The following is a 53,923-nucleotide window of genomic DNA, read 5'->3' on the forward strand; positions in this document are numbered from 1 at the left end:
TGGCGGCGGGGCGGTCGGGGTCCGCGCGGGCACAGGACCGGACGCCGGGCGCGGAACCGATTCTTCAAGGCGCGGCGCGGCCTGCCGGTGCCGACCGACACCGCTGGGAGTGGTGTACAGCGTGGTCATGCCGGGACCAACGCGTCCCGGCGGCCGTGGTCACCCCCGCACGGATTAGTGCGGCAGTTCGTCAGGTACCCGGTGCGCGGGTTTGTCCGGAGACGCCCGGGTTCGTCCGGGCGTGATCGCGTGGGTGAGCGGCGGCGTGCGCCGGGGCCGGCTCGGCCCCGGACCGCCGGACGGCTCCTGGGCCTGTCCGGAGACTTCCGCCGCGCTCTGCTCCGACAGGCGTCAGGCCGCGCGCCGCATCTGCGGCACCCGGATCGGACGCGAGCCCGGACCGCCGACGTGCGAGAAGGGCTGCGTGCGCCAGTCGAGACCCTGGGGGAGCGTCAGGAGCAGCGCGGTGTCCTGCTCCTGGACCTCCAGGCTGTCGTCGGCCGGACGGGCCTCGGTCGCCGACAGGCCCGTGCCCGGGCAGACCGTCAGGACGAACGGGTTCCACGGCGTGGGGCACAGCGCGTGCTCCGGCAGCGCGTCCTCGTCCGCGAGCAGCGCGATGGGCTGCACGCACTCCGGGCAGACGACCCGGAACATCTCAAAGGTGTCGTACGCGTCGAGCTCGTCGGACGTGTCGACCGAATCAACAGGCTCCTGCATGGAGAATCTCCCCCTCGGGTGGGTCGGCCGGATCTGTGCGGCCTCGACCACAGCAAGCACTTCCCATGCGGCCGTCCGCATAATCGTGTGGCGGTACCCGAGGGCGGACGCAAACATGTGGTGTTCGTCACATGCCCGTCGCAGGTGCCCCGTGATCGCCCATACCGCCCTATAGAGGTGGTCCCCGGCGGTGCCCCTTCACTCCACGCGCAATAAGGTCACCGCATGGAGGAGCTGGATCGTCAGATCGTCGAATTGCTCGTCAAGGACGGGCGCATGAGCTACACCGACCTGGGCAAGGCCACGGGCCTGTCCACGTCGGCGGTGCATCAGCGCGTCCGCCGTCTGGAGCAGCGCGGAGTCATCCGCGGCTACGCGGCCGTCGTCGACCCGGAGGCCGTGGGCCTTCCGCTGACCGCCTTCATCTCGGTCAAACCCTTCGACCCCAGCTCTCCCGACGACACCCCCGACCGGCTCGCCGACATCCCGGAGATCGAGGCCTGCCACAGCGTCGCCGGTGACGAGAACTACATCCTCAAGGTCCGCGTCGCCACCCCGCTGGAGCTGGAGCACCTGCTCAGCCGCATCCGCTCCCAGGCCGGCGTCTCCAGCCGCACGACGGTGGTCCTGTCGACGCCGTACGAGGCCCGGCCGCCGCGCATCTGACGTGACGGAGGCCGTGTCCGGCCGCACGGCCGGGGCCGTCGGCTCCCCTCGGGGGCCCTGGCGGACGAACCGGGTCCGGCCAGGTCATAGCCTGGTCGCATGAGTGAGTCCATGCCTGCTGCGTCTCCCGCCGAACACCGCACCGTGCTGCTGCGCGGTGGGGAAGTCCACAGCCCCGCCGACCCCTTCGCCACCGCCATGGTGGTGGAGCGCGGGCACATCGCCTGGGTCGGTTCCGAGGGCGCGGCCGACGCCTTCGCCTCCGGCGTGGACGAGGTGGTCGACCTGGAGGGCGCCCTCGTCACCCCGGCGTTCGTCGACGCCCATGTGCACACCACCGCCACCGGCTTCGCCCTCACCGGGCTCGACCTCTCGTCCGCCGCCTCGCTCGCCGGGGCGGCGGAGCTGATCCGCGCCCACGCCGCCGCCCGTCCCGAGGACCGCATCCTCATCGGCCACGGCTGGGACGCGTCGCGCTGGCCCGAGCGCCGGCCGCTCACCCGCGCCGAACTCGACGAGCTCACCGGCGGCCGCCCGCTCTACCTCACCCGTATCGACGTCCACTCGGCCGTCGTCACCACCGCGCTGCTCGACCTCGTCCCCGGCGTGCGCGACCTGGACGGCTTCCACGACGGGCAGCGGCCGCTCACCGGTGACGCCCACCACGCCGTGCGCGCCGCCGCCTTCGGTGCCGTCTCCGCGCGCCAGCGCACCGAGGCGCAGCGCGCCGCCCGCAGCCGGGCCGCCTCCCTCGGCATCGGCACCCTGCACGAGTGCGGCGGCCCGCGAATCTCCTCCGAGGAGGACTTCACCGGCCTCCTGGACCTGGCCCGCGACGAGGCCGGGCCACGGGTCGTCGGCTACTGGGCCGACCTGGACGTCGAGCGGGCCCGCGCCCTCGGCGCCCTCGGCGCGGCCGGCGACCTCTTCGCCGACGGCTCCCTCGGCTCCCACACGGCCTGCCTCCACGAGCCGTACGCGGACCACGCCGACGCCGGGCACACCGGTGCCGCCCACCTGGACGCGGCCACCGTTGCCCTCCATGTCGTGGCCTGTACCGAGGCGGGCCTCCAGGCGGGCTTCCACGCCATCGGGGACGCCGCGGTGACCGCTGTCGTCGAGGGTGTCCGGGCCGCCGCCGAGAAGCTCGGACCGGCCAGGATCCGGGCCGCCCGGCACCGCGTCGAGCACGTCGAGATGCTCACGCCCGAGACGATCGCCGCCTTCGCCGAGCTGGGCCTCACCGCCTCCGTCCAGCCCGCCTTCGACGCGTTCTGGGGCGGCGAGGAGGGCATGTACGCCGACCGGCTCGGCGTCGAGCGGGCCCGTACCCTCAACCCGTACGCGGCGCTCCTGCGCGCCGGTGTCCCGCTGGCCTTCGGCTCCGACAGCCCGGTCACCCCGCTCGACCCCTGGGGCACCGTCCGGGCCGCCGCCTTCCACCGCACCCCCGAGCACCGGATCTCGGTCCGCGCCGCCTTCACCGCCCACACCAGGGGCGGCTGGCGGGCCGCGGGCAGGGACGACGCCGGGACCCTCGTCCCCGGTGCCCCCGCCGACTACGCCCTCTGGCGCACCGAGGAGCTCGTCGTCCAGGCACCCGACGACCGGGTGGCCCGCTGGTCGACCGACCCGCGTTCCGGGACGCCCGGTCTGCCCGATCTGTCCCCCGGTGTGGATCTCCCCGTCTGTCTTCGCACGGTCGTGCACGGCCGGACGGTGTTCGTACGGCCGAACGAGTGATGTAGGGATATGTCCCGCCCGGGACCCTCGTCCGTACGCTTGTCCCCGACCTGCGGATCTTCCCCTCCGGCCTGGCCTTTTACGGCGTCTGTGCAGGTCAAGTCGGTATTGACAGCCGACCGCCGGGGGCGGATAGGTTCTCCGCGTCCACCACAGGACGTCCGACCGGACCGCCCCCTCGCCGTCGCCGAACGCCGCCCGCGCCTCGGCCGCGAGGGAAGGTTTCTCCGGCGGAAGGTGCGACCCGGGTGGGGCCCGGACGTTCAGTAGACAACGGCTCTCGGTCGATCCGCAGCCAGCGGATCCCAGGTCGGACCGAAGGACGTCGGGCCCCGCACCGCACCTCCACCGCAGCTCACCGCGCCGGTCCGCCCCGCCCGGCCGCCGAACCGCGCCCTCGGGCCCGCCGGACCGCGCCCCCGCGCCCCCGTCCGGAGACCCGCCGCGGCGGAGCACTCCGAGGACCTCGCTATGGTGGGGGCCTGCGTATGTATCCGAAGGGGCAGTAGTGAACGACGGTGGCCAGAGGCGTTACGGCCCGCTCGGCAAGGCCTTGGTGATCATTCCGACCTACAACGAGGCGGAGAACATCAAGCCGATCGTCGCGCGGGTGCGGGAAGCCGTACCCGAGGCGCACGTTCTCGTCGCCGACGACAACAGCCCTGACGGCACGGGCAAGTTCGCGGACGAGATCGCGTCCGAGGACGACCATGTGCACGTCCTCCACCGCAAGGGCAAGGAGGGGCTGGGCGCCGCCTACCTCGCCGGCTTCCGATGGGGCATCGAGCACGGCTACGACGTCCTCGTCGAGATGGACGCCGACGGCTCCCACCAGCCCGAGGAGCTCCCGCGGCTGCTCACCGCCCTCAAGGGCGCGGACCTGGTGCTCGGCTCCCGCTGGGTGCCGGGCGGCCGCATCGTGAACTGGCCGAAGTCCCGTGAGTTCATCTCCCGCGGCGGCAGCCTCTACTCGCGCGTGATGCTGGACGTCCCGATCCGTGACGTCACCGGCGGCTACCGGGCCTTCCGCAAGGAGACCCTGGAAGGCCTGGGCCTGGAGGACGTGGCCTCCGCCGGCTACTGCTTCCAGGTCGACCTGGCCCGTCGCGCGGTCGCCGCCGGTTTCCATGTCGTCGAGGTGCCGATCACCTTCGTGGAGCGCGAGATCGGCGACTCGAAGATGAGCCGGAACATCGTCGTCGAGGCGCTGTGGCGCGTCACCGGCTGGGGCCTGTCGGCACGGGCCGAGAAGGTCGGCAAGCTGCTCGGCCGCAAGCCTTCCTGACCGTTTGTCGCTCCTGGGCGTCTGATCCGTTCCTTACGACGTTCCGGCACGTCCCCAGGCACACTGGGGACCATGACGACCGGCGCACCGCCTCCTCTCGCCCCGAAGCGCTCACGCGCGCGTACGTTCCTCCCGCTCGGCGTCGCCGCCTGGCTGGTCCTGGAGATCTGGCTGCTCACACTGGTGGCCGGCGCGGCGGGCGGCCTGACCGTCTTCGCCCTGCTCGTCGGCGGCGCCGTGCTCGGTGCCGCCGTCATCAAGCGGGCGGGGCGGCGCGCCTTCCGGAACCTCACCTCGACCTTCCAGCAGGCCCAGGCGGCGGCTCAGGCCGGCGTGATGCCCGAGGCGCCCGACCGGAACGGCTCGGAGGACCGCAACGGCTTCCTGATGCTCGGCGGCCTCCTCCTGATGATCCCCGGCCTGCTCTCGGACGTGGCCGGCCTGCTCCTGCTGATCCCGCCGGTGCGTTCCCTCCTCGGCCGGTACGCGGACCGGGCCGCCGAGCGCCGGATCAGCGCCGCGCCTCCCGGCAGCCTCCAGGACGCCTTCCAGCAGGCGCGCATGCGTCGCCCGGACGGCAAGGTCGTGCAGGGCGAGGTCATCCGTGAGGACGCCTCCAGGGGCCCGCACGGGGCCGACGAGCCCCGGAAGCCCCTGACGCCCTGACCGCGTACCTCCCCGTCGTGCCCCGTCGCCCTCCTCGGCGGCGGGGCTTTCTCGGGGGTGGGGCCTGGCTCGGCGGCAGGGCAGAAGAACGCCGCGGGGCCCGGTACACAGTGTGTGTACCGGGCCCCGCGGCGTGTGTTTCGTCCGGTGGGTCCGCTAGGCGGACTTGCGGCTGTCGCGCGGATGCACGGCGATGTTCATGGCGCCGGATCGGAGGACGGCCAGCCTTTCGGCGAGGACCTCCTCCAGCTCCTCGCGGGTGCGCCGCTCCATGAGCATGTCCCAGTGCGTACGCGCAGGCTTGCCCTTCTTCTCCTCAGGTCCGTCCCCGTCCACCAGGAGTGCCTGGATTCCGCAGACCTTGCACTCCCACTCCGGCGGAATCTCCGCCTCGACCGAGAAGGGCATCTCAAAACGATGTCCCTTCTCGCATGCGTACTCCACCGCCTGGCGCGGGGCCAGATCGATGCCGCGGTCGGTCTCGTAGCTCGTCACCACGAGGCGCGTGCCGCGAAGAGCTCGCTCACTCATGAATCGTGCCTCCCGGGCTTGTCGCCCACAGGACAGGTGTCGCTGTCGTCGTTATCCGGTCAACGTCCGGTCGGCGGTAAAGATTCCCGTGCCGGGTCATGCGTCGCCCGTCGTGCCGCCCCTTGTTGTACCCACCAGTGCCCGTTTTGTCACATCTGACGGCAGAAGTGACCCGGTGTCTTCACCAAAGCAGCACGCAGTAACGGTCCGCCTGGCAGGCCAAACGCGTACACTACCGCCCTTTCACCGCCACGTCTAAATTCGGTCCGGCACGGCGTTCCCCGCGGCCTCCACCGCGCGCCGCACCGGCACCCGGGCGAGCAGGGCGAACCCGACCACGAAGAAGATCACCAGAGAGATGATGGCATCCCGATAGCTCCCGGTCAGCTGATACGCGAGACCGAACACGAGCGGACCGAGCCAACTGAGGCCCCGATCGCTCACCTCGTACGCCGAGAAGTACTCCGCCTCCTTGCCCCGCGGCACCAGGTGCGAGAACAGCGAGCGCGACAGCGCCTGGCTCCCGCCCAGCACCAGCCCGATGGCGGCCGCCAGCGTGAAGAAGAACACGGGCGCGTCGGCGGGCAGGAAGTAGGCCGCCGACAGGATCAGCGTCCAGACCGCGAGCGAGCACAGAATCGTCCGCTTGGCGCCGTACGTCCGGGCGAGTCGCCCCATCCCGAGCGCGCCCGCCACCGCGAGCACCTGGACGAGCAGGACCGCGGTGATGAGCGTGGTCTGGTCGAGCCCCAGCTCCTCCGAGCCGTACAGAGAGGCCTGAGAGATCACCGTCTGCACGCCGTCGTTGTAGACCAGATAGGCGAGGAGGAAGGAGAGCGTCAGCGGATGCCGGCGCATGTCCTTGAGGGTCTCCCGCAGCTGCCGCCAGCCGCTGCCCACCGCGCCCTCGCCCATCCCTTCCCGGCCCTTCGGGGGCATCCGCCGGTCACGCAGCCGCCGCAGCGGCACCAGGGTGAAGGCGCCCCACCACACACCGGCCGAGGCCAGACAGATCCGGACCGCCTCGCCCTCGGTCAGGCCGAAGGAGTCGTGGCCCGAGTAGAGGATCAGATTCAGGACGAGGACCAGGGCGCCCGACGTGTAGCCGAAGGCCCAGCCGCGCGAGGAGACCGAGTCCCGCTCGTCCGGCTCGGCGATCTGCGGCAGATAGGCGTTGTAGAGCACCATGGAGACCGACAGCGAGGCGTTCGCCACGATCAGCAGGAACGCCCCGAGCAGATACCGCTCGCCCGCCAGGAAGAACATCCCCGCCGTGGCCGTCGCCCCCAGGTACGCCGCCGCGGCCAGCAGGGGCTTCTTCCGGCCCGTCCGGTCCGCCACCGCGCCCACCAGCGGCATCACGAGCACCGCGACCACGATCGACGCGGACACGGAGTACGCGAAGAGCGAGCCGGCCCGCACCGGTATCCCGAGCGGGTGCACAAAGCCCTCGGCGTCGGCCGCCGCACGGGCCACCGAGGTCAGATACGGGCCGAGGAACACGGTGACGACGCTCGTCGAGTACACCGAGCAGGCGAAGTCGTAGAAGTACCAGCCCCGCTGTTCCCGCCGGCGCTCGGCGGGACCGGTGGCGTACTCCTCCGGTTCGGTGATTCCAGCGGTCAAGGCCGCGCCCCCTCGTTCGTCCCCGTGATCCGTCCCGGCGATCCGGGCCCGGCGGCACCGGGACGCGCGCTCAGACCCACACACCCCGCTCGGTCAGCACCGAGCGCAGCGTCTCCAGTTGATCGGTCATGATGCCATCGACCCCGAGGTCGAGGAGAGCGTTCATCCGGGCCGGATCGTTCACGGTCCACACGTGGACCTGCAGCCCGCGCGCGTGGGCCTCCCGGACGAAGCGCCGGTCCACCACCGTGATGCCGCCCTGGCGCTCGGGGACCTGCGCCGCGACCGCCCCGGCGCGCACCGCGGCCGGGATGCCGAACGAGCGCAGCCGCAGCCCGAGCACCCCCCGCACCCCGTACGAGGTGGCGAGCCGGGGACCGGCCAGGCGCTGTGCCCGCGCCACCCGGGCCTCGGTGAAGGAGCCCACGCAGACCCGGTCCCAGGCGCCGGTCCTGCCGATCAGGTCCACCAGCGGTTCCAGGGCCGAATCGGCCTTGAGGTCCACGTTCCACCGCGCCTCGGGGAACTCGTCCAGGAGGTCGGCGAAGAGCGGCAGCGGCTCCTTGCCCGCCACCCGGGCCTCGCGCACCGCCGCCCACGGCAGGTCGCGGATCCGGCCCGTCGTGTCCGTGACCCGGTCGAGGGTCGCGTCGTGGAAGGCGACGAGTGCCCCGTCCGCCGTCGTGTGCACATCGGTCTCGAAGTAGCGGTATCCCGCCGCGGCGGCACGGCGGAAGGCGGCCGCGGTGTTCTCCAGGCCGTTCGCCGTGCCGCCGCGATGGGCGAACGGGAGCGGCGAGGGGTGGTCGAGATAGGGGTGGCGTACGCGAGTCACCGCCGCAGTATGACCCCTGCCGGTGTCGCGGTGGCGACCGTGGTGCTGACGGCGTCCGGCTCGGGAACGGCGAACCAGCGAAGGAAGAACTGGGCGAGCGGCCCGATCGCCAGGGCGTAGAGGACCGTGCCGACGCCGACCGAGCCGCCGAGCAGGAAACCGGTGGCGACGACCACCACCTCGATCGCCGTCCGCACCAGCCGGATGGAGCGCCCGGTGACCCGGTGCAGACCCGTCATCAGACCGTCGCGAGGGCCGGGGCCGAAGCGCGCGGCGATGTACAGGCCCGTCGCGAGCCCGTTGAGGACGATGCCGGACACGAGCAGCGGCACCTGCCCGGTGAGGCCGTGGACGTCCGGCACCAGGGCCATGGTGCCGTCGATCGCCAGCCCGATCACGAACACGTTGGAGACGGTGCCGAGACCGGGCCGCTGCCGGATCGGGATCCACAGCAGCAGCACCACCGCGCCGACGACGATCGACACCACACCGATGGTCAGCCCCGTCTTCTCCGCGAGCCCCTGGTCGAGGACGCTCCAGGGCGAGAGGCCGAGACCGCTGCGGACCAGCAGCGCCGCGCTGACCCCGTACAGCGTCAGACCCACGTAGAGCTGGATCAGCCGACGGGTCAGGTGCCGGCCGTGGAGGCCGGAGGCGATGGACAAGGTTTTCCCCCAGGGTGGTGGTGGTGGACTGGCTCATGACACTCTGTGGCGGGGGAACGGATGCCAACCATGGCCAATTCGACGAAGGTGGACTGATTTCGATGGCCCAGTGGACTTCGGCGGTGGGGCCGGCTCAGCTCGCGCGGCAGCTCCAGGCGCAGCAGCAGCGGCCCGCCGGGCCGGGCGCCCGCAAGCCGCCCGCCTACCGCGCGCTCGCCGACGGCATCCGCCTCCTCGTCTTGGAGGGCCGCGTCCCGGTCGCCGCCCGGCTGCCCGCCGAGCGGGAACTCGCCCTCGCGCTCACGGTCAGCCGTACGACGGTGGCGGCGGCCTACGAGGCGCTCCGCGCCGAGGGCTTCCTGGAGTCCCGGCGGGGCGCCGGCAGCTGGACCGCCGTGCCGGCCGGGAACCCGCTGCCCGCGCGCGGCCTCGAACCGCTGCCCCCCGAGGCCCTCGGCTCGATGATCGACCTCGGCTGCGCGGCGCTGCCCGCGCCCGAGCCCTGGCTCACCCGGGGTGTGCAGGGCGCGCTCGAGGAACTGCCTCCGTACGCCCACACCCACGGGGACTACCCGGCCGGGCTGCCCGCGCTGCGGCAGATGCTCGCCGACCGCTACACCGCGCGGGGCATCCCCACGATGCCCGAGCAGATCATGGTCACCACCGGTGCCATGGGCGCCATGGACGCCATCTGTCACCTCTTCGCGGGCCGGGGCGAACGCATCGCCGTGGAGTCCCCCTCGTACGCCAACATCCTCCAGCTGATGCGGGAGGCCGGGGCCCGGCTCGTGCCCGTCGCCATGTCCGAGGGACTCGGCGGCTGGGACCTGAGCCGCTGGCGCCAGGTGCTGCGGGACGCCGCACCCCGTCTCGCGTACGTCGTCGCCGACTTCCACAACCCCACCGGAGCGCTCGCCGACGAGGACCAGCGGCGGCAGCTCGTGGACGCGGCCCGCTCGGCCGGTACGGTCCTCGTCGTCGACGAGACCATGACGGAACTGCGGCTGGACGACGATCTGGAGATGCCCCGGCCGGTCTGTGCCTTCGACCCGGCCGGCTCCACCGTCCTGACGGTCGGCTCGGCCAGCAAGGCCTTCTGGGCGGGCATGCGCATCGGCTGGGTCCGGGCGGCTCCCGACGTCGTCCGTTCCCTGGTGGCCGCGCGCGCGTACGCCGACCTCGGCACCCCCGTCCTCGAACAGCTCGGCGTGAACTGGCTCATGGGTACGGGCGGCTGGGAGGAGGCGGTGAAGCTCCGTCGCGACCAGGCCCGGGAGAACAGGGACGCGCTCGTCGCCGCCGTCCGCAGGGAGCTTCCGGAGTGGGAGTTCTCGGTGCCGCAGGGCGGGCTGACCCTCTGGGTGCGGACCGGCGGCCTCTCCGGCTCCCGGCTCGCCGAGGCGGGCGAGCGGGTCGGCGTCCGCGTCCCCTCCGGCCCGCGCTTCGGTGTCGACGGGGCCTTCGAGGGTTACGTCCGGCTGCCGTTCACGGTCAGCGGCGCGGTGGCCGACGAGGCCGCCGCCCGGCTCGCCGCCGCGGCCCGCCTGGTCGAGTCGGGCGCGGGCGGGGGGACGGAGCCGCCGAGGTCGTTCGTGGCGTAGCACGGCCGCGGGCCCCCCGGGGCGGTCACGCGGAGAGGCCCTGGGCCGGTCACGTGGAAAGCCCCCCCGGGCCGGTCACATGGAGAGCCCCGGGGGGCACGGGAAGAGCTTCCGGGCGTGCACGGGGAGAGCTTCCGGGCTGTTCACGCGAAGAGCTTCCGGGTCCTGTACGCGGAGAGGCCGGTACGGACCCTGGGGTCCGTACCGGCCTCTCCGCGTGCGCGTGGGTGCCGCTCAGCCCTCCGCGGGGACGGGGGCGTGCAGCGGTGCCGGGCCCGGGTCCGGTTCGGAGCGGGGCGCCGGGGCCGGTTCGGGGGCCGAGCCGATGACGGTCCCGACCGCCGCGGCCGTCGCCGGGCGGCGCTCCGGGAGGAGGTCCAGGACGGCCTTCCGGTGCGCCTCGCTCGTCGCGTCGTCGTACGGGTCGGGCGTCGCCGGCACCTGGAGGCGCAGGACCGGGCCGTTGCCCAGGCGCGCGTAGCCGCGGCCCGCCGGGACCTGGGGCGTCGGGGTGGTGTGCGGCTCGGCGCCGAGGACGGCCGCGATCTGCTCCGGGGCGGCGGGGCCGAGCACGATCCGCGCGCGGGTGTGGGTCCGTACCGTCTCGCTGAGCGTCTCCGCGCTGTCGAACTGCTCGGCGACCACCACCGTGACCTGGGCGGCCCGCCCGTGCCGCAGGGGCACCTGGAGCAGCTCCTGCGGGTCGGTGCGGCCGTCGGCCGCGGCGAGGTGGCCGAGGATGCTCGGCCGGTCGACGAGGATCCACAGCGGGCGACGGGTGTCCTCGGGGGCGGGGTGGCCGGCCTGCCGGGCCCGGTTGGCGGCGATCAGGCGCCGCTCGGTCTCGTGCGCCGCCCACTCCAGGCTCGCGAGGGCGCCGGAGAGCCCGCACTCGACGGCGAGGACGCCGTCGCGGCCGGTCAGGCAGGCGTACTCGCCGGTGCCGCCGCCCTCGATGACGAGGACGTCGCCGTGGGAGAGGGCCTGGAGGGCGATGGACCGCAGCAGGGAGGTGGTGCCGCTGCCCGGCTGGCCCACGACGAGCAGGTGCGGCTCGGTGGAGCGGGGCCCGGTGCGCCAGACCACGGCGGGCGCGTCCTCCGTGCCGTCCGCCGCGATCACGGGGACGGTCCGCTGGACGGCGTCGGCATCGGTGAAGCCGAGGACGGTCTCGCCCGGCACGGTGACGAAGCGCTGGGCGGCGATGGTGGTGGACAGGGCGGGCAGCACGCTCATGACGAGCCGGTTGCCCTCCTCGTCCCAGTCGAAGCGGTACTCACGGCCACGCCCCGACTTGGCGTGCAGCAGGTGCTCTACACGCGCGCGTGCGTCGGGCTCGCCGTCGGCGAAGTACGGGGGGTACGCGATCCTCAGCCTGGTGAGCCGCCCGTCCCCGTCGAAGGCGTACTCCGCGAAGACGCCGCTCCAGTCGCCTCCGTGGGCGAAGAGGGGGGCGGGGTCCTCGGGGACCGAGAAGTAGGGCACGAGGGCCTCGTACAGGCCCTTGAGCCGGGCGATCTCCGCGTCGTCGGGTCCGGTCCTGACGACCGGACGCACACGTCCCTTCCACGCGGCCGCGCCCATGAGCGTGACGAGCGCGAGGAGCGGCCCGTACGGCATGAGGGCGATCACCAGGACGCAGGCCGCGACCAGGAACAGCGTGGGACCACGTCGTTCCTTGGGGGTCGCGGCCCACCTGGCGCGCGCGCTCGCGGCCAGCTTCCGCAGACCACGGGAGACCGTGATCAGTGGATGGAGCACGTCGGTGGCGCTGTCGGCGGCCGTGCGCGCGATCTCTCGACTGCGAGCGATCTGTGCGCTGCCGCTGCTCAGAATGCGGGGGAGTGGTCGCCGGGCCACGAAGAACTCCTGAAGTGGAAGGGACGGAGGGGCGTCAGAACTTGATCCCGCCCAGGAGGCCGGCGAGGCTCTGCCCGCCCGCCGTGATGCTCGGGGCGATGGCCGTGCCCGCGAGGTAGAAGCCGAACAGCGCGCTGACGAGGGCGTGCGAGGCCTTCATCCCGTCCTTCTTGAAGAACAGGAAGCAGATGATGCCGAGCAGGACCACGCCTGAGATGGACAGGATCATTTGGTGTTCTCCTGGGTGAGGGGACAGTCACCATGAGTCCTTCCAAGTTCACAGCAAGTATCTATGTGACTAAAGGTGCAATAGAGTGAAAAACGGGTGTTTTCACTTGACCGGAGGACGTCGGACGGGCTGCCGGGTGGCGAAAAGTCCGGCGTGCGCTAGAGGGGATGTCCAGGGGGTGGACTGCCGTGATCTTTGCCTCGGCCGAGCACGGTCATGTCCCCGGACGGGCAGTACCCTGTCGATTCACTCGTACGGCCGCGCTTGCCGTGCACAGGCCCACCACGCAGGAGAGAGGCGGTCCCACCCGATGAGCGAGACTCCGGACCCCGAGGTCATCGAGCTGGCGTCCAAGGTCTTCGACCTCGCGCGCACCGGGGACGCCGACGCGCTGGCCGCCTATGTCGACGCGGGCGTCCCCGCGAACCTCACCAACGACAAGGGCGACTCGCTCGTCATGCTCGCCGCCTACCACGGCCACGCCGCCGCGGTGTCCGCCCTCCTCGCGCGCGGTGCCGACGCCGACCGTGCCAACGACCGCGGCCAGACCCCGCTCGCGGGCGCCGTCTTCAAGGGCGAGGAGGCCGTGATCCGCGCGCTCCTCGACGGCGGCGCGAATCCGGAAGCCGGGACTCCATCCGCCGCCGACACCGCACGCATGTTCGGCAAGATCGAACTCCTTGCGCTCTTCGAAACCAGGTGAACGGGTACTGAACCCCAGGTGAGAGCGGCGTCGTAAATGTGGTCGCGGTGGCGAAATGGGTGGGTCATCATGACGTCGGGCCCGGTCGACCGGGCCATCGACGAGAGGCAGAGGAAGATGGTCACTGGCAAGCGCAGGACGACGGGCGGCCCGACATGTTGCCGCACGGCCTAGGCGTACAGCGATGTACAGCCTGACCCGGGTCATCCCGGTCTCCCCCGGTCGTGTCGACAGCTTGATGTGAGGCGTCTCCCCATGTTCGATCCAGTCATAGCGCCGAGCGGCACCCTGCTCGGCCTGCTGCAGCGGGGCCGCGGCGACGGCACCCTGCACGCGCTCGCCGCGCCACGCGCCGAGGCCCTCGCGGCCCTCAACCACTGCGTTCTCGACGACCCCCGCCACGACTGGCAGGTCGAGAACCGCTCCCTCTACTACGCCCGTCTCTACCTGGACCTCCACGGCGGTCTCGACGAGATCGAGGCGCACCTCCTGGGCGCCGAGGACATCCTCGACACCGAGGAGTCCAGGACCGGGCTGGCGCTCGCCGTCCTCGGGCACCTCGCGTCCTACGGCCGCCAGGACGCCCTGCTCCTGCTCCGCCGTTACGCGGCGACCGGCACGAACTGGGCCTGGGCCCTCGACGAGCTGGCGCTCCGCGACGACGACGCCGGACTCCGCGCGCTCGCCGCCCCCGTACTGGCCCGCTTCCCGGCCGACGCGGAGGGCGACGCCGAGCTGGCCCGTGTCGTGCGGGACGCCTTCGAGCCCCGCCCGTGGCGCCTGTGGGCCGAGGACCAGCGCGACGCCGTCGGCGCCCGGGTCAGGGCCGCCCAGGAACAGGGCTCCTTCGACCGCTGGCAGCGCCAGATGCGCCCCGCCGGGCCCCGCCCCGGATGGAGCGTGCGGGCCGTCCTCGACTGGGCGCAGGAGGGGTACGAGCGCGGAGCCGTGCTCTACGGCCCCGCCGCCCGCTGCCTGGCCGCCGTCGCCGGACCCGAGGACCGGCCCGAACTCCTCGCCGCCGCCAGGCACGGCGCCGTGGGCGCCCGGGGTGCCGCCCTGCACCACCTCGCCGCGTCACGGGACCCCGCCGTCCTCGACCTCGTCGAGGCCGCCGCCGACGGCGACTCCGGCGAGGTCGCCGACGCGGCCGTCGCCGCCTACCGGCGCATGTGCGGCGAGGACGCGGTCGCCCGCGCCCGCGCGTGGGTCCGCAGGACCGACGCCCTCGGCGCCGCCGCCGCCGACGTGCTCGCCTGCCGCGGCACCGCCCAGGACTCCCCCTCCGTCCTCGGCGCGCTCCGCGACACCATCCGCTCCCAAGGCCCCGACTCGCCCGCGCTCGCCGGGCTCGTCGACGGCGCCGGACGCCTCGGCATCGCCTGTGCGGCACCCGTGCTCCGCCACGTCTACCGCGAGACGGCCTCCTCCCAGCTACGCGGGCGCGTGGCCGTCGCCCTCGCCGCCACCGACCCCACCTTCCCGACCGGCTTCGCCGTCGAATGCCTCTGGGACTGCGAGGAGACCACCCGCGAGGTCGCGGCCCAGCACGCCGAGACCGGAGACGTACGCGTCGCCGAACGACTGCGCCGTCTCGCCGCCGACCCGGCCGAGGAGGTCGAGGTCCAGACAGCGGTCCGCAACCGGATAGGCCCGGACCTCCAGGTCTGACCCCGGCCACCCCCGCCCCCGGGGCGGCGCGGCCCCCGGCGGAGCACCCGCCGAGCGAGGCCCCGCCCCGGGGGATCGGGAACCCCGGACCGCCCGGGCGGACCCCGAAGCGCCGGGGCGGGGGCACGTGGCCGAGCCGCCCGGCGGCCCGCGCGGGACGCCCCTCGGTGTCCGGGCGAGGCACGCGCGTGAGCCGCCCGGGCCTCCCGCGCGGAACGGCTCACGGGGCTCCGGAGGCGGTGCGCACGAGCCGCCCGGCGGCCCCGCGCGAAACGCTCATGGGACGTTCCCTCCCCGTCCAGATCGACGTTGACGGGGACACGCCGAGCGGGACGACAACACCCGTATGCGTGTCGTCATCGTCACCGAATCCTTCCCTCCCGACGTCAACGGTGTGGCGCACTGCGCCCTGCAGACCGCGCGCCATCTCGTCCGACGGGGCCACACCCCGCTCGTCATCGCCCCCGCCGTCGCCGACCAGGGCGATGACGCCGACGCGCCCTGCGCCGTCGTCCGGGTGCCCTCCCTTCCGCTCCCCGGCTATCCGCAGGTCCGCGTCGCCCTGCCGAGCCGCCGCGTCGCCGCCGCCATCGCCGCCCACCGCGCCGACCTCGTCCACCTCGCCGGCCCGTTCGTCCTCGGGGTCCGGGGCATGACGGCGGCCGCCCGCCTCGGCATCCCCGCCGTCGCCGTCTACCAGACCGACCTCGCCGGCTACGCCCGCACCTACGTGGGTACCGGTGAGGGAGCCGCCTGGCGGCGCCTGCGCGCCGTCCACGGAGCGGCCGACCGCACCCTCGCCCCTTCCTCCGCCGCCGTCCGCGACCTGGAGGCCCACGGCATCGGCCGCATCCGGCTCTGGGGGCGCGGCGTGGACACCGTCCGCTTCCGCCCCGGGCTGCGCGACGACGTCCTGCGCCGGGAACTGGCACCCGACGGGGAACTCCTCGTCGGCTACGTCGGCCGCCTGGCCCCCGAGAAGCGCGTGGACCTCCTCTCCGGAGCGGGCGACCTCCCCGGCGTACGGCTGGTGGTCGTCGGCGACGGGCCGTCCGGGCCCGCGCTGCGCACCGCCCTGCCGGGCGCCCGGTTCCTGGGCCGCCGCACCGGCGCCGACCTCGCCCGGATCTTCGCCTCGCTCGACGTATTCGTCCACACCGGCCCCTTCGAGACCTTCTGCCAGACCGTCCAGGAGGCCATGGCGAGCGGCGTCCCCGTGGTCGCCCCGGCCGCCGGCGGGCCGCTGGACCTCGTCGACCACGGCCGCGACGGGCTCCTCGTACCGCCTGAGGACCCGGACGCGCTGCGCGAGGCCGTCGCCGGCCTCGCCGCCGCGCCGGAGCTGCGGGCCGCGTACGGCGGGGCGGGGCGTGCCGCGGTCGAGGGCCGTACCTGGGAGGCCCTCGGGGACGAACTGATCGGCCACTACCTGGAGGTCCTGCGCGAGCGGACGGCGGTGGCGGCGTGAGCGGCGACGACGTACGCGGCGGGCTGCGGATCGTGCGGCTCGCCAACTTCGTGACCTCCACCTCGGGCGGCCTCCGCACCGCCCTCGACCAGCTCGGCCGCGGCTATCTCGCGGCCGGTCACGAACCGGTCCTCGTGGTCCCCGGTGACGTCGGGAGCGACCGTCACACCGCGCAGGGCCGGGTCGTCACCCTGCCCGGTCCCGTGCTGCCCGGCACCGGCGGCTACCGGGTCCTCGCCGACCGACGCCGGGTCCACAGTCTCCTCGACGCCCTCGCCCCCGACCGGATCGAGGTGTCGGACCGTACGACCCTGCGGTGGACGGGGGAGTGGGCGCGGCGGGCCCGAGTGCCCTCCGTGATGGTCTCCCACGAGACCGCGGACGGGGTGCTGCGCACCTGGGGCGTGCCCCCGGCGCTCGCGGCCCGTGCTGCGGACCGGCTCAACCGCCGGACCGCCTGGGCCTTCGGGCGGATCGTCTGCACCACGGAGTGGGCGGAACGCGAGTTCCTGCGCGTCGGGGCCCGCAACGTCGTACGGGCCCCGCTCGGTGTGGACCTCGCCCGCTGCCGGCCCGGGCGGCGCAGCGCCGAGCTGCGGGCCCGGTACGCCCAGGGGGAGCGGGTCCTGCTCCTGCTCTGTTCGCGCCTCTCCGTCGAGAAGCGGCCCGGCACCGCCCTGGACGCCCTCGCCGAGCTGCGGGATGCGGGCGTCGCCGCCGCCCTGGTGGTCGCGGGCGACGGGCCGCTGCGGGGTGCCCTGGAGCGGCGGGCGCGGGAACGGCGGCTCCCGGTGCGGTTCGTGGGGCACCTCGCCGACCGGGATGCCCTCGCGGACCTCCAGGCATCGGCCGACGTGTGCCTCGCCCCGGGGCCGGCGGAGACGTTCGGTCTCTCCGCGCTCGAAGCCCTGGCCTGCGGAACCCCGGTCGTCGTCAGCGCCTCCTCCGCGCTGCCCGAGGTGGTCGGCACCGCGGGGGCCGCCGCCGTGGACACGCCGGGGGCCTTCGCCTCCGCCGTCCGGGGCCTCCTCGCGGAACCGGAGACCGCCCGCCGCGGGGCAGCACGCGCGCGTGCGGAAGGCTTCACCTGGGACCGTTCCGTCAGGGCCTTCCTCCGGGCTCACGACGCCCTCCCGGCGCCGGAGCCGCGCCTCCCCGAGGAGGCCCGCCGATGACACAGGACCAGGCGACGGGCCCTGCACCCGTCCCGGGCCTCACCACCCCCGCTCCTGTTCTCGCCATGCCCGCCCGTGGTCCGGTTCTCACCGCGGGCGACCCTGTTCTCACCACGCCCGCCCCTGGTCCGGTTCTCACCGCTCCCGCCCGCGTGCCGGTCCTCGCCACGCCCGCCCCCGTCACGGGCCTCACCGCGCCCGCCCCCGAGCCGGTCCTCACCACCCCCTCCCCGGTCGCGGTCGCCGCCGCCCGCGTCCGGTTCGTCGTGCTCGGGGACTCGCTCAGCGAGGGCGTGGGGGACCGCGTGGACGGCGTCTGGCGGGGGTGGGCGCCGCTGCTCGCCGACGGACTCCCCGGCGACGGGCAGGAGACCGCGTTCCTGAACCTCGCCGTCAGCGGGGCCCTCAGCGGGGACGTCGCCGCACGGCAGGCTCCCCGCGCCCTCGCCTTCCGGCCGCACCTCGCCTCCGTCGTCGTCGGCGTCAACGACACCCTGCGCCGCACCTTCGACATCGGGCTCCTCGCCCGCCACCTGGACCGCGTCTGCGCCGACCTCGACGCCGTCGGAGCCGTACTCCTGACCGCCTGCCTGCCCGACCCCGGCCGGATGCTCGGGCTGCCCCCTCCGCTGGTGCGCCCGCTCGCCCGCCGCCAGCGGGCGGTCAACGCCGTCGTGCACGCCCTCTCCACCCGGTACGGGGCCGTCCACCTGCACCTCGCCGACGACACCTGGACCGAGGACCGCACCCTGTGGAGCGTGGACCGGCTCCATCCCGGCGAGCGCGGCCACCGGGCCGTCGCCGAGGGCTTCCACCGGCTGCTCGCCGCCCGGGGACTCGCCCACGGCGCTCCGCCCGCGCGCGAGCCCGCCCAGCCGCCGCCGACCCGGGCCGAGGCCGCGCTCTGGCTCGCCACCGCCGGCACCGGCTGGCTCCTCCGCCGCAGTCGCGACCTGCTCCCCCAGCTTCTGCTGCTCGCCGGCGCCGAGCTGCGCCACTGGGCCGACGGCACGGGCCCCGCCCCCCTCGACGCGCGCGCGGACGACGCCCTCGCCGACGCCCTCGCGGCCACAATGGGGAGATGAACGGGCCCTGGGAGTTCTGGATCGACCGGGGCGGCACCTTCACCGATGTCGTGGGCCGACGGCCCGACGGCACGCTCGTCACCCGCAAACTGCTCTCCCACGACCCCGCCCGGCGGCAGGACGCCGCCGTCGCCGGGATCCGCCTCCTGCTCGGCCTGCGAACCGACGAGCCCGTCCCCGCCGACCGGATCGCCGTCGTCAAGATGGGCACCACCGTCGCCACCAACGCCCTCCTGGAACGGCGCGGCGAACCGACCGTCCTTCTCGTCACCGAGGGCTTCCGCGACGCGCTCCGCATCGCCTACCAGAACCGGCCCCGCCTCTTCGACCGCCACATCGTGCTCCCCGAAGCGGTCTACGCGCGCGTGATCGAGGTCCCCGAGCGGGTCGACGCCCACGGTCACCTCGTCCGGCCCCTGGACGAACCCGCCGTCGCCGAGGCGCTCGCCGCCGCCCACCGCGACGGGTTCCGCTCCGCAGCCCTCGTCCTCCTGCACGGCTACCGCCACCCCGCCCACGAGACCCGCGTCGCGACGCTCGCCTCCGCGGCCGGCTTCACCCAGATCAGCTGCTCCCACGAGGTCAGCCCGCTGATCAAACTGATCCCCCGAGGCGACACCACCGTCGTCGACGCGTACCTCTCACCGATCCTGCGCCGGTACGTCGACGAGGTCGCCCGGGAACTCGCCGGCATCCGGCTCATGTTCATGCAGTCCAACGGCGGGCTGCGCGAGGCGGCCCACTTCCGGGGCAAGGACGCCGTCCTGTCAGGACCGGCCGGCGGCGTCGTCGGCATGGCGCGCACCTCGGCCCAGGCGGGACACCACCGGGTCATCGGCTTCGACATGGGCGGCACCTCCACCGATGTGTCGCACTACGCCGGCGCCTTCGAGCGTGAACTCGGTACACAGGTCGCCGGGGTGCGGATGCGGGCACCGATGATGAGCATCCACACCGTCGCGGCGGGCGGCGGGTCCGTCCTCCACTTCGACGGACGCCGCTACCGCGTGGGCCCCGACTCGGCGGGCGCCGTCCCCGGCCCCGCGTGCTACCGCCGCGGCGGCCCGCTCACCGTCACCGACGCCAACGTCATGCTGGGCCGCGTCCAGCCCGCCCATTTCCCCGCCGTCTTCGGCGAGTCCGGCGACCGGCCCCTGGACGCCGCTGTCGTACGGGAACGCTTCACGGCCCTCGCCGAGGAGGTCGGCGGCGGCCGCACCCCCGAGGAGGTCGCCGCGGGCTTCCTGGAGATCGCCGTCCTCAACATGGCCAACGCCGTCAAGAAGATCTCCGTCCAACGCGGCCACGACGTCACCCGGTACGCCCTCACCAGCTTCGGCGGCGCCGGCGGCCAGCACGCCTGCGCCGTCGCCGACGCCCTGGGCGTCGACACCGTCCTCGTACCACCGCTGGCCGGAGTGCTCTCCGCGTACGGCATCGGGCTCGCCGACGCCACCGCCATGCGCGAGCGGTCCGTCGAGGCCGAACTCGACGACCCCGGCACGCACGCGCGCGTGACCTCCCTCTGCGCCGAACTCGCCGATCTGACGCGAGCGGAGCTGCGCGCCGACGGCCTGCCGGACACGGCGATCACCACGCACGCGCGCGTACTGCTGCGGTACGCCGGAACGGACGCGAGCCTCCAGGTCGACCTCGCGTCCCCCGAGGAGCTGACAGCCGCGTTCACAGCCGCCCACCGCGCCCGGTACGCCTTCGTCCTCGACCGGCCCCTCGTCGTCGAGGCCGTCTCCGTGGAGGCAGTCGGCCGCGCCGGGCCGCACGGCCCCGTCCAGGTCGCGGGGGTGGTCCCGGACAGCCGGCCCGGCACCCTCGCGCCCCGGACCACCGTGCGGATGTACAGCGCCGGAACGCCCCACGACGCCCCCCTCCACCGCCGGGAGGACCTGCGGCCCGGCGACGGCGTCGACGGCCCCGCGATCCTCGCCGAGGCCGACGCCACCACCGTCGTCGACAGCGGCTGGCGCGCCACCGCGACCGACACCGGACACCTCGTCCTGCGCCGCGTGACCCCGCGCCCCGCGCGCGTGGCGGCCGGCACGGACGTCGACCCCGTCCTCCTGGAGGTCTTCAACAACCTCTTCATGGCCATCGCCGAGCAGATGGGCGTCCGCCTGGAGAACACCGCCCAGTCCGTCAACATCAAGGAACGCCTCGACTTCTCCTGCGCGCTCTTCGACGCCGAGGGCAACCTCATCGCCAACGCGCCCCACATCCCCGTCCACCTCGGCTCCATGGGCGAATCCATCAAGGAGGTCCTGCGGCGGCGCAGGGACGACCTGCGCCCCGGCGACGTGTACGCGATCAACGACCCGTACCACGGCGGTACCCATCTGCCCGACGTCACCGTCGTGACCCCGGTCTTCGACGACACAGGGCACGCACTCCGCTTCCTGGTCGCCTCCCGCGGCCACCATGCCGAGATCGGCGGGATCACCCCCGGCTCCATGCCCGCCTTCAGCCGGACCGTCGACGAGGAGGGCGTCCTCTTCGACAACTGGCTGCTCGTGCGGGACGGGCGGCTGCGCGAGACCGAGACGCGGGCCCTGCTCACCGGCGCCCGCCATCCCTCCCGCGACCCCGACACCAACCTCGCCGACCTCCGCGCCCAGATCGCCGCCAACGAAAAGGGCATCGAGGAACTCCGCCGGACCGTCGAGGAGTTCGGCCTCGACGTCGTCCAGGCATACATGCGGCACGTCCGCGCCAACGCCGAGGAGTCCGTACGCCGCATCGTCGCGCGCCTGCACGACGGCGCGTACCGCTACGAGACCGACGACGGCGCGGTGATCCAGGTCGCGGTCCGCGTCGACCGCGAACGGCGCTCCGCCGTCCTCGACTTCACCGGAACATCCCCGCAGCGCCCGGGGAACGCCAACGCGCCGACGGCCGTCGTCATGGCCGCCGTCCTGTACGTCTTCCGCACCCTCGTCGACGAGGACATCCCGCTCAACAGCGGCTGCCTGGAACCCCTGGAGATCCGCGTCCCGCCCGGCTCCATGCTCGCGCCCGTCCACCCGGCCGCCACCGTCGCCGGGAACGTCGAGACCTCCCAGGCCGTCACCGGCGCGCTCTACGCGGCCCTCCGGGTCCAGGCCGAGGGCTCCGGCACCATGAACAACGTCACCTTCGGCAACGCGCGCGTGCAGTACTACGAGACCGTCGCCAGCGGCTCGGGCGCGGGAGACGGCTTCGACGGCGCCGACGCCGTCCAGACCCACATGACCAACTCCCGGCTCACCGACCCCGAGATCCTGGAGTGGCGCCACCCCGTCAGGGTCGACGCCTTCGCGGTACGGGAGGACAGCGGCGGGCGCGGCCGGTGGCGCGGCGGAAACGGGGTGGAGCGCCGGATCCGGTTCCTCGAACCCATGACGGTGGCCCTCCTCACCGGACACCGCAGAGTGCCCCCGTACGGCATGGCGGGCGGCGAGCCGGGCGCCCTGGGCGAGAACCTGGTGGAGCGCGCCGACGGCACCGTCGAGCGCCTCGGCGGCGCCGCCACCACGGAGGTCGGCCCCGGCGACGTCCTGGTCCTGCGCACCCCGGGCGGCGGAGGCTACGGCCCCCCACCGGCACCGCCGCTCCGGGACGCCCCCGGCACATCGGCGTGAGCAGCACCGGCCGCGCGCCCGCGTGGACCCCCGCCGGACGCCGTCAGCGCACCGGCGTGAACCGCACCGGTGTCCCCGGCACCGCCTGCGCCGCGGCGCCCAGGTCGGCCTCACGGACCACCCCGACCACCGGGTAGCCGCCCGTCGTCGGATGGTCCGCGAGGAACACCACCGGCCGCCCGTCCGGCGGCACCTGCACCGAGCCCAGGACCATGCCCTCGCTCGCCAGCTCTCCCGGCGACGTCCGCTCCAGGGCCGGGCCTTCGAGCCGCAGACCGACGCGGTTGCTCGCCGGGGACACCCGGTACGCGCGCGTGGCGAGGGTGCGGAGCGCCGCGGCGGTGAACCAGTCGTCGCGGGGCCCGAGCCGGAGCCGCAGCACGAGCTCGTCCGCCGGGCCCGGCCACGGGGGAGCGTCGACCGGCCCCCGCACCGCCGTCCCCGCCCCGAGCGGCAGGACCGCCTCGTCCGCCAGCGGGGCGGGGCCGAGGCCGGACAGCAGGTCGGTGGAGCGGCTGCCGAGCACCGGCGGGACGGCGATCCCGCCGCCGAAGGCCACGTACGCGCGTACCCCGCGCACGGCCGCGCCGATCTCCAGGACGGACCCGGCCGCCACGCGGACCGCGGTCCCCCAGGCGGCCGGTCGTCCGTCCACGCGGACCGGACAGGGCGCACCGCCCACCGCGACGGTCACCGCGCAGCGGGACCGCACGGCGCAGCCGTCGACCGTGGTCTCCAGGACGGCCGCCGTCTCCGGGTTGCCGACGAGCCGGTTCACGAGCCGTACGGCGGCCGGGTCGAGAGCGCCCGAGCGGGGTACGCCGAGATGCGCGTGGCCGGCGCGGCCCAGGTCCTGCACGGTGGTCAGCGCCCCGGCCCTGACCACGGCGACGGCCCGGTCGGTCATCGCCCCTCCTCCGCCGTGAACCGGACGCGGGTGCCGGGGGCGAGCAGCGCGGCCGGCTCCCGGCGGGTGTCCCAGAGCACCGCGTCCGTCGTGCCGATCAACTGCCAGCCGCCGGGGGAGGACCGCGGGTACACGCCCGTGTACGGCCCCGCCAGGGCGACCGAACCGGCGGGGACGGCGGTACGCGGAGTGGCCCGCCGCGGCACCTCGTACCGCTCGCCGAGGCCCGTCAGATAGCCGAAGCCCGGCGCGAACCCGCAGAACGCCACCCGGAACTCGGCCGCCGTGTGGATCCGTACCGCGGCCTCGACGGACACCCCCCACCGTGCGGCGACCTCCGCGAGATCGGGCCCGTCGTAGCGGACGGGTATCTCGACCGCCGTGCCCACGCGCGCGGGGAGCGGCGCCACCTCCCAGCCGGTCAGCTCGGCCGCCAGCCGGTCCGGATCCGTCACCCCGTCGAGAAGGACGGTCCGCGCCGCCGGCACGATCTCCCTGACGGCGGGCAGGGAGCCGGCCGCCCGCCGGCGCAGCAGCTCCGCGTGGAAGGCCTCCGCCTCCTCACCGCCGGCCAGCTCGACCAGGAGGGCCCGCTCGCCCACGCGCAACACGCGCGTGCCCACGGCGTTCACGACAGACCCCGGGGCGCCGCGGCCCTTCCCGTCGACGCCCTCACGCGAAGGCCTCCACCCGCACCCCGGCGGCCTCCAGGCGCTCCCGGACCCGCCGGGCGAGGTCCACCGCGCCCGGCGTGTCGCCGTGCAGACAGAGCGACCGGGGCCGTACCTCCACGGAGGTCCCGCAGTGCGCGGTGACCCGACCGGACCGGGCCATGGTCACCGACCGTTCGACCACGGCGGCCGGGTCGCTGACGACCGCGCCGGCCTGCCCGCGCGGCAGCAGGGAACCGTCCGCCCGGTAGGTCCGGTCCCCGAAGGCCTCGGGGACGACCGGCAGCCCCGCCTCCGCCGCCGCCTCGTGGAGCCGCGACCCGGGCAGGCCCAGGACCGGCAGCGAGCGGTCCGCGAGCAGGACGCCCTCGACGACCGCCGCCGCCTGCTCCTCGTCCCGGACCACGCGGTTGTAGAGCGCCCCGTGCGGCTTCACGTACGCCACGCGCGCGCCCGCCGCCCGCGCGAAGACCTCCAGGGCGCCGATCTGGTACGCCACCTCGGCGGCCAGCTCCGCCGCCGGGACGTCCATCGAACGCCGGCCGAACCCGGCCAGGTCGCGGTACGAGACCTGGGCACCGATCCGGACCCCGCGTGCGGCCGCGAGCTCGCACACCCGTCGCATGGTGGCCGCGTCCCCGGCGTGGAAGCCGCAGGCCACGTTGGCGCTGGTCACGACGGACAGCAGCTGTTCGTCGTCGGTGAGCGTCCAGCGGCCGAAGCCCTCGCCGAGATCGGCGTTGAGGTCGATCGGGTCCGGGGTCGTGCGCATCTGCACCTCGCGGGAGCTCTCAGGAGCGGGAACCGTACGGTGCCGTAAAAGTAGAGGATCGTTGAACGATCCGACAAGACGACGGTTGTCCGGACCGTGGCCGTACGGTTGACTCGGCCGCGTACGACGTACGAGAAGGAGCGGCGTGGCAGCGAGCGACACCGGGGACCTGACCGACGACCGGGCGCTGCTCGGCCGCACCAGCACGGCGCAACGGGTCGCGGACATCCTGCGCACCCGGATCGCCGAGGGCTACTTCCCGCCCGGCACCCGGCTCTCCGAGGACGGCATCGGCGGCGCGCTCGGCGTCTCCCGGAACACTTTGCGTGAGGCCTTCCGGCTCCTCACCCACGAACGCCTGCTCGTCCACGAGCTGAACCGCGGAGTCTTCGTCCGCGTCCTGGCCGTCGACGACCTGGACGACATCTATCGCACCCGCCGGCTCGTGGAGTGCGCGGTCGTACGGGGCCTGGGGCAGCCGCCGTACGCCCTGGACGCCCTCGGCGACGCCGTCGTGGAAGGCGAGACCGCGGCCCGCGCGGGCGACTGGCAGGGCGTCTCCACCGCCAACATCCACTTCCACCGCGAGCTCGTCGCCCTCGCGGGCAGCGCCCGCACCGACGAGCTGATGCGGGGCGTCCTCGCCGAACTCCGCCTCGCGTTCCACGTCGTCGACGACCCCCGCGTCCTGCACGAGCCGTATCTGGCCCGGAACCGCGAGATCCTGGACGCCCTGCGAGCCGGTGGGCGGACCACGGCCGAGGCCCTCCTCGCCCGCTACCTCGACGACTCGCGCACCCGGGTCGCCGCCGCGTACGCGCAGGCCGTCGAGGCCCCGGCGGGCCCGGCGGACCGACCCCCGACGAGCCGCGCGGACCGTTCGTCGGCGGGCCGGGCGCACTGACCGCGGAGCCGGTCGTATCTGCGCCGTTTCGACCGTTGTCAGTTCGAGGACCTAATCTGTGCACCGTGACTTCGCCTGCCTCGACGGACCTCGCTCCGCCCCAGCTCAGCGCGGGGCCGCGGCCCGCGCAGGGTCCGGCCGCCGACGAAGGGCTCGCGCGGCGCCTCCGCGCGCTCGCGTGCACCGCCCCGCTGCACGACCTCGACGCGCGCAAGGCGAACCTGGCCGGCGAGTACACGATCTACGCGATGGCCGAGGTCGCCCTCGCCGCGATCGACCTCATCACGCTCAACATGGACTTCGACACCGGCGCCGACCACGAGCAGATCGTCGCCCGCCTGCTGCCCCGCGTCGCCGCCCAGGCACCCCACCGGCCCGCCGCCGAACACGAGCGCGTGGCCCGCTGGGTCCTGGAGAACCTGATCAACGTCGGCAGCGTCGACCGAGGCTTCCGCGCCGTCTACGGCACCTTCGGCCCGGACGGCGTCTACGTGCGCAGGGACTACGACTTCAAACTCATCGAGGAGGTCCCGGGCTACGGCGGCGGCGTCTACCTCCGCACCACCGACGAGGCGGTCAACGTCCTCGTCGGCGCCCTCGACACCGACGTCACCAGCGCCCAGATCGCGGCGGAGGTGAAGCTGGAGGTCCTCATCAACCGGGGCCGCCTCGCCGACGCCCAGCTCGCCGCCGAGCAAGCGCGCTACCGGACCGTGCAGTACGCCGAGAGCCTCCGCAGGACCCTGGAGGCGACCCGGCGCAACGTGCGCGCGGTGGACTGGCTCAACGCCGTGCCGGACATGATCGCCGAGGCGCTCGAGCACGTCGCCGACCGCTACCGCCACGAGAACGCGATCCTCACCAACATCCGCAAGGCCCGCGACGAGGCCGAGGCCACGTCCGACGCCAAGACGGCCGAGCACAAGCGGCGCGCCGCCGAGCTCGTGGACATAGTGAAGGACTGCATCCGGCGCCACACCCAGCTCCAGTCCCGCCTCCTGGACGCCGGGCCCCTCTTCCGCGCCGAACAGGACCGGCAGGCCTTCGCCGCCCCCGCCTCGTACACCGGGCTCGACCTCTACGGCCAGCTCGTCGCCCCCACCCTGCCGCTCCCCGTCGAACAGGCCGTGCGGGTCACCGACGCCTTCTTCGCCCGCGGCACCGGGCTGCGCACCCCCGCCTCCGTACGCCTGGGCGACCTCGTCGACCTGCTGCTGACCCCGCCCGTCGAGCGCGAGCACCTCGGCGCGGAGATGCCCGAGCCCGACCTCATCGCCACCCCCGACGACTCCCGCTTCAGCGAGGAACAGCTCGCGAGCGCCCTGCGCCTTCTCGACCTGGAGCACGACGCCCCGCGCCGCCTCTCCGGCCTGCTCGCCGAGGCCCGCGAGCTCGACGGCGACCTGCCGTACCTCGTCGCCCTCCTGGCCGTCCACGCGGCGAGCCCGCCCGTGGGCACGGCCTACCGTCAGGGCGAGGAGCGCCTCCTCTTCGCCGTTGACGACGGCACTCCGCTCGACGACCCCGAGTTCGGAGGCGCCGACCTCATCGTCGGTACGGCGCTGCTCGACGCGGCGGGCATGGCCGCCGACCGCACGGAGGCCACGTGACCCTCGTCCCGCCCGCCGCAGCCGTCGTCGTACCACCCCTCCGCCCGGCCGCGCCCGCCCCCGACGCCCCGCCCGCGACGGACACCGGCGTACGCGACGACAGCACGCCCGCGCCCACGGCGGAGCCGCCGCACGCCGAGCCTTCGCACGAGCAGGCCGGGCAGGCCGGCGAGGCCCCGCATGCCGAGCCGCCGCACGCCGAGCCGACGCACGAGCAGCCCGCGCAGGCCGGCGAGGCCCCGCACGCCGGGCCTTCGCACGAGCAGGGCGGGCAGCCCCCGCACGCCGAGCCGCCGCACGCCGGGCCTTCGCACGAGCAGGGCGGCCAGCCGCCGCTCGCCGAGCCTCCCCCCGAGGAGCCCCCGCTCGCCGACCCGGGAAACCAGGAGGCGACCCCCGCAGTGCCGCCCCCGGCGCCCTCCGACCTCGCCCCCGGCCCCCGCGTGCGGCCCGTCCGGGTCGACCCGCCCGCCGGTGCGCGCGCCGACGCCGAGGACGGGACCCCGCGAGGGACCGGCCGTCGGCCCCGGTTCGGGGTCGTGGCGGTGCCGGAGCCGTCCCGGGCGGCGTCCGCCCGGCGGCGGAGCGTCCCGTCCGTACGGGCCGTGCGGCTGACGGACGAGCCGGCCACTCCGGCCGACCGCTCCACGACCACGGCGGCGGCCGTCACCCCCGTCCCCCTGCCCGTACCCCCCCCCCCCCCCCCCCCGCCGTACCGACCCCCACCCCGACCCCGACAGCGACCGAGAGCCCGACCGAGGAGCCCCAGCCGTGAGCGAAACCCACGCCGAGTACGCCGACGCGTGGGGCGAGCCGGAGCCCCCGCAGCCCGCGACCGCCTCCACGACCGGCGCCGCCACGGCACCCGTCACCCCCGCCGACGCCGCCGACGCGGCCCGGCTCGTCTCCTTCGGGCTCCAGCCCAAGCTGCTGCCGGCCCGCGACGCCGAGTACGGGGAACTCCTCCGGCGCTACCGGGAGAACCCGGCCTTCGCGCGCCTGGCCGACGCCGTCGCCACCGGCCTCGGTCTCGTCGTCCTGGAGGTCTCCCCACGCGCGGGCATGGCCGTCACCGCGGGCGAGGACTCCGTCTTCGCCGTCCGCATGGGCGACTACGCGCGCCGCGCCTCCACGGACTCCGCCGACAGGTTCCTGCACGGCCTGGCCCATCTGGCCGTCGCCGCCATGGCCTTCCCCCGCCCCGAGGACCTCGCGGACGACGCGTACATCGGCCGTCTCACGGTCAACGGCGTGGACGCGTTCGTCCGCCAGGCGTGCCTGCGGCTCGAACAGCGGGCGGAGGAGCAGGGCGAGAACACCGATCCGGCCTCGGACGCCCCCGGCCTGGAGGCGGCCTGGCGGATCTACGCCCGCCGCAGCGCCACCGGTGCCACCAAGGACGCCCGCCGCCTCGCCGGGTCCACCACCGGCATCGTCGGCAAGGCGGCCGCCTTCCTCACCGACTCCGGTTTCCTCCAGCGCACCGGCGACGAGGGCGGCGGCTCCTACCGGACCACCGCCCGCTACCAGCTCCAGGTCCGTGACATGGCCGGTTCCGCCGCCATGGCCGAGCTCCTCGACCTGGGCGTCGTCCCCGTCAGCGACGGCTCCGCGACCCTCGTCCCGCCGCCCGAGGGCGACGACCTGGAGCTCGTGGCCGACGCGGGCCTGCCCTTCCACGCGTAACCGAACCGGCGTCACCGCCCCGCGCAACCGACCTTCCAGAGCACGAGAGCACGAGAGTCCCTCGCCATGTACGAGCTGTCCCGGGTCCGCCTGTACTCCATCGGTCCCGCCGGTGCGCGTTACGCCGACACCGTCCTGGACCTGCGGGGGGTCGGCGCGCCCGTGCCCCACCCCGCCCCCACGCAGGCGGAGTTCTTCGAGGAGGAACCGGTCGGTCCGCCGCGCCGCCCGGCCCCCGCGGGCGTGCTCTTCCTGGAGAACGGCGGCGGCAAGTCCGTCCTCCTCAAGCTGATCTTCTCGGTGATGCTCCCCGGCCACCGCAACACCCTGGGCGGCGCCAGCTCCGGCGTCCTGCGCAAGTTCCTCCTCGCCGACGACTGCGGCCACGTGGCACTGGAGTGGCAGCACACCCTCACCGGCGAACTGGTCGTCGTGGGCAAGGCCAGCGAGTGGCGGGGCCGGCAGGTCTCCCACGACCCGAGGAAGTTCGCGGAGGCCTGGTACTCCTTCCGGCCCGGCCCCGGACTCAGCCTGGACAACCTCCCCGTCGCCGAGGCGACCTCCGTCCGCCCGCCCGTCGAGGGCGCCTCCGGCGCGACCGGCCGCCGCCGCACGATGAAGGGCTTCCGCGACGCGATCACGGAGGCCGGCAAGGCGTACCCGCATCTGGAGGTCTACTGGGAGGAGATCCACGACCGCTGGAACGAGCACCTGGGCGAACTCGGTCTCGACCCCGAACTCTTCCGCTACCAGCGCGAGATGAACGCCGACGAGGGCGAGGCCGCCGGTCTCTTCGCGGTCAAGAAGGACTCCGACTTCACCGACCTGCTGCTGCGCGCCGTCACCGACACCCGGGACACCGACGGACTCGCCGACCTCGTCGGCGGCTTCGGCAACAAGCTCGGGCGACGCGCCGAACTGACCGCCGAGCGCGAGTTCACGGCCGGTTCGGTGGACCTCCTCAACCGGATCGTCGAGGCCGCCGAGACCCGGTCCCGCGCGCGCGAGGTCCACACGGCCTCCGAGCGCCGCACCCGCACCCTGGCCCGCCGGCTCTCCGCCCGCGCCGCCGCGGAGCGCGGCCGCGGCGCCGAGCTGGCCCAGCAGGTCACCTCCGCGGCGGACGCCGTCGCCGAGGCCGAGACCGCGCGGGGCCGCAGCGCGCGCATCGCCGCCGAACTCGCCTACCGGCACGCCTCCCTGGCCCTGACCGCCGCCGAGAAGGGCGCCGCGTCCCAGCGCCGCGAACTCACCGACGCCCGCACGGTGCACTCCGCCTGGCAGGCGGCCGAGGTCGTCCTCCGCCACCGCGCCGCGAGCGACCGCTCCGCGCGCGTGGCCGCCGCCATCCGGGAGGCCGAGCGGGACGCCGCCCCGGCGCTCGCGGCCCGCGCCGAGGCGGCCGCCGACCTCGTACGGGCGCTCGCCGCCGCCGCCGAGGAGGGCGAGCGCCACGCGGCGGAGGAGGAGGAACGCTCCACCGCCCTCCAGGAAGTGGGTGAGACCGCCCACCGCGACGCCACGGTCGCCGCCACCGAGGCCCAGCGCGCCCGCAGCGAGGCAGGACACCTGCGCCAGCGGCTCGCCGAGGTGGAGCAGGAGACCGCCGAGGCGGTACGGGCCGGCTGGCTCGACGACTCCGCGCCCGACGCCGACCCCGCCCGCGCGGCGCTCGCCGCGAGCGACGCCGAGAAGACGACGGTCGCCGCCTGGGACACGGCCCGCGAGGCCGCCCGCACCGCCGCGGACCGCGCGCGTGAGGCCGCGGGCGCCGAGTCCCGCGCCGAACTCGCCGCCGCCCGCGCCGCGGACGCGGCCGAGGCCGCCGGGAACGCCTACGACGCGGAGCGCCGCGCCGCCGAGTTCCTCGCCGCCGAGGAACGCCTCGCCGAACTCCTGAGCCTCCCCGCCAACGGCTCCGTCCGCCCCGCCACCGGCTCCCCCTTCCCGGGGCAGCGTGCGGCCACCGCTCCGGCCGGCGACGGCCAGGACCGGGACCCCGCCGACGGCGACGTCACCCCCGGCGGGCCCGCGCCCCAGGGGCCGCTCACCGTCACCGAGTTCGACCGGTACGCCGACGACCTGCGCGGCATGCTCGACCAGGCCGTCACCAACGCCGAGCGCCAGCTCTTCGACCTGCGCACCGCCGCCGCCGACGACTCCCGCATCCTCGGGGCGCTCGGCGACGGCGGCCTGCTGCCGCCGGGGCCCGACGTCCTCGCCACCGTCGAGTACCTCGGCGAGCACGGCATCCCCGCCCTCCCCGGCTGGCGCTACCTCGCCCAGTCCGTGGACCCCGCCGACCACGCGCGCGTCCTCGCGGCCCGCCCCGAGCTCGTCGACGGCGTCGTGATCACCGACCCCGTCTCGTACGGACGCGCCCGCGAGGTCCTCGGCTCGGCCGCCCTGCTGCCACGCTCCGCCGTGGCCGTCGGCACCGCCGCCGCGCTGCTGGCCCCGGTGCCGGCGCAGGACCCGACGGGCGACACGGGGGTCTTCCTCGTCCCGCCGAACCCGGCCATGCACGACGAGCACGCGGCCGACGAGGAGCGCCACGCCCTGCGCGCCCGTGCCGCCGCGCGCGACGAGGAGATCCGTACCCTCGCCGCCCGGCTCGCCGGGGACCGCTCCCTCGCGGCCCGGATCGGGTCCTGGCGCGCCGACTGCCCGCCCGGGATGCTCGCCGAGCTCGCCGCCGTCGCCACGACCGCCCGTGAGACCGCCGAGGCGGCCGCCGCGACCCTCGACGAGGCCCGGTCCGCTCGCGCGGAGGCCGAGGAGGCGGCCGCGGAGGCCGCCCAGGTCAGGGACGAGCGCCAGGAGGCGGCGCAGCGCGCCCGCCGCGTCGCCGACGCCCTCGCGGGCCTCGCCTTCCGGCTGCGGGAGCGCTCCGCCTGGCAGGCCAAGCTGCGTGAACTCGCCGACGACGCCGCCGAGGCCGAGGCCCGCGCCCAGACCTGTCTGGAACGCGCCCGTGCCGCCGACGAGGACCGCCGCGCGACCCAGCGCTCCGCCGACGACGCCCACCGCACCGCCCGCGCCCTGCGGGCCGAGCGCGCCGAGATCGCCGGCGCCCCCGACACCCTCCCCGAGGGCGACGCGCCCGCGTCCCGCGCCGCGCTCCCGACCCTGCGCGAGGCCTACCGGGCCGCCTCCCAGCTGTACGAGAAGGTCGGCGTGGGCGCCGACCTGCGCGCCGAGCAGGCCCGGGCCGAGAGCGACGAGTCCGCCGCCCTCGCCGAACTCGACCGCCTCACCAACAAGGTCAGGACCCGCGCCGAGCAGCTCCTCGAATCCACCGACGGCGCCGACGGCCCGTCCCGGCAGGCCGCGGCCGCCCGCGCCGAGGCCCTCGTGCAGATGCTGGAGACCCGCGCGTCGGAGGCGAGCGAGAAGCTCGGCCGGCTCCGCGGCGAGGCCGAGCGCCTCGCCCCCGAGGACGGCGAGGCGCACACCGAGCTGCCCGACGAGCTGGTGCCCGCCGACGCCGAACAGGCACAGGTGCTGCTCCGCACCGCCGGCGCCGAACTCGCCTCCCGTACCGACGCCCTGGACGCGGCGCGCACCGCCCACGCCGGCCTGCTCCGCGACCACCGGGCCGCCGAGGACGCGGCCGGCGGCTTCGAGGAGACCGCGGCCCTGCTGCGGGACCTGCTCCGCGACCACACGGACGAGGAGCGGGACGAGGCCGAGGCGTACCCGGGCAGCCTGGAGGAGGCCCGCACGACGGCCGCCGAGACGCGCCGCGCGCTGCGCGGCTGCACCGCCGAGCTGTCCGCGGCGGACGCCGCCGTCCGCGAGGCGAGCGACATCCTCGTACGGCACGCCAACTCCACCCGTTACGAACAGGTGCGCACCCCGGCCCGCCAGCAGATCCGCGAACTGCCGGCGTCCGCCCTGCCCGAGCACGCCGCGAAGTGGGCCGAGGCCTTCGCGCCGCGCCTGCGGGTCCTCACCGACGAACTGGAGCAGCTGGAGCGCAACCGCGACTCGATCGTGGACCGGCTGCGCGGCCTCGTGGAGTCGTCCCTGGCGACGCTCCGCTCCGCGCAGCGCCTCTCCCGGCTCCCCGAGGGCCTCGGCGAGTGGTCGGGGCAGGAGTTCCTGCGGATCCGCTTCGAGGAGCCCGACCAGGCCACCCTCGCGGAGCGGCTCGGCGAGGTCGTCGACGAGGCCACCCGCGCCGCCGTCAAGAAGAACTCCGACCTGCGCCGCGACGGCATGTCGCTCCTGCTGCGCGGAGTTCAGGCGGCCCTCGAACCGAAGGGGGTCTCCGTCGAGATCCTCAAGCCGGACGCGGTGCTCCGCGCCGAGCGGGTGCCCGTCGGGCAGATGGGCGACGTCTTCTCCGGCGGTCAGCTGCTCACCGCCGCCATCGCCCTGTACTGCACGATGGCGGCGCTCCGCTCCAACGACCGGGGCCGCGACAAGCACCGCCACGCGGGCACGTTGTTCCTTGACAACCCGATCGGCCGCGCCAACGCCACCTACCTCCTGGAGCTCCAGCGGGCCGTGTCGGACGCGCTGGGCGTCCAGCTGCTGTACACGACGGGCCTCTTCGACACGACGGCCCTCGCCGAGTTCCCGCTGGTGATCCGGCTGCGCAACGACGCCGACCTCCGGGCCGGGCTGAAGTACATCAGCGTGGAGGAGCACCTGCGTCCGGGGCTGCCCCAGACCGCGGGGGAGGGGGAGACGATCCACGGCGAGATCACGGCGACCCGGATGTTCCGCCGTCACACGAGCGACGACCCGACCGCGCCGCAGGCCTCGTAGCGCGACGGCGCACGCCCGGAGCGGGACGCCGGGCGTCCCCCGGCGATACGGCGAGCGGCCCGGCCCCTGTCGAGGGGGCCGGGCCGCTCACCTGCTCCGTACCGTCTTCTCCGTGCCGCGCGGCTCAGGATTCTCCGTGCCGCGCGTGGCTCAGGCCGCCTCGGACAGCGACGCCGCCCCCGGCTGCCGGCCCTCGTCGTGCTTCTCCCGGAGGGGCCGGCGTGCCGTGCTGCTCGGCTCCGACACCACACCGTTGCGCTGGCGCCACACCTGACGGGTGATCCAGACGTCGAGGACACTCCAGGTGGCCACGACGGTGAAGACCACCGCGCTGACGGTCACGGGGAACGCCAGCCAAGAGCCCGCCAGGGAGCACAAGAAGGCCACCACCGCCTGGATGATTGTCACCGATGTGATCATCACGGCCCGGACGGCGGCGGTACGCACCGGATCGGGCATCCGCCGTCGGCCCCGCTCCTCGTCCACCCACAACTGCCGCGCCGACCGCGCCTCGTGTTCCATTGTCCTGTCACTCCCCACCACTGAACGACTTCAGGATCGGCTGCCCGTCTTGCGCGCCTTTACACGGACAGAACCCTCCCCGTACCTATTGACGCACGCCAGAGGGAAAAGGTTTCGCCCGCCCCCGGGTGAACATGACACGGAGTGGAGCGGAACGAACAATTCGAGCCATCCCCTGACGGTGGGAAATTGGCGCGTCATCAGGTGTCCTGCGCCACAGCGGCCGACCCCAACTCACCGAATAGCAGGACATCTCATGATCAACACTCACTCGACAGGCTGAAAATAGCGCGGACATGCCTTCGGGAAGGCCCTGATGCAGTAGTAGGCTCGCGCCGCCGTTTGTTGAAACTCAAGTGTCGGAACTCAAGGTTGACGCCGCGTGTTGACGCCGGACGTCACGAACGTGAAGGACCCCCGCGCACACGGGGGCCGAGCTGGGGGAGGCCATGCGCTTTCGCGGGAAGTCCATCCGCCGGAAGATCGTGGCGTTGCTCCTCGTACCGCTCGTCTCCCTCACCGGTCTCTGGGGATTCGCCACGGCCCTCACGGGCCGTGAGGCCGACCAGCTCCTCGACGTCGGCTACATCGTCGACAAGGTCGGCTATCCGCTGGAGGACACCGCCCGGGTCATCCAGCTCGAACGCCGCCAGTCGCTGATCTACCTCGCCGACCCCCGGGGCTCCGACGCCCTCGGCTCCCTGCGCGAGACCCGCCGGGCCACCGACCGCCAGATCGCCCGCATCCGCGCCAACGCCGCCGACCCGGGCGTACGCGAGGAGATGCGCCCCGTCACCGCCCAACGGCTCACCTCCCTCCTCCAGGCGCTCGACGGCCTCGCCTCGCTGCGCCGTTCCGTGGAGAAAAGGGACATCGGCCGCATGCAGGCCCTCGACTTCTACAACCGGCTCGTCGACCCCTGCTACAGCTTCCTCGTCACCCTCCACGCCCTCGAGAACGTGGAGATGGACAAGCAGGGCCGCGCCCTCGTCGGCATCACCCGCGCGCGTGAGCTGCTCTCCCGCGAGGACGCCCTCGTCCTCTCCGCGCTCGTCGCGGACCGCGTCACCGCCCGGGAGATCCGCGAGATATCCGACCTCATCGCCAACCGCGAGCAGTTCTACGAGGTCAACCTCGAACTCCTGCCCGCCGCCGAACGCGAGCGCTTCGAGAAGTACTGGCGCAGCCCCGACACCAGGCCGCTTCGCGTCGCCGAGAACGCGATCATCGAAGAGGGCCCCACCGACAACCCGCGCGCCGTCGGACCCGCCTACTGGCAGGACCACGCGGGCCCCGTCCTCGACGACCTGGCCCGCGAGAACACCGCCGCGGGCGACCGCTACCAGGACCGGGTCCAGCCCGCCGCGTACAGCGTCCTCCTCAAGGCCGGCATCGCGGGCGTCCTCGGCTTCCTCGCCCTGCTCGCCTCGATCGTCATCTCCGTCCGGATCGGCCGCGCGCTCGTCCGCGACCTGCGCCGCCTCCAGAAGGAGGCCCAGGAGGTCTCCGGCGTACGCCTCCCCAGCGTCATGCGGAGGCTCGCCGCCGGCGAACAGGTCGACGTCGTTACCGAAGTGCCCCACCTCGCCTACGGAGAGGACGAGGTCGGCCAGGTCGGCCAGGCCCTCAACACCCTGCAGCGCGCCGCCGTCGAAGCCGCCGTCAAGCAGGCCGAGCTGCGGCGCGGCGTCTCCGAGGTCTTCGTCAACCTCGCCCGCCGCAACCAGGTCCTGCTCCACCGTCAGCTCACCCTGCTCGACACCATGGAGCGGCGCACCGAGGACACCGACGAGCTGGCCGACCTCTTCCGGCTCGACCACCTCACGACCCGTATGCGACGCCACGCCGAGGGCCTCGTCATCCTGTCCGGCGCCGCGCCCTCCCGGCAGTGGCGCAAGCCCGTCCAGCTCATGGACGTGGTCCGCGCCGCCGTCGCCGAGGTCGAGGACTACGAGCGGATCGAGGTGCGCCGCCTTCCCCGTCTGGGCGTCGGTGGCCCCGCCGTCGCGGACCTCACCCACCTCATCGCCGAACTCCTGGAGAACGCCACGGTGTTCTCGCCGCCCCACACCGCCGTCCAGGTGCTCGGCGAGCGGGTCGCGAACGGTTTCACCCTGGAGATCCACGACCGCGGCCTCGGCATGAACCCCGACGCGCTCCTCGACGCCAACCTGCGGCTCGCCGAGACCCCCGAGTTCGAGCTCTCGGATACCGACCGCCTCGGCCTCTTCGTGGTCAGCCGGCTGGCCCAGCGGCAGAACGTCCGCGTCTCGCTCCAGACCTCCCCGTACGGCGGGACCACCGCGGTCGTCTTCATCCCGGCCGCGCTGCTCACCGACGCGCCGGAGACCCAGGGCGCGGGTTTCCGCCTCGACCGCAAGACGCTGGAGCGCACCGTCCCGGCCGACGAGGGGACGCCCGAGGGCGGCGCCCTCCCCGGCCGGCGCCCGGCGCTCGCCAGGGTCCCGGACGTGACCGAGGGACCCGCCCCGCTCGACGGCCCCGTCGAACTCGAGGGCCCCGTCGGCAGCGAGGACTTCGACGTGCTCCTCGACCGGTCCGCGGACCTCCTCGACACCGAGAGCGAGCGCGGCGGCCTGTTCCTGCCCCGCGGCAGGCGTCGAGGCGGCCTCGCACCCGCGGGAGAGCAGCACCAGCCGGCCGCGGACCGGACGAACGGCCACGGCGAGACGTCGGCCGACGGGGGAGCCCCCGTACCGCTGCCGCGTCGCCGCGTCACCCCGACCCTCGTCGCCGACCACGGCCGCCGCGTCGACGACCCGGACCGCGCGCACGCCCTCCCGACCCGCGCGGGCGACCCGGACCGCGCGCGTACCCTCCCGACCCGCGCCGACGACCCGGGCCACGCACAGCCGCTCCCGCCCCGAGCCGACTCGCCTCCCGGCAGCACCTCCGACAGGGCCCACGGGCTCTCCGACCACGGCCACGAGGGCCCCGAGCGCGCACCGGTGTTCCCTGCCCGGGACCACCACCTCTCCGCTCAGGACCCGTCGCTCACCGGCCGGGCGCACCCCGCTCCCGGGGCGTCGGGTGCCCGGGGCCACCTCGCCCACGGCACCGGACAGGACGACCCGCAGCCGCCGAGGCCAGGCTCCGGCGTCCCCAGGCCCGGCACCGGCCCCACCCTCGTCCCCGTCCCGGCGGAGGGCTCGGTCCCGCCGAAGCGCCGGGCAGAGCCCCACGGTCCCGCCGAGCCCGAGCTCCCCGAGCCGTTCGGCGGACTGCCCCGCCGCGTCCGCCAGGCGAGCCTCGCGCCGCAGCTGCGTGCGACCGACGGCCCCGCCGACCGCGGTGCGGGCGGGCGCGCGGACGCCCGTACCGGCGGAGGCGCCGCGCCCGCCGACGCCGACTCCTTCGAGCGCGACGCCGAGGAGGTACGCGCGCGCATGGCCGCCATGCAGCGCGGCTGGCAGCGCGGACGGCGGCACAACGCCGACCCCGACGACCCGACAGCACAAGGAACGACACCCGAGGGGGACGGTCGATGACCGCACCGAACGCCGCAGCACCCAGCACCTCCGGCCACGTCCACGGAAACGGCGAGCTGAACTGGCTCCTCGACGAGCTCGTCCAGCGCGTCGGCTCCATCCGGAAGGCCCTGGTGCTCTCCGGCGACGGCCTCCCCACCGGCGCCTCCCAGGACCTCACCCGGGAGGACGGCGAGCACCTGGCCGCCGTGGCCTCCGGCTTCCACAGCCTCGCCAAGGGCGTCGGACGCCACTTCGAAGCGGGCCAGGTCCGTCAGACCGTCGTCGAACTCGAGGACGCGTTCCTCTTCGTCACGGCCGCCGGTGACGGCAGCTGCCTGGCCGTGCTCGCCGACGCCGACTCGGACGTGGGCCAGGTCGCCTACGAGATGACGCTGATGGTGAAGCGGGTCGGGGCCCACCTCGCCACGGCCCCCCGGACCGGTCTGCCCTCGGGAGGGTGAGTCGGACGGCATGAGTGACGCAGCCGAGCGGAACCAGCTGGACCAGAGCCCGGCCCCGCACCACTGGTTCGACGACGAGGCCGGGCCGGTGGTCCGTCCGTACGCGATGACCCGCGGTCGGACCAGCGCCGCCACCCGTCACCGGCTCGATCTGATCGCGCTGGTCGTTCCCGAGCCCGCAGCCGACGACCCCGGCCGGGACCAGACGCTCTCCCCCGAACACGTGGAGATCGTCGAACGCTGCTCCGAGCAGCCCCAGTCGATCGCCGAGCTCGCCGCCGGACTCGACCTCCCCGTAGGGGTGGTCCGGGTTCTCGTCGGTGATCTCGTCGAGGACGAACTCGTCCATGTGACCCGCCCCGTTCCGCCGGCCGAGCTGCCGGACGTGAGCATTCTCCGCGAGGTGATCAATGGCCTTCGGGCGCTCTAGCCGCAACAAGCCCTTCGTCGAGCCGATGACCCTGAAGATCCTGGTCGCCGGCGGATTCGGGGTCGGCAAGACGACCCTGGTGGGCGCGGTCAGCGAGATCCGGCCCCTGCGGACGGAGGAGATGCTCAGCGAGGCGGGGCGGCCCGTCGACGACCTGAACGGTGTGGAGGCCAAGACGACCACCACGGTCGCCATGGACTTCGGCCGGATCACCCTCCGCGAGGACCTCGTCCTGTACCTGTTCGGCACTCCGGGCCAGGACCGGTTCTGGTTCCTGTGGGACGAGCTGGCGCAGGGCGCGCTCGGCGCGGTCGTCCTGGCGGACACCCGACGCCTGGAGGACAGCTTCGCCGCCATCGACTACTTCGAGCGGCGCGGCATCCCCTTCACGGTGGCGGTCAACTGCTTCGAGGGCGCCCAGCGCTTCCCCGCCGAGAGCGTGCGGGGGGCGCTCGACCTGGATCCCGAGGTCGAGCTCGTGATGTGCGACGCCCGCGATCGCGAGTCCGTGAAGAACGTCCTCGTGGCCGTCGTCCAGCACGCCCTGGTCCTCGCGGACCGGACCCACGCGGGCGCGACGACCTGACGGAAGGCCCCCGCGTGCCGAAGGCCCGCACGCGGGGGCTCTCCACCTCTGCGGCCGAGGCCCCCGCACGCGGGGGCTTCAGCGCACCGCCACCACCGCCGACCCGTGCCCGAACAGGCCCTGGTTCGCGGTGATGCCGACCCGCGCCCCGGCCACCTGGCGGTCGCCGGCCGTACCCCGCAGCTGCCAGGTCAGCTCGCAGACCTGTGCGAGGGCCTGGGCGGGCACCGCCTCGCCGAAGGAGGCGAGTCCGCCGCTGGTGTTGACGGGAAGACGGCCGCCGAGGGCCGTGGCCCCCTCCCGGAGCAGCTTGGCGCCCTCGCCCACCGGGCAGAGCCCGATGTCCTCGTACCACTCCAGCTCCAGCGCGGTGGACAGGTCGTACACCTCCGCGACCGACAGGTCCTCGGGCCCGATCCCGGCCTCCTCGTAGGCGGCGCGGGCGATGGAGGCACGGAAGGTGCGCGGGGCGGGAGCGACGGCCACCGCCGAGTCGGTCGCGATGTCCGGGAGGTCGAGCACCGCCTTGGGGTACGTGGGGGAGACCGTCGACACGGCACGGACCCGCACCGGATCGGCGTGCCCGTGGCGGCGCGCGAACTCCATGCTGGACAGGACGAGGGCGGCGCCCCCGTCGGAGGTGGCGCAGATGTCGAGGAGCCGCAGCGGGTCGGCGACGACGGCTGAGGCCGCCACCGCCTCGGCGGTCACCGGGCTCCGGTAGCGGGCCAGCGGGTTGAGCGCGCCGGCCGCCGCGTTCTTCACCTTCACCCGGGCGAAGTCCTCGGGGGTGTCGCCGTACAGGGCCATCCTGCGGCGCGCGTACAGCGCGAAGTACGCGGGGTTGGTGGCGCCGAGGACGCGGAACCGCAGCCAGTCGGGATCGTCGGGCCGCTCGCCCCCGGCCGGCGCGAAGAACCCCTTGGGCGTCGAGTCCGCCCCGACGACGAGCACCACGTCCGCGAGCCCGGCCAGGATCTGTGCCCGCGCGGCCCCGATGGCCTGGGCGCCCGACGCGCAGGCGGCGTAGACGCTGGTGACCCGCGCACCCTGCCAGCCGAGGGCCTGGGCGAAGGTCGCCCCCGCCACGTATCCCGGATAGCCGCACCGCATCGTGTCGGCGCCGACGATCGACCCGATGTCGCCCCACTCCAGGCCCGCGTCGGCGAGCGCGGCGCGGGCCGCGGCCGTCCCGTAGGAGACGAAGCTCCGCCCCCATTTGCCCCAGGGGTGCATCCCGGCCCCGAGGACGGCGATGTCGTTCACGACGGCTCCTCCCGTGCGGCCGGCGGCACGGGCCGCCAGTTCCACGTGGTCCAGACGTGACGGTCGTCCTCGTTCAGGACGCCGGGCACCAGCTCGACCTCCGCCCCGACGGCCAGATCCGCCGGCGTCACCCCGGGCGCGGCCTGCCCGAGGACCACCATCGCCTCGGCCGCGAGCTCCACGGCGACGAGGGTGTACGGCTCCCAGGGCGCGTCCGGGTCGGAGACGTACGGGGCGGGCGGACGGTACCGCCCGTCCGTGTAGGACCAGACTCGGCCGCGCCGGGAGAGCGGCACCTCGGCGAGCGTGCCGCCGCCCGGGCAGCCGGGGTTGCGGCACGCGTCGTCCTCGCGCGGGAAGAAGACCGACGCGCAGGCCGTGCACCGCGTGCCGAGCAGCCGGAAGTCCGCCTCGGGGCCGGTGGCGTCGGTGAACCACCCGGCCACCACGGGTCTGCGCGTCCGTGCCGTCATGAGCCGCCTCCCCGAGCCGCGGGCACGCCCGCCACACCGTTATCTGACGATCCGTCAGCAGTGTGGCACGGGCGCGTCGGACGCGGAAGGCTCAGTGGCCGGCCACCGACCTCCGCGCCACCGGGAAGTCGAAGAACGTGCTCGGGAACGGCTCCGGCTTGAACGTGAAGTGCCACCACTCCTCCGGCAGGTTCACGAACCCCTGCTCGGCGAGCGTCGCCTTGAGCAGCTGCCGGTGGGCCCGCTGCACGCCCTGGATCCGGGGGTCGTCGGTGTGCGAGAGCGTGTCGAAGCAGTCGTACCCGGTCCCCATGTCCACGGAGTTGTCCGGGAACCGCTCCGACCGGGGCGCGTAGCACTCGACCAGGCGCTCGCCCGGCACGTACGCGCGCGTGGGCGCCGCCGGCAGCCGCACGATCGTCAGGTCGACCGTCGACCCCCGGCTGTGTCCCGACTTCTCCGCGATGTACCCGTCCGCGAACAGTCTCGACTTGTCGACGAGCGGATAGAACTCCTCCTTCATCCGCTCGTCCTCCAGGTCCTTCGCCCACCGCACGAAGTGGTCGACGGCCCGCTGCGGCCGATAGCAGTCGTACACCTTCAGCGTGTAGCCCCGCGCGAGGAGACGCGTCTGCGCGCGGTGCAGCGCCTCGGCGGCCGGCCGGGTCAGGATGCACAGCGGCTGCCGGTAACCGTCCACCGGCTCACCCACGAAGTTGTGCGGAGTCGTGTAGCGCATCTCCTGAAGGATCGTCCGGTCCACCGAGCTCAGGGCCACGAACTCCCGGGGGGCCTTGGGCTCCGGCGCGGCCGAGGCCGGGGGAGCGGGGGCGGCGACGGCGCCCGTGACGGCGAGCAGCCCGGCCGCGGCCGTGACGGCGAGGGTACGGAAAGCGGAAGCAAGTCCTGTCATGCACACCGTCTATCAGTTCCGGCAGCGCCGAGAAAGGGTGATCGCGTACGGTCGGCCCGTGAAGGACTCCCACTGCTCCTGCTGCGGCGCCGCCCACCCGGCCGACGCCGGCTGGCCCCGTACCTGCCCGGCCTGCGGACACACCGCCTACCGCAACCCGCTGCCCGTGGCCGTCGCCCTGCTCCCCGTCACGGACGGAACGGGAACGGGCCTCGTCGTCATCACCCGCACCATCGAGCCTGCGCGGGGCGGGATCGCCCTGCCCGGCGGCTTCATCGACCACGGTGAGGACTGGCGCGCCGCCGTCGCCCGCGAACTGCGCGAGGAGACCGGCATCGAGGCCTCCGCCGAGGGGGTCCGCCTCGCCGACGCGATGAGCTCCCCTGCCGGCCACCTCCTTCTCTTCGGTCTCCTCCCGCCCCGCCCGACCGGCGAACTCCCGCCCTCGGCCCCCACCGACGAGACGAGCGGCCACCACGTCCTCCACGCGCCCGCGGACCTGGCCTTCCCCCTCCACACGGAGGCGGTACGGAAGTGGTTCGCCGGGGCGTACGGCTGACGGGCGAGGGCCCGGGGCGTCGGCCGAGACGGTCCGGACAGGCCTGCGCCCGGGCGCAGGCCAGGGCGGCCCGGATCCGTCTCGGCCAGGGCGGCCCGAACACGCCTGCGCCCGGGCAGCCCGGACACGCCTGCGCGCCCGGGCGTCGGCCGAGACGGTCCGGCCATGCGCCCCCGCCGTCACACCCCCCGCACCCGCACCGGCAGTCCCGGCGCCTCCACCCCGTCGTCCGTCACCCGCTCCACCACCACCCGGCCGTCCACGAGCCGCGACTGGTACCGCTCGATCTCGGCCGGCTCCCAGCCGTCCCCCGTGTCCCGCACGACGAGCCCGCCGCCCGTGCGCCCCGCGGCGGGCGCCCACACCTCCAGGGCCAGACCGCCCCCCTCCCCCCGCACCGGGAGCACCGCCCCCGCCCGCGCCAGGACCGGGATACGCGAGAGCGGCGCGTCGAGCAGCACCTGCCCGGGCCCCTCGTACGCCCGCCCCGTCGCCGTGTCGTACCAGCGTCCGCGCGGCAGCCGCACCGCCCGCCGGTCGGCGCCACGGGTCAGGACGGGAGCCACGAGGAGCGCGTCGCCGAGCAGGAACGCGTCCTCGCAGTCGCGCAGCACCCGGTCCTCGGGCGTCCCCCACCACAGCGGCCGTACGTACGGGGCGCCCGTCATACGGGCCAGCCGGGCCAGCGTGGTGAAGTACGGCCGCAGGCGCTCCCGCTCGACCAGCGCCTCGCGCGCGTGCTCCAGGACCTCGGGACCGAACTCCCACGGTTCGCGCCGCCCGGCGCCGATCGCCGCGTGGGTACGGAACAGCGGCAGCCACGCCCCCAGCTGGTACCAGCGCAGGAACAGCTCCGGTGACGGGCTGCCGTCGAATCCACCCACGTCGGGACCCGAGTACGGCACCCCGCACAGCCCGAGCCCCAGCACCAGGGCGAGCGAGGCCCGCAGCCCCGGCCACCCCGTCGACACGTCGCCCGACCAGGTGCCCCCGTACCGCTGCATGCCCGCCCAGCCCGACCGCGAGAAGAGGAACGGCCGCTCGTCGGGCCGCAGCCGGCGCAGCCCCTCGTACCCGGCCCGCGCCATCGTGAGGCCGTACACGTTGTGCGCCTCGCGGTGGTCGCCGCCCCGGCCGTCGAGGGCGTGCCGCGCGGAACGCGGCAGCGTCATGTCACCGAAGGGGGCGAAGGACACCGGCTCGTTCATGTCGTGCCAGATTCCGGCGAAGCCCTGTCGGAGCCGCTCCTCGTAGAGGCCGCCCCACCACTCCCGTACCGCGGGATCGGTGAAGTCCGGGTAGACGCACTCGCCCGGCCACACCACCCCGCGGACCTCCTCGCCCCGCGGGTCCCGGACGAAGGCCCCCGCGGCCCGCCCGCTGTCGTAGACCTCGTTCCCCGGCTCTGCCTTCACCGCGGGGTCGACGATCGACACGAGCCGCACGCCCTGCTCCCGCAGCTCCGCCGCGAGCCCCGGCAGATCGGGGAAACGCTCCCGGTCGACCGTGAACACCCGGTGCCCGTCGTAGTGGTCGATGTCCAGGTGTACGGCGGACAGCGGCAGCCCGTGCTCCCGGTACCCGGCCACGACCCGGCGCACCTCCCGCGCGCTGCCGAACCCCCAGCGCGCGTGCTGCGGCCCGAGCGCCCAGTCCGGCGGCAGCGCCGGCGCGCCGGTCAGCGCGGACCAGCCGTGGAGCACGCGCGCGGGGGTGCCGACCACCACCCAGCAGCGCAGCGGCCCGCCGTCCATCCGGACCTCGCTGGTCCCCGGCCGGTCGTGCCCCGACCCCGCCCCCTCCTCGCCCTCGGCGAGGGTGACCCGTCCGTCCCAGGAGTTGTCGTGGAACGCGAGATGGGTCCCGGCGTCCGAGACGACGAACTGCACGGGCATGGTGAGGTAGAGCGGGTCGTCGCCGGGCCCGAAGCTCCCCTTGGGGTCGGTGTTCCACAGCCGGTACGAGCCGTCCCGCAGGCGCGGCCCCGCCGACCGCCCCCCGAGCCCGAAGAACCGCGCGTCCGCCGGCACCTCGCTCCGCTGCACCCAGCGCGCCGGCCCGGCCTCGACCGTCCCGCCGGGCGCGCCCGCCACCACCGCCCCGGCAGGAGCGCCCGCCGCCGGCACCCTTCCGTCCCGCTCGCCCTCGACCGCCTCGGTGACGGCCATGGCCCCCGGGCCCTCGCCCGGCGCGCCGGCCGCCACCGGCTCCCACCAGCGGGGCGGCAGATCCCGCCGCAGCATCACCCCGCCGGGCGTCCGGATCTCCACCGCCCCGTGCCGGGAGACCGCCACCGTCACCCGCTCCGACACGATCCGCCAGCCGCCGTCGGTGTCCGGCTCCAGGGAGGCCCGCGGGTCCGGTTCCGGCGCCTCCCCGGCCAGGGCGTACGAGGGAAGCGGCCCGGCCCCGTCCCACCCCCAGAACACGGTGCCGCCCGCCGACACACAGATCCGCAACGAGGACCGTGCGAAACGGATCGTCCCCCCGCCCGGAGCGGCCTCCGCGCCCGTCGCGAGCCCCGGCACCCTGGCCCGCTCCGGCCCCCTGGGCGGCAGCCCCCAGGCATCCGTACGGCGCTGCCGCCACGCCGCCCGCACCGTCCGCCACCCCTGCACCGAACCGAACACCTTGATCGAACGCACCAGTTCCCGACCGTCCATGGTGATCACCCTGCCACCCACCAGGGGCGATACGAGCTTCGTTCAACTTCCGTTCACCCGTGGTGGGAGCACATATTCAACTGTCCGACCATGGGCGGGCAGCCCTGGTGCGAAAGACGATCACATGGCATCGTCCTGTCAGCCGCGTCGCGCGCACACCCCAGCACGTGCGCGGGACACACGCCGACCCCGCGTACAGCCAGGGAGCCGCCCCAATGACATCAGCGCAGACCGAGCCGCTCTGGCAGCCGGACGAGGAACGCATCGCCACGGCCGCCGTCACCCGCTTCCAGACCTGGGCGGCCGAACACCACGGCGCCCCGGCCGAAGGCGGGTACCCGGCACTCCACCGCTGGTCGGTCGACGAGCTCGAAGCCTTCTGGAAGGCGGTCGTCGAGTGGTTCGACATCCGCTTCTCCACGCCGTACGAGCGGATCCTCGGCGACCGGTCGATGCCCGGCGCCGACTGGTTCCCCGGCGCCACCCTCAACTACGCCGAGCACGCCCTGCGCGCCGCCGACGAGCGCCCCCACGACACGGCGCTGCTCCATGTGGACGAGACACATGACCCCGTGCCGACGACCTGGGCCGAACTCCGCCGCCAGGTCGGGTCCCTCGCCGCGGAACTCCGCGCCCTCGGCGTACGGCCCGGCGACCGGGTCAGCGGCTACCTGCCCAACGTCCCGCAGTCCGTCGTCGCCCTCCTCGCCACCGCCGCCGTCGGCGGCGTGTGGACCTCCTGCGCCCCCGACTTCGGCGCCCGCAGCGTCCTCGACCGCTTCCAGCAGGTCGAGCCTGTCGTGCTCTTCACCGTCGACGGCTACCGCTACGGCGGCAAGGAGCACGACCGCCGCGACACCGTCGCCGAGCTCCGCGCCGAGCTGCCCACCCTCCGCGCGGTCGTCCACATCCCGCTCCTGGGCACCCCGGCCCCCGAGGGCACGCTCTCCTGGGCCGACCTCGTCGCCGCCGACGTCGAGCCGGTCTACGAACAGGTCCCGTTCTCGCACCCGCTGTGGGTCCTGTACTCCTCCGGCACCACGGGCCTGCCGAAGGCGATCGTCCAGTCCCAGGGCGGCATCCTCGTCGAGCACGTCAAGCAGCTGGGCCTGCACTGCGACCTCGGACCCGAGGACGTGTTCTTCTGGTACACGTCCACCGGCTGGATGATGTGGAACTTCCTGGTCTCCGGCCTGCTCACCGGCACCACCGTCGTCCTGTACGACGGCAGTCCCGGCTACCCGGACACCGCCGCCCAGTGGCGCGTCGCCGAACGGACCCGCGCCACCCTGTACGGCACCTCCGCCGCGTACGTCATGGCCTGCGCCAAGGCGGACGTCCACCCCGGCCGCGACTTCGACCTCTCGGCGGTGCAGTGCGTCGCCACGACCGGCTCCCCGCTGCCGCCCGACGGCTTCCGCTGGCTCCACGACGAGGTCCGCGAGAACCTCTGGATCGCCTCCGTCAGCGGCGGCACCGACGTGTGCTCGTGCTTCGCGGGGGCCGTCCCCACCCTCCCCGTCCACGTCGGCGAGCTCCAGGCGGCGGGTCTCGGCACCGACCTCCAGGCCTGGGACCCGTCCGGCAAGCCCGTCATCGGCGAGGTCGGCGAGCTCGTCGTCACCAACCCCATGCCGTCCATGCCGATCCACTTCTGGAACGACCCCGACGGCAGCCGCTACCGCGACAGCTACTTCGAGATGTTCCCGGGCGCCTGGCGCCACGGCGACTGGATCACGATCACCGACCACGGCTCGGTCGTCATCCACGGACGCTCCGACTCCACCCTGAACCGCCAGGGCGTGCGCATGGGGAGCGCCGACATCTACGAGGCCGTGGAGCGTCTCCCGGAGATCCGCGAGTCCCTCGTGATCGGCCTGGAGGAGCCGGACGGCGGCTACTGGATGCCGCTCTTCGTCCACCTCGTGGAGGGCGCCACCCTCGACGACGAGCTGATCGCCCGCATCAAGCGGACGATCCGCAGCGAGCTCTCCCCGCGCCACGTCCCCGACGAGATCATCGAGGTCCCCGGCGTCCCGCACACGCTGACCGGCAAGCGCATCGAGGTCCCGGTCAAGCGCCTCCTCCAGGGCACCCCCCTGGCGAAGGCCGTCAACGCCGGCTCGGTCGACGACCTCACCCTCCTCCACTTCTACGAGACGCTGGCGGCCTCCCGCCGCGGCTGACCGCGCTCGACGCCCTCGGTGCCCGGCAGCACGCCGGGCCCCGAGGGCCCACCAGCGAGCCTCGGAGCCCTCCAGCCCCGGAGCGCCCAGGCGTTCCGCCGGAGGTGACCCGGCCGAAGTCACCCCCGCCGGAGGCGACCTCGGCGGTGGTCTCGGAGCGCCCCGGGTACGCCGGAGGGCTCCCGCCTCACCCCCCGTACGTCGCCTGCCCGTCGCCGAGCGCCTCGGCGAAGTCCGCCGCGAGGCGGGTCGCGTCGCCGGGCGCGAGCGTCGCCGTCGTGATCCGTACCGCGGGCGGGGCCCCGATCCGGAACCGCGCCCCCGCGGCGACCCACCATCCCCGCGTCCGCAGCCCGTTCACGACCGCCGACTCGTCCCGTACGGGCACCCACACGTTCAGCCCGCTCGCCCCGACCGCCCGGATCCCGTACGTCCCGAGCGCACCGATCAGGGCGGCGCGCCGCTCCCCGTACGCCTCCTCGCCCGTCGCCACGAGCGCGCGTACCGCCTCGTCGCCCAGGAGGCCGGCCACCGTGCCCTGGAGCACGTGACTGACCCAGCCCGAGGTCATCAGCATCCGCCCGTCGTGCCGCGCCAGCGTCACCGCGTCGCACGCGACCCCGGCCCAGCGCAGATCGATCCCGAGGTGCTTCGACACCGTCCGCACCTGCGCCCAGCGGTCGAGCCCCGCCGCCGCGAGCGTGTACGCCGCGGCCCCGCCGACCTCCGCGTTGTGGTCGTCCTCGACGACGAGCACCTCGGGGAACTCCCTCAGCACCGACACCAGATCGTCCCGCCGCGATCGGGTGAAGAACGCTCCGGTCGGACACTGCCCCCGAGGGCTGCAGACGACCGCGCGGACCCCGCCCCGAAGCGCCGTCCGCAAGGACTCCGGTTCGAGCCCCTCACCGTCCACGGTCACCGGGACCACCCGCAGCCCCAGCGCCGGCACCAGGTCCAGGAGGTGGTGGAAACCGGGGTCCTCCACGGCCACCGCGTCACCGGGGCGCAGCTCCGTCGAGAGGAGCCGCGCGATGCAGTCGAGCGCCCCGTGCGCGAACGTCACGTGCCGCGCCGGCACCCCGTCCCGCTCGAACCACCTCCGGGTCAGCTCCTCGAGCGCAGCGAGCCGGGGCGCGGCGCGATGGGACCCGTACACGGGGGCGACCGCCGACGGCGGACGCAGGACGGGGAGGAAGGCCGGGTCCGGATGGCCGCCGGCCAGGTCCACCAGACCGTCCGGCACGCGCGGCGGCCGCCGGGACGCCACCGAGGGAACCTCCGCCACCACGGTCCCGCCCCGGCCGCGCGTGACGATGAGCCCCCGCTGCCGCAGCTCCTTGTAGGCCGTAGCGACGGTCCCCGGGCTGACCCCCAGCGCGTCCGCGAGCCTCCGTACGGGCGGCAGGGCGTCCCCGGGGGCGAGCCCGCCCTCGGACACGCCTCGTTCGACGGACGCGGCAATCCCCTTGGCCGTCGTCCCAGCGATCGCATATTGTGCTGTCACGTAATCAACTATGTATCAATACAAAGCAGTTGGCAAGGGGGACTCATGAGCCGCTCGACCCGCTCCATCCGACCAGCCCTCAAGGACCGCATCCCCGGAGGCCCCGACGGCCGCCGCATGCTCGTCATCGGCTTCATCGACAAGTGCGGCACCGGACTCTGGTCCACGGCCATGGCCCTCTACTTCACCTACGTCACCGGCCTCGGGCTCGGACAGGTCGGCCTCCTCATCGCCGTCTCCGGCGCGGTCGGCATCGCGGGCGCCCCCCTCGGCGGCGTCCTCGCCGACCGCTTCCCCCTCGTCCGCGTCATCATCTGCACCCAACTCCTGCGCGCCACCGCCCTCCTCGCGCTCCTGACCACCGACGACTACCTGTTGCTCGTCCTCTTCTCGGCAGCGGGCGCGCTGCCCGACCGCGCCACCAACGTCCTCACCAAGCTCTACGCCGCCCGGATCGCGGGACCCGACCGCGTCCGCTACCAGGCGATCAACCGCACCACCTCCAACATCGGCTGGACCCTCGGCGGGCTCGGTGCCGCCGCCGCACTCGCCGCCGGCACCACCACCGCCTTCCACCTCCTGCTCGTCGGTGACGCCCTCTCCTACCTGGTGATGGCCGCCCTCACCCTCCGCTGCGCCGAGCCCCCGGCCCCCGCCTCCTCCCGGATCGCCGCGGCGTCCGGCGACACACGGCCGACCCCCACCACCAAGCCCGCCAACCCCTGGCGCGACCGGGGATTCCTCGCCTTCACCGCGGGAGAGTCGGTCTTCTTCCTCCACGACTCGATCCTCCAGGTCGCCCTGCCGCTCTGGATCGTCCACGCCACCGACGCCCCCGTCGGCCTCGCCCCGCTCCTGCTGGTCGCCAACAGCGCCCTCGTCGTGATCTTCCAGGTCCCGCTCTCCCGCTTCGGCTCCTCCACCGAGGCCGCCCGCCGCCTCCTCGCCCCCCTCGCGGGCCTCTTCGCCGTCGGCACGCTCGCCCTCACCGCCTCCGCCCTCGGCGGCCGCACCCTCTCCATCGCCGCCCTCGTCGTCGCGGCCGTCGCCCTGACCTTCGCCGAGATGATCCACACCATCGCCTCGTGGGAGATCTCGGTCGCCCTGGCGCCCGACGACGCCCAGGGCGCCTATCTCGGTGTCCACGGCCTCGCCCAGTCCACCCAGCGCTTCGTCGGCCCCCTGCTCGTGACCGGCCTGGTCGCGGCGGGCCCCCTCGGCTGGACCGCCCTCGGCGCCGGCCTCGTCGCCACCAGCGCCGCCCAGAGCCGCCTCGTCCGCCGACGCCTCCCCGAGCGGTCACTGTCAGTGGCGAAGGTTACGGTGAGTGAGCACTGATCGGACCGTCCCAGGGGGAGACATGACACGGACCGGAACCACCCAGGCACACCTCCGCCGCGCCCTGCGCCGCGAAGTCCCCAGCACCGTCGGCCTCCTCGCCGACGAGCACGACTTCACGGCCATGCGCCGGTACCGGAGCTTCGTCTTCGACGACCACACCACCTACCTCCGCCAGATCGAGGCCCTCCTCAGGTCCCTCGCCACCCAGGGCGGCCACACCACCGTCACCCTCTTCGACCCCGAGGAGTACGCGGCCTACTGCGCCGAGACCGCCATCGACCCCGACGACCCCACCAGCCGCAGCCGCTTCACCGCTCACCTCGCCGCCACCGGCGCCCAGGTCACCTACACCGGGCAACCCCTCAGCACCCTCCTGCCCGAGCTCATCGACACCGCCGTCCGCCACGCCACCTGGGAGTACGCCACGACCGTCCTCGCCACCGCGGGCGACTGCGCCACCTGCGGCGAAGACATCGGCAAGGCCGCCTTCCAGCGCGCCGCCCGACTCCTCAACCGGCTCCTCGACGCCGCGGGCCCCGGCACCCACCACCTCGTCTGCAGCGTCCCGGCGGCCGACGACCAACTCCTGGCCGTCCTCCACGCCCACGGCACCCCGCGCGCCGCCGCCGTCGACGACACCGCGGCCGCCGAGTTCACCGCCGTCCTCGCCGCCGGCATCGCCCTCGGGGCCCCGGGCGGCCTCGTCCTGCGTACCAGCAACCCGGGCGACCGCGACCGGCTCCACGGCTGGCGCCTCAGCGGCGGCACCCTCGCACCCCTCACCGAGGCCGAGGTCTTCGCCGCCTACTGCACCGACGCCCGCACCGGAGAACCGCTCTCCCCGGAACCGGGCGTCGACCACCGAGCCGGCTTCCCCCTGCCCCCCGACCCCGACGACGACTGGACCACCCACCACTGACCCCACCCACGCCGAAGGGGCTCCCCGTCACCTCGGTGACGGAAAGCCCCTTCGTCGAGCACACCCAGGGAATCACTCCCCGGACAGCACCGCCTGAGCGGCCACACGCGCCTCGTGCGCCGTGTCCGCCGCACGCGCCGCGGCCGCGGCCCGCTCGCACTGCGCCAGCGTGTACTTGGCCAGCGTCGCCCGCACATACGGGATCGACGCCGCGCCCATGGACAGGGAGGTGACCCCCAGACCCGTCAGCACACAGGCGAGCAGCGGGTCCGAAGCGGCCTCACCACAGACACCACAGCTCTTCCCCTCGGCCTTGGCCGCCTCGGCGGACAGCGCCACCAGGTCGAGCAGCGCCGGCTGCCACGGGTCCTGGAGCCGCGACACCGCACCGACCTGACGGTCGGCCGCGAAGGTGTACTGCGCCAGGTCGTTGGTGCCGAGCGACAGGAACTCGACCTCCTGGAGGATCGAGCGCGCCCGCAGCGCGGCCGACGGAATCTCGACCATCGCACCGAACTTCGCCCGCAGCCCCGCCTCACGGCACGCGTCGGCGAACGCCTTCGCGTCCGTACGGTCGGCCACCATCGGAGCCATGACCTCGAGGTACACCGGCAGCCCCTCGGCCGCCTTCGCCAGCGCGGTCAGCTGCGTCCGCAGCACCTCCGGGTGGTCCAGCAGCGACCGCAGACCCCGCACACCGAGCGCCGGGTTCGGCTCGTCCGCCGGCGTCAGGAAGTCCAGCGGCTTGTCGGCGCCGGCGTCCAGCACCCGCACGACCACACGCCCCTCGGGGAAGGCCTCGAGCACCTTGCGGTAGGCCTCGACCTGCTTCTCCTCGGACGGAGCCTTCTCGCTGTCGTCGAGGAAGAGGAACTCCGTACGGAACAGGCCGACGCCCTCCGCCCCGGCCTCCACCGCGGCCGGCACGTCCGCCGGACCGCCGACATTGGCCAGCAGCGGCACCTTGTGCCCGTCGGACGTCGCACCCGGCCCGCTGGACGTGGCCAGCGCGGCCTTCCGCTCGGCGGCGGCCTTCGTCAGCGCCGCCTTCTTCTCCTCGCTCGGATCCACGAAGAGCTCACCGGTCGAACCGTCGACCGCGATGAGCGTGCCCTCGGCCAGCTCACCCGCGCCCGGCAGCGCCACGATGGCCGGCACACCCAGCGCCCGCGCCAGAATCGCGCTGTGACTGGTGGGCCCGCCCTCCTCGGTCACGAACCCGAGCACCAGCGTCGGGTCGAGCAGCGCCGTGTCGGCGGGCGCCAGGTCCCGTGCGATCAGCACGTACGGCTCGTCGCTGTCCGGCACGCCGGGCATCGGCACACCGAGCAGCCGCGCGACGATCCGGTTCCGCACGTCGTCGAGGTCGGCCACCCGCCCGGCCATGTACTCACCGGCACCGGCGAGCAGCTCGCGATAGTGCGAGAAGGCGTCGTAGATACCGCGCTCGGCCGTGCTGCCCACGGCGATCCGGCGGTCGACATCGGCGATGAGCTCGGGGTCCTGGGCGATCATCGCCTGGGCCTCCAGCACGTGCTGCGCCTCCCCACCGGCCAGATTGCCGCGCGCGATGAGGTCCGCGGCGACAGCCTCGACGGCCTGACGGGCGCGCCCCTGTTCGCGCTCCGCCTCGTCCGCCGGAATCTGCTTGGCCGGCGGCTCGAGAACCGCCGTACCCATGTGCCGGACCTCGCCGATCGCCACACCGTGGCTGACGCCGACGCCTCGCAGCGTTGTCTCCATCTCACCCGTCTCCGATAGAGCGACGGCACCCGCCGTCGCGTTGAATGTCGAACGCGCGGTCGTCACGAGGACGAACCGGCTCAGCGCCAGCCGAAGAGCTCGTCGCCGGCCTTCACGTCACCGTCTTCGACGACGTCGGAGAGCGAGTCCGCGGTGGCCTCGAGAGCCACGACGGGGCAGATGGGGGACTTGCCGGCGGCCTCGACGTCCGCGGGGTTCCAGCGCACGACGGCCTGGCCGCGCGTGACGGTGTCGCCCTTGTTGACGAGCAGCTCGAAGCCCTGCCCGTTGAGCTGGACGGTGTCGATGCCGAGGTGGGTCAGCACCCCGTGTCCCTCGCCGTCGACGACGACGAAGGCGTGCGGGTGCATGGAGACGATGACCCCGTCGACGGGGGAGACGGCCTCCCCGGGCTCACGTACGGGATCGATGGCGGTACCGGGACCGACCATCGCACCGGAGAAGACCGGGTCGGGAACTGCGGCGAGACCGATGGCGCGTCCAGCAAGCGGCGACGTCACGGTTGTCATGGGAAGCCTCCCAGGGGCGGAGATTGTGTGGCGCCGTCACTACCTGTCCTGGACGGCGTACTGTTCTGAAGCGTATGTCATGAGAAGTCCTAGTTCCGCCCGAGACGTACCAGTTGGTCGGAGCTAGGGACTACCGGAAACGATTTGCCTCAACTCAAGGTGGGATGTACTGTCGTACTCCTGCCTGACCCCAGCGCGGCCTTGAGTCGCGGGTCGGCAGCACCTATCAAGCCAGATCCTAACCCCAGTGGTCTACACCTCTGCGTGCTCGCAGGGGGCGTGGTCAGAGGGACCGGAAAAGCCTGGTAGTGTTTGACCCCGCCGGGAACGGAAAAGCGAGAGCGAATTCCATGCCCGGCAACCCGCTCCAGCGGGTGGCAGAAACGAAAATTCGGTCTGCTAAGCTGGAAACACGAAATACCGAAGGGAAGCCCGGAGGAAAGCCCGAGAGGGTGAGTACAAAGGAAGCGTCCGTTCCTTGAGAACTCAACAGCGTGCCAAAAATCAACGCCAGATTAGTTGATACCCCGTCCATCTTCGGATGGCGAGGTTCCTTTGAAAGTCCTGCCGGCCCCTTGTGGACTGGTAGGCAACATACACAGCGAGGACGCTGTGGACAGTCGGCCTTATTCCGGCCTGACTGTCCCGCTCAACGCGAGTGTCACCCGATTACGGGTAAACATTCACGGAGAGTTTGATCCTGGCTCAGGACGAACGCTGGCGGCGTGCTTAACACATGCAAGTCGAACGATGAAGCCCTTCGGGGTGGATTAGTGGCGAACGGGTGAGTAACACGTGGGCAATCTGCCCTTCACTCTGGGACAAGCGCTGGACACGGTGTCTAGT

41 protein-coding genes and 1 rRNA gene are annotated in these 53,923 nt (G+C 74.1%); 24 read left to right on the top strand and 18 right to left on the bottom strand.

What is annotated here, in order from left to right; genetic code table 11:
- Positions 1 to 351: 351 nt before the first annotated feature.
- A complete protein-coding gene (locus AMK29_RS29510) occupies positions 352 to 720 on the bottom strand; it encodes a hypothetical protein (protein ID WP_107422717.1) in 369 nt (122 codons plus the stop codon).
- Between the two features lie 225 nt (positions 721 to 945).
- Between AMK29_RS29510 and AMK29_RS29515 the strand changes: the two genes are divergently transcribed.
- From AMK29_RS29515 to fxsA, 4 genes are all read left to right on the top strand, one after another.
- Positions 946 to 1,386 (top strand): Lrp/AsnC family transcriptional regulator, encoded by a 441-nt coding sequence (locus tag AMK29_RS29515; RefSeq protein WP_073818744.1) that lies wholly within the window; start codon positions 946 to 948, stop codon positions 1,384 to 1,386.
- A 99-nt stretch (positions 1,387 to 1,485) separates the two neighbouring features.
- Complete coding sequence (locus AMK29_RS29520) at positions 1,486 to 3,129, top strand: amidohydrolase (protein WP_073818746.1); 1,644 nt, start codon at positions 1,486 to 1,488, stop codon at positions 3,127 to 3,129.
- A gap of 508 nt (positions 3,130 to 3,637) precedes the next feature.
- A complete protein-coding gene (locus tag AMK29_RS29525; protein ID WP_073818748.1) occupies positions 3,638 to 4,414 on the top strand; it encodes a polyprenol monophosphomannose synthase in 777 nt (258 codons plus the stop codon).
- Between the two features lie 72 nt (positions 4,415 to 4,486).
- Positions 4,487 to 5,080 (top strand): FxsA family membrane protein, encoded by a 594-nt coding sequence (fxsA, locus tag AMK29_RS29530; protein WP_073818749.1) that lies wholly within the window; start codon positions 4,487 to 4,489, stop codon positions 5,078 to 5,080.
- A gap of 156 nt (positions 5,081 to 5,236) precedes the next feature.
- Here fxsA and AMK29_RS29535 read toward each other — a convergent pair whose 3' ends face one another.
- The 4 genes from AMK29_RS29535 to yczE form a co-directional block, all read right to left on the bottom strand.
- Complete coding sequence (locus tag AMK29_RS29535; protein ID WP_015032218.1) at positions 5,237 to 5,611, bottom strand: RNA polymerase-binding protein RbpA; 375 nt, start codon at positions 5,609 to 5,611, stop codon at positions 5,237 to 5,239.
- Positions 5,612 to 5,866: 255 nt separating this feature from the next.
- On the bottom strand, positions 5,867 to 7,237 hold the full coding sequence (locus AMK29_RS29540; protein ID WP_073818751.1) for an MFS transporter: 1,371 nt from the start codon (positions 7,235 to 7,237) through the stop codon (positions 5,867 to 5,869).
- Positions 7,238 to 7,307: 70 nt separating this feature from the next.
- Complete coding sequence (locus AMK29_RS29545) at positions 7,308 to 8,072, bottom strand: glycerophosphodiester phosphodiesterase (protein WP_073818754.1); 765 nt, start codon at positions 8,070 to 8,072, stop codon at positions 7,308 to 7,310.
- Positions 8,069 to 8,737: a membrane protein YczE gene (gene yczE, locus AMK29_RS29550; protein WP_073818756.1), complete on the bottom strand. Its 669-nt coding sequence runs from the start codon at positions 8,735 to 8,737 to the stop codon at positions 8,069 to 8,071. The genes AMK29_RS29545 and yczE overlap by 4 nt, the downstream gene beginning before the upstream one ends.
- A gap of 101 nt (positions 8,738 to 8,838) precedes the next feature.
- Here yczE and AMK29_RS29555 point away from each other — a divergent pair, with 101 nt between their 5' ends.
- Complete coding sequence (locus AMK29_RS29555) at positions 8,839 to 10,338, top strand: SCO1417 family MocR-like transcription factor (RefSeq protein ID WP_073818758.1); 1,500 nt, start codon at positions 8,839 to 8,841, stop codon at positions 10,336 to 10,338.
- Positions 10,339 to 10,572: 234 nt separating this feature from the next.
- On the opposite strand, the gene AMK29_RS29560 is transcribed toward AMK29_RS29555, so the two are convergent.
- Together AMK29_RS29560 and AMK29_RS29565 are read right to left on the bottom strand one after the other, a co-directional pair.
- On the bottom strand, positions 10,573 to 12,198 hold the full coding sequence (locus AMK29_RS29560; protein WP_073818760.1) for a hypothetical protein: 1,626 nt from the start codon (positions 12,196 to 12,198) through the stop codon (positions 10,573 to 10,575).
- Between the two features lie 34 nt (positions 12,199 to 12,232).
- The gene (locus AMK29_RS29565; protein ID WP_015032212.1) at positions 12,233 to 12,427 is read right to left on the bottom strand and encodes a hypothetical protein; all 195 of its coding nucleotides are present in this window, start codon (positions 12,425 to 12,427) and stop codon (positions 12,233 to 12,235) included.
- Positions 12,428 to 12,737: 310 nt separating this feature from the next.
- Between AMK29_RS29565 and AMK29_RS29570 the strand changes: the two genes are divergently transcribed.
- The 6 genes from AMK29_RS29570 (at position 12,738) to AMK29_RS29595 (ending at position 22,161) form a co-directional block, all read left to right on the top strand.
- Positions 12,738 to 13,130, top strand: coding sequence for an ankyrin repeat domain-containing protein (locus AMK29_RS29570; RefSeq protein WP_073818762.1), 393 nt, complete (start codon positions 12,738 to 12,740; stop codon positions 13,128 to 13,130).
- Positions 13,131 to 13,385: 255 nt separating this feature from the next.
- Entirely contained in the window at positions 13,386 to 14,801 is a 1,416-nt protein-coding gene (locus AMK29_RS29575; protein WP_073818765.1) for a hypothetical protein, read from the top strand.
- Between the two features lie 346 nt (positions 14,802 to 15,147).
- Positions 15,148 to 16,269, top strand: a complete 1,122-nt coding sequence (locus AMK29_RS29580; RefSeq protein WP_073818767.1) for a glycosyltransferase family 4 protein — start codon at positions 15,148 to 15,150, stop codon at positions 16,267 to 16,269.
- Positions 16,266 to 17,444, top strand: coding sequence for a glycosyltransferase (locus AMK29_RS29585; RefSeq protein WP_073818769.1), 1,179 nt, complete (start codon positions 16,266 to 16,268; stop codon positions 17,442 to 17,444). Before AMK29_RS29580 ends, AMK29_RS29585 begins: the two co-directional genes overlap by 4 nt.
- Positions 17,445 to 17,509: 65 nt before the next feature.
- Positions 17,510 to 18,529, top strand: coding sequence for a GDSL-type esterase/lipase family protein (locus AMK29_RS29590; RefSeq protein WP_443334083.1), 1,020 nt, complete (start codon positions 17,510 to 17,512; stop codon positions 18,527 to 18,529).
- On the top strand, positions 18,526 to 22,161 hold the full coding sequence (locus AMK29_RS29595; protein ID WP_073818771.1) for a hydantoinase B/oxoprolinase family protein: 3,636 nt from the start codon (positions 18,526 to 18,528) through the stop codon (positions 22,159 to 22,161). Before AMK29_RS29590 ends, AMK29_RS29595 begins: the two co-directional genes overlap by 4 nt.
- A gap of 43 nt (positions 22,162 to 22,204) precedes the next feature.
- On the opposite strand, the gene AMK29_RS29600 is transcribed toward AMK29_RS29595, so the two are convergent.
- Genes AMK29_RS29600 through AMK29_RS29610 form a run of 3 tightly spaced genes read right to left on the bottom strand, consistent with a single transcriptional unit; the run spans position 22,205 to position 24,511 of the window.
- Complete coding sequence (locus AMK29_RS29600; RefSeq protein WP_073818773.1) at positions 22,205 to 23,068, bottom strand: biotin-dependent carboxyltransferase family protein; 864 nt, start codon at positions 23,066 to 23,068, stop codon at positions 22,205 to 22,207.
- Positions 23,065 to 23,691 carry a 5-oxoprolinase subunit B family protein gene (locus AMK29_RS29605; RefSeq protein ID WP_073818844.1) on the bottom strand — a complete coding sequence of 209 codons (627 nt, stop codon included), beginning with the start codon at positions 23,689 to 23,691 and terminating at the stop codon, positions 23,065 to 23,067. Before AMK29_RS29605 ends, AMK29_RS29600 begins: the two co-directional genes overlap by 4 nt.
- Before the next feature lie 49 nt (positions 23,692 to 23,740).
- Positions 23,741 to 24,511: a LamB/YcsF family protein gene (locus AMK29_RS29610; protein ID WP_073818775.1), complete on the bottom strand. Its 771-nt coding sequence runs from the start codon at positions 24,509 to 24,511 to the stop codon at positions 23,741 to 23,743.
- A gap of 145 nt (positions 24,512 to 24,656) precedes the next feature.
- Between AMK29_RS29610 and AMK29_RS29615 the strand changes: the two genes are divergently transcribed.
- From AMK29_RS29615 to AMK29_RS29630, 4 genes are all read left to right on the top strand, one after another.
- Positions 24,657 to 25,415, top strand: a complete 759-nt coding sequence (locus AMK29_RS29615; RefSeq protein WP_073818777.1) for a GntR family transcriptional regulator — start codon at positions 24,657 to 24,659, stop codon at positions 25,413 to 25,415.
- 65 nt (positions 25,416 to 25,480) lie between these two features.
- Complete coding sequence (locus AMK29_RS29620; protein WP_073818778.1) at positions 25,481 to 27,025, top strand: hypothetical protein; 1,545 nt, start codon at positions 25,481 to 25,483, stop codon at positions 27,023 to 27,025.
- Between the two features lie 771 nt (positions 27,026 to 27,796).
- Positions 27,797 to 28,711 carry a hypothetical protein gene (locus AMK29_RS29625; RefSeq protein WP_073818780.1) on the top strand — a complete coding sequence of 305 codons (915 nt, stop codon included), beginning with the start codon at positions 27,797 to 27,799 and terminating at the stop codon, positions 28,709 to 28,711.
- A 66-nt stretch (positions 28,712 to 28,777) separates the two neighbouring features.
- Positions 28,778 to 33,487, top strand: coding sequence for a hypothetical protein (locus tag AMK29_RS29630; RefSeq protein ID WP_073818784.1), 4,710 nt, complete (start codon positions 28,778 to 28,780; stop codon positions 33,485 to 33,487).
- Positions 33,488 to 33,637: 150 nt separating this feature from the next.
- Here AMK29_RS29630 and AMK29_RS29635 read toward each other — a convergent pair whose 3' ends face one another.
- Positions 33,638 to 34,009 carry a hypothetical protein gene (locus AMK29_RS29635; protein ID WP_241845753.1) on the bottom strand — a complete coding sequence of 124 codons (372 nt, stop codon included), beginning with the start codon at positions 34,007 to 34,009 and terminating at the stop codon, positions 33,638 to 33,640.
- Between the two features lie 449 nt (positions 34,010 to 34,458).
- Here AMK29_RS29635 and AMK29_RS29640 point away from each other — a divergent pair, with 449 nt between their 5' ends.
- The 4 genes from AMK29_RS29640 to AMK29_RS29655 are packed head-to-tail and all read left to right on the top strand — an operon-like array spanning position 34,459 to position 38,977.
- On the top strand, positions 34,459 to 37,518 hold the full coding sequence (locus AMK29_RS29640) for a sensor histidine kinase (protein ID WP_073818786.1): 3,060 nt from the start codon (positions 34,459 to 34,461) through the stop codon (positions 37,516 to 37,518).
- On the top strand, positions 37,515 to 37,961 hold the full coding sequence (locus AMK29_RS29645) for a roadblock/LC7 domain-containing protein (RefSeq protein WP_073818788.1): 447 nt from the start codon (positions 37,515 to 37,517) through the stop codon (positions 37,959 to 37,961). Before AMK29_RS29640 ends, AMK29_RS29645 begins: the two co-directional genes overlap by 4 nt.
- 10 nt (positions 37,962 to 37,971) lie before the next feature.
- Positions 37,972 to 38,391, top strand: a complete 420-nt coding sequence (locus AMK29_RS29650) for a DUF742 domain-containing protein (protein WP_073818790.1) — start codon at positions 37,972 to 37,974, stop codon at positions 38,389 to 38,391.
- The gene (locus tag AMK29_RS29655) at positions 38,372 to 38,977 is read left to right on the top strand and encodes a GTP-binding protein (RefSeq protein WP_073818792.1); all 606 of its coding nucleotides are present in this window, start codon (positions 38,372 to 38,374) and stop codon (positions 38,975 to 38,977) included. Before AMK29_RS29650 ends, AMK29_RS29655 begins: the two co-directional genes overlap by 20 nt.
- 78 nt (positions 38,978 to 39,055) lie before the next feature.
- On the opposite strand, the gene AMK29_RS29660 is transcribed toward AMK29_RS29655, so the two are convergent.
- From AMK29_RS29660 to AMK29_RS29670, 3 genes are all read right to left on the bottom strand, one after another.
- Positions 39,056 to 40,213: a lipid-transfer protein gene (locus AMK29_RS29660; RefSeq protein ID WP_073818848.1), complete on the bottom strand. Its 1,158-nt coding sequence runs from the start codon at positions 40,211 to 40,213 to the stop codon at positions 39,056 to 39,058.
- Between the two features lie 26 nt (positions 40,214 to 40,239).
- On the bottom strand, positions 40,240 to 40,716 hold the full coding sequence (locus tag AMK29_RS29665; protein ID WP_073818794.1) for a Zn-ribbon domain-containing OB-fold protein: 477 nt from the start codon (positions 40,714 to 40,716) through the stop codon (positions 40,240 to 40,242).
- A 91-nt stretch (positions 40,717 to 40,807) separates the two neighbouring features.
- The gene (locus tag AMK29_RS29670; protein WP_073818796.1) at positions 40,808 to 41,629 is read right to left on the bottom strand and encodes a M15 family metallopeptidase; all 822 of its coding nucleotides are present in this window, start codon (positions 41,627 to 41,629) and stop codon (positions 40,808 to 40,810) included.
- On the opposite strand from AMK29_RS29670, the gene AMK29_RS29675 reads away from it, so the two are divergent.
- Positions 41,628 to 42,188: an NUDIX domain-containing protein gene (locus AMK29_RS29675; RefSeq protein ID WP_073818798.1), complete on the top strand. Its 561-nt coding sequence runs from the start codon at positions 41,628 to 41,630 to the stop codon at positions 42,186 to 42,188. The genes AMK29_RS29670 and AMK29_RS29675 overlap by 2 nt on opposite strands.
- Before the next feature lie 179 nt (positions 42,189 to 42,367).
- On the opposite strand, the gene AMK29_RS29680 is transcribed toward AMK29_RS29675, so the two are convergent.
- Complete coding sequence (locus AMK29_RS29680) at positions 42,368 to 44,851, bottom strand: glycoside hydrolase family 31 protein (protein WP_073818850.1); 2,484 nt, start codon at positions 44,849 to 44,851, stop codon at positions 42,368 to 42,370.
- Between the two features lie 215 nt (positions 44,852 to 45,066).
- Between AMK29_RS29680 and AMK29_RS29685 the strand changes: the two genes are divergently transcribed.
- The gene (locus tag AMK29_RS29685; protein ID WP_073818800.1) at positions 45,067 to 47,037 is read left to right on the top strand and encodes an acetoacetate--CoA ligase; all 1,971 of its coding nucleotides are present in this window, start codon (positions 45,067 to 45,069) and stop codon (positions 47,035 to 47,037) included.
- Positions 47,038 to 47,224: 187 nt separating this feature from the next.
- On the opposite strand, the gene AMK29_RS29690 is transcribed toward AMK29_RS29685, so the two are convergent.
- Positions 47,225 to 48,544, bottom strand: coding sequence for an aminotransferase class I/II-fold pyridoxal phosphate-dependent enzyme (locus AMK29_RS29690; RefSeq protein ID WP_073818802.1), 1,320 nt, complete (start codon positions 48,542 to 48,544; stop codon positions 47,225 to 47,227).
- A 45-nt stretch (positions 48,545 to 48,589) separates the two neighbouring features.
- Between AMK29_RS29690 and AMK29_RS29695 the strand changes: the two genes are divergently transcribed.
- Positions 48,590 to 49,882, top strand: coding sequence for an MFS transporter (locus tag AMK29_RS29695; RefSeq protein WP_274535652.1), 1,293 nt, complete (start codon positions 48,590 to 48,592; stop codon positions 49,880 to 49,882).
- A gap of 22 nt (positions 49,883 to 49,904) precedes the next feature.
- Positions 49,905 to 50,804, top strand: coding sequence for a hypothetical protein (locus AMK29_RS29700; RefSeq protein ID WP_073818806.1), 900 nt, complete (start codon positions 49,905 to 49,907; stop codon positions 50,802 to 50,804).
- 72 nt (positions 50,805 to 50,876) lie between these two features.
- Here AMK29_RS29700 and ptsP read toward each other — a convergent pair whose 3' ends face one another.
- Both ptsP and AMK29_RS29710 read right to left on the bottom strand, forming a co-directional pair.
- The gene (gene ptsP, locus AMK29_RS29705; protein ID WP_073818808.1) at positions 50,877 to 52,547 is read right to left on the bottom strand and encodes a phosphoenolpyruvate--protein phosphotransferase; all 1,671 of its coding nucleotides are present in this window, start codon (positions 52,545 to 52,547) and stop codon (positions 50,877 to 50,879) included.
- 80 nt (positions 52,548 to 52,627) lie between these two features.
- Complete coding sequence (locus tag AMK29_RS29710) at positions 52,628 to 53,077, bottom strand: PTS sugar transporter subunit IIA (protein ID WP_073818810.1); 450 nt, start codon at positions 53,075 to 53,077, stop codon at positions 52,628 to 52,630.
- Between the two features lie 682 nt (positions 53,078 to 53,759).
- On the opposite strand from AMK29_RS29710, the gene AMK29_RS36850 reads away from it, so the two are divergent.
- Positions 53,760 to 53,923, top strand: a 16S ribosomal RNA gene (locus AMK29_RS36850); the annotation flags it as partial.

The organism is Streptomyces sp. CB02261, from assembly GCF_001905665.1.
Lineage (GTDB): Bacteria > Actinomycetota > Actinomycetes > Streptomycetales > Streptomycetaceae > Streptomyces.

Coding starts and splice junctions, on each gene's coding strand:
- AMK29_RS29660 (WP_073818848.1), bottom strand. CDS start 40,213: ATGCACCCCTGGGGCAAATGGGGGCGGAGCTTCGTCTCCTACGGGACG.
- AMK29_RS29640 (WP_073818786.1), top strand. CDS start 34,459: ATGCGCTTTCGCGGGAAGTCCATCCGCCGGAAGATCGTGGCGTTGCTC.
- AMK29_RS29685 (WP_073818800.1), top strand. CDS start 45,067: ATGACATCAGCGCAGACCGAGCCGCTCTGGCAGCCGGACGAGGAACGC.
- AMK29_RS29645 (WP_073818788.1), top strand. CDS start 37,515: ATGACCGCACCGAACGCCGCAGCACCCAGCACCTCCGGCCACGTCCAC.
- AMK29_RS29675 (WP_073818798.1), top strand. CDS start 41,628: ATGCACACCGTCTATCAGTTCCGGCAGCGCCGAGAAAGGGTGATCGCG.
- AMK29_RS29515 (WP_073818744.1), top strand. CDS start 946: ATGGAGGAGCTGGATCGTCAGATCGTCGAATTGCTCGTCAAGGACGGG.
- AMK29_RS29680 (WP_073818850.1), bottom strand. CDS start 44,851: ATGGACGGTCGGGAACTGGTGCGTTCGATCAAGGTGTTCGGTTCGGTG.
- fxsA (WP_073818749.1), top strand. CDS start 4,487: ATGACGACCGGCGCACCGCCTCCTCTCGCCCCGAAGCGCTCACGCGCG.
- AMK29_RS29710 (WP_073818810.1), bottom strand. CDS start 53,077: ATGACAACCGTGACGTCGCCGCTTGCTGGACGCGCCATCGGTCTCGCC.
- AMK29_RS29600 (WP_073818773.1), bottom strand. CDS start 23,068: ATGACCGACCGGGCCGTCGCCGTGGTCAGGGCCGGGGCGCTGACCACC.
- AMK29_RS29510 (WP_107422717.1), bottom strand. CDS start 720: ATGCAGGAGCCTGTTGATTCGGTCGACACGTCCGACGAGCTCGACGCG.
- AMK29_RS29695 (WP_274535652.1), top strand. CDS start 48,590: ATGAGCCGCTCGACCCGCTCCATCCGACCAGCCCTCAAGGACCGCATC.
- AMK29_RS29630 (WP_073818784.1), top strand. CDS start 28,778: ATGTACGAGCTGTCCCGGGTCCGCCTGTACTCCATCGGTCCCGCCGGT.
- AMK29_RS29670 (WP_073818796.1), bottom strand. CDS start 41,629: ATGACAGGACTTGCTTCCGCTTTCCGTACCCTCGCCGTCACGGCCGCG.
- AMK29_RS29570 (WP_073818762.1), top strand. CDS start 12,738: ATGAGCGAGACTCCGGACCCCGAGGTCATCGAGCTGGCGTCCAAGGTC.
- AMK29_RS29580 (WP_073818767.1), top strand. CDS start 15,148: ATGCGTGTCGTCATCGTCACCGAATCCTTCCCTCCCGACGTCAACGGT.
- AMK29_RS29635 (WP_241845753.1), bottom strand. CDS start 34,009: ATGGAACACGAGGCGCGGTCGGCGCGGCAGTTGTGGGTGGACGAGGAG.
- AMK29_RS29610 (WP_073818775.1), bottom strand. CDS start 24,511: ATGCGCACGACCCCGGACCCGATCGACCTCAACGCCGATCTCGGCGAG.
- AMK29_RS29590 (WP_443334083.1), top strand. CDS start 17,510: ATGCCCGCCCGTGGTCCGGTTCTCACCGCGGGCGACCCTGTTCTCACC.
- AMK29_RS29655 (WP_073818792.1), top strand. CDS start 38,372: ATGGCCTTCGGGCGCTCTAGCCGCAACAAGCCCTTCGTCGAGCCGATG.
- AMK29_RS29575 (WP_073818765.1), top strand. CDS start 13,386: ATGTTCGATCCAGTCATAGCGCCGAGCGGCACCCTGCTCGGCCTGCTG.
- AMK29_RS29520 (WP_073818746.1), top strand. CDS start 1,486: ATGAGTGAGTCCATGCCTGCTGCGTCTCCCGCCGAACACCGCACCGTG.
- AMK29_RS29565 (WP_015032212.1), bottom strand. CDS start 12,427: ATGATCCTGTCCATCTCAGGCGTGGTCCTGCTCGGCATCATCTGCTTC.
- ptsP (WP_073818808.1), bottom strand. CDS start 52,547: ATGGAGACAACGCTGCGAGGCGTCGGCGTCAGCCACGGTGTGGCGATC.
- AMK29_RS29700 (WP_073818806.1), top strand. CDS start 49,905: ATGACACGGACCGGAACCACCCAGGCACACCTCCGCCGCGCCCTGCGC.
- AMK29_RS29535 (WP_015032218.1), bottom strand. CDS start 5,611: ATGAGTGAGCGAGCTCTTCGCGGCACGCGCCTCGTGGTGACGAGCTAC.
- AMK29_RS29665 (WP_073818794.1), bottom strand. CDS start 40,716: ATGACGGCACGGACGCGCAGACCCGTGGTGGCCGGGTGGTTCACCGAC.
- AMK29_RS29595 (WP_073818771.1), top strand. CDS start 18,526: ATGAACGGGCCCTGGGAGTTCTGGATCGACCGGGGCGGCACCTTCACC.
- AMK29_RS29555 (WP_073818758.1), top strand. CDS start 8,839: ATGGCCCAGTGGACTTCGGCGGTGGGGCCGGCTCAGCTCGCGCGGCAG.
- AMK29_RS29650 (WP_073818790.1), top strand. CDS start 37,972: ATGAGTGACGCAGCCGAGCGGAACCAGCTGGACCAGAGCCCGGCCCCG.